Genomic DNA, 57671 nt, shown 5'->3' with positions numbered 1-57671 from the left:
CGCAAGTGAACCTTTGATGACGCGTCGAAAGCGTAGGAACGATGTCAAAACCGGGAGGTAGTCGTTAGCCCGGGATAAGTCTGGAGGACACCTGTTTACTGTCCAGATGGCATCCGGCGTGGAGAAGGCATGAACTTAACACAGGCTTCTGTGTGGAACGTGGGAACCTGTCGCCTTGATGTTAAGGGAGCCACTCAAGCAGAGACCCTGCAAGAGTCTGAGTACCAATGCAAGGCACAGGGGCGGACGATCCCGTAGTAGTGATGAAGGCGCTGTAATGGCGTTGGAGCGAAGGGGATCGGTCATCCTGTTGAATTTAGAAGTCAACCACTGTGGCAGCTCGACGCTGTCGGTGGGAGGAATTTTTGGAAACAACAAAACCGTTTGAAATTTCCAAGCACGATGTTGTACGTGCATGGCAACTGGTCAAAGCCAATAAAGGCGCTCATGGCGTTGATGGTGAGACCATTGAACAATTTGAGTCTGACCTGAAGAACAATCTGTACAAGATCTGGAATCGGATGTCGTCTGGCAGCTACTTTCCGCCTGCTGTTAAAACGGTAGCGATACCGAAGAAAACAGGTGGGGAAAGAAAGTTGGGCATTCCAACGGTGTCAGATCGGGTTGCACAGATGGTTGTGAAGCTGCATTTTGAGCCATCGGTTGAGCCTTGGTTCCATCCAGACTCCTATGGCTACAGACCAAACAAATCAGCACATCAGGCGTTGGATATCACCCGTAAACGGTGCTGGCGTTATAACTGGGTGCTGGAGTTTGACATCAGAGGGTTGTTCGACAACATCGACCACGAACTGCTGATGAAAGCGGTTCGCAAGCATACGAATAATCGCTGGCTGATCCTCTACATTGAGCGCTGGTTAACAGCGCCGATTCAGCGGGAAGACGGCACAGTTATTATACGTGAGCGAGGTGTTCCACAGGGCGGTGTGATCAGCCCCGTACTCAGTAATCTGTTTATGCACTATGCCTTCGATAAGTGGATGGAAAGGAATTTTCCTGCGATTCCATTCTGCCGTTATGCTGACGATGGGCTTGCCCATTGTCGGCATGAGGTGGAAGCGAAGGCTTTAAAGGATGCTTTAGAGGCAAGGTTTCGTGAGTGCGGTCTGGAAATGCATCCGGACAAGACAAAGATTGTTTACTGTAAAGACGACGACCGGAGGGAGGAGCACCTTGTCACCAGTTTTGACTTTCTTGGCTATACATTTCGCCCAAGGAGGTCAAAGAACCGATGGGGCAAGCACTTCATTAACTTTACGCCAGCCATGAGTCCAAAAGCAGGAAAGGCCATCAGACAGGTAGTAAGAAGTTGGAAGCTGCATTTACGCAGTGACAAAGAGCTTCCTGATCTGGCTCGAATGTTCAGGGCTCAGATACAGGGCTGGATAAACTACTACGGTCGTTTCTACAAATCAGCCATGTACCCGACACTGCGTCAAATCAACCGCAAACTCAGTTTGTGGGCGACGAGGAAATACAAAAGGCTTAAAAGGCACCGGCGAAGGGCGGAACACAGACTTGGGGAAATCGCCAAGAAATTTCCAAATCTGTTCCCGCACTGGAAATTTGGTGTCAAGCCGTCGGTTGGATGATGGGAGCCGTATGAGCTGAGAGGTTCACGTACGGTTCTGAGAGAGCCTGTAGGGGAGGTTCCTATGGGCTACTTACCAGCCGGGTGCGAATTGCCCGCTAAAAACCTGGACAGAAAAAAACAGCAGACTGGCCATTAATAGAGTGCGTAATCGATCTAGCATATTCATTGGTGGTCAAAGATTCGCGTCATTCTCTTGATTTGTGGTCAGGGATTCGCGTCATCTTTGCCGTCGATGGCGCGTCATCATAATGCCATGCCGTGGGGCGAGGGTGATCAGGGGCTCGAGGGCGATGGGATGGCCAGCTACGAGGTCAAGGCGGTATTGCTGGCAGAGGGTGGCGAGGATGAGGCTGCCTTCCATCATGGCCATCTGGTTGCCAATGCACTGACGTGGGCCGCCGCCAAAGGGAAAGTAGGCAAAGCGCTTGATTTCGCGTTCTTTTTCAAAGCGCTCTGGCTCAAAGCCTTCAGGGTTTGGCCAAAAGGTGGCATGGCGGTGCGTGACGTAGGGGCTGGTGAATATCATCGTGTCGGCGGGGATGTGGTAGCCCGCGATTTCATCATCGGCGACGGCGCGGCGCGAGATGAGCCAGGCGGGTGGAAAGAGGCGCATCGCTTCGAGAAAGACCATGCGCGTGTAACTAAGCTTTGGCAAATCATCCAGCGTGGCACGTCGCCCCCCTGACACCTCATCTATTTCAGCCCAAAGGCGGCGGCGCACGGTGGGATGTGTTGAAAGCAGATAAGAGCACCACGCCAGGGCATTGGCTGTCGTCTCAGTCCCGGCGGTAAAAAAAATCAGCACTTCGTCGCGTAGTTGCTGATCGGTCATCTGTTCGTTCGTTTCTTCATCACGGGCGTGCATTAGCATCGAGAGCAAGTTGCCGCGTTCTGTATTGTCTTGGCGATGCCTGCTGATCATTTGTTCCACGGCGTCATTCAGCTCTTTTTGTGCCGCTCGGAAACGACGGTCACGCGGCGTGGGCAGCACGGGCGGCAGTGGCAAAAGCGCCCGGAATCGTTCGCCAATCTCAGAATTAATGAGCAAGGTTTGGCGATGGATCGCCTCGGCTTGCTCTTCAACGTCTACTCCAAAGAGGGTTGTGCTGACAATGCGGGCTGTCAAGTGTCCCATTTCCGCAGCCATATCGAACGCCGCTTCCTCTTCCTCCTGATCTTTTTGCACCCAGGCCGCAAGCATCTTGACCGTTTCCTCAACCATCAGCTCCGCAAAGGTCGCGATACGCTTATGATGAAAGGCGGGTTGCGCCAAACGACGCTGCCGTCGCCAAAACTCCCCTTCGCTCGTCAGCAAGCCCTCACGAAAAAACCAGCGTGACATATCCCAGAGGGGATTGCCTTTGTCATAGTTACGATTATTTGTTTGAAGCACATGACGAACATGGTCTGGGTGCGTCACCAAACAGGCTGGCCAAAGCCCATAGCGGAAACGCACAATATCACCGTACTGATTGCTCAAGCTCATCAGCGTGCTGAGGATATCGCGCTGCCCCTCCTTCATCACCTTGAGCATTTCAAGCCCAGTCGGCCCAGGGACTTGAGGCGCGGACGACATGCTTTCTTTGCGGCCAAATAACTTTAAACGGGTCATGACCCCTCCTTTTTTACTCATTGATTTCGATCAGCGATTTCCCGACCCATTCGTACGGGCATCGATGCCAAAGAGGTGCAAAAGCGTCGGCGCGACTTAACCCCTGTAAAAAGCAGTTTGTTACACGTGACACCTTCTGGTCTGATGGTGATTTTCGACAAGGCTAATTAACCATTAGATAACAGCAAGTCCAAAGAGTAGTTTATATCCGGCTGGTCAGGCTCCTATTGATATTAGGGCATTGATAGGGGCCGCACTGGCTGATGAACAGGACATTAAATGTATCAATGAACTGTTCTACGGTCATTTCAATGATGCCGGTCCTGGCAGGGCTTCTCTCAGAAGTAGATATGGGTAATGAAATATCGGAAAGGATTTCGCCTTTGGCTATGATGTCCAGCGCCTGTGGTGCGGTTTGGTTGAGGAAGTCGTTTAGTTCAGGATCCGTCAGTCCATAAGCGCGTTTATAGTCAGGGTCCCAAGGGTGGCTGTTTATGACTTCAAATATTGCACTGTTGCCTGAGGAAAGAGGCTGAATATGTTGGTTAATGGTATAGAGGTTTGTATGCGTAGCAGACCAGCCATGAGGGTCACGAATATAAACAATATCTTTTTCTTTGTCATAGCCGATCAGGCTATAGGCGTGATAGCTTTTGATTCTAGCGAATGGCCTTAACTTCAGTAAAGTTGAAATTGATGGGTTAACAGAAAAAATCGCAACTTTTTCATTATCAACAAAAGAGTTGAGTAGCTCCTTCAACTGCTCCTGACTTTGAAGTTGCGGGTTGATGTAATCGGAATAGGATCCCATAAGTACATCAATAGCTTGCATCTGGTCTACCCCGTCCAGCTTTGAATATTTGCGATAGTCAAACCGTGACCAGTCGGCTTGTCGATATTTTTTAACGAAACTTTTTGACGATTCTGCGTAAGCAGCTTCCAGCATAGCCAGCCAGATACCGCCATCACGTGTTTCGGCAAATTTGTAGTGCTCAACTTCTCTGAATCGAATCGGTATACTTGCATTACTGCCGCGAAAAACGATGCTAAATACCTGTTCATCAGCCGTATTATAGAAGTAATTGAATATCAGTCTTTTTCCGGTTTCGGAGCTGGCTATTGAGGCCAGCGAGGCAATCAGAACACAGTCTGGAAAATACTTTTGCACAAGATTATCCGGAGTAATACTGGTCAGACCATGAGGGAAAAGTCGTCTATAAGCGTCTGCATAAGGTTGCCGTTCCGGTTGTGCAAGCCAGGCATCCCAAAAAGTGTTGTCCCGCTCGTGGTGATACTTTGCCACTTGTCCCGACAGTTCGGCCAACTCAATGCTATCCCTGCTTAATGAGACGGCAACAGGGTTTTGCCACGACTCGAAATTAACGAGGTAAAGCCTGATGGTTTGATAAAGGTCTTTGTTCAGATACGGTGCATGGTAGCCATCAATGAGTTCATCGTAGGAGAGCAGGCCATCAAAGTTTTTATCAAGTGCAGTTACCAGCTCTGGAAAGTGGCGGTATGCCGTCGAGTAGCCGGGTGAAAATTCTCCAGCAGAAGCCTGGACAGGAAAAAAGATCAGAATGGTCAGTAATAAAGCGCGTAATGGGTCCATAATGTTATCCCCCTTTTAAAGAACATTATTGGTGTTACGCAACTCCCTCTGGAGAGATCAGAGGTTGCGATACAACCCGTCTAATTATTAGAGGCAAAAAAGCTCCAAAGAGTTCATATATAGGTCAGTAAAATGGACACACCTGTTATTGAAGCGACCCACGATGGGTCACCTGTCTTGACCAGTTGGTGGCAGCCAGATACAAAAAAACCGTGCTTTCAAAAGTGAAAAGCACGGCTTTATTGGTACTTTGGAACTGGAAGATATTACTCGTCCAGGAAGCTCCTCAGGTGATCCGAGCGCGTCGGGTGACGCAGCTTTCTCAGAGCCTTGGCTTCGATCTGACGGATACGTTCACGGGTAACGTCGAACTGCTTGCCCACCTCTTCCAGAGTGTGGTCAGTGTTCATGTCGATACCGAAACGCATGCGTAGTACCTTCGCTTCCCGAGCCGTCAGGCCAGAGAGTACGTTGCGGGTAGATTCTTTCAGACCAGTGCCGGTAGCCCGATCGATAGGTGACTGAATGGTCGCGTCTTCGATAAAATCACCCAAATGGGAGTCTTCATCGTCGCCGATGGGTGTCTCCATGGAGATAGGCTCTTTGGAGATTTTCAGTACCTTGCGGATCTTGTCTTCTGGCATTTCCATGCGAACAGCCAGTTCTTCAGGAGTCGGTTCACGCCCCATCTCCTGGAGCATCTGTCTGGAAATACGGTTCAGTTTGTTGATCGTTTCAATCATGTGAACCGGGATACGAATCGTTCTGGCCTGGTCCGCAATGGAGCGGGTGATAGCCTGACGGATCCACCAGGTAGCGTAGGTCGAAAACTTGTATCCGCGACGGTATTCGAATTTGTCTACCGCTTTCATCAGACCGATGTTGCCTTCCTGAATCAGATCCAGGAACTGCAGACCACGGTTGGTGTATTTTTTGGCGATAGAAATAACCAGACGCAGGTTGGCTTCGACCATTTCTTTCTTGGCACGACGGGCGCGGGCCTCGCCCAGAGACATTCTGCGATTGATGTCCTTGATCTGGACCAGCGTACAGCCGAACTCTTTCTCAATAGTGATCAGCTTCTTCTGGGCACGTATGATTTCATCCCGGTAGTGTTTGATGGCTTCAGCATAGCCGGCGCTGCCAGAAGTGATGTCATCAATCCATTTCAGGCTGGTCTCGTTGCCCGGGAAAGTACTGAGGAAGATCTTGCGAGGCATTTTCGCGCGGCGTACGCAGAATTGCATGATCGCGCGCTCATTGCCCCGAATGGTGTCCAGAGTATTCCTGATGCGGAAAACCAGCATGTCAAAAACACGGGGAACCAGTTTCAGAGGCATGAAAGCTGTGGTCAGTTCATCCATTGCAGCTTTGGCTTCTTTGGAACCAAAGTCATGCTTTGCCAAAGTGCTCAGTACCTTCTCATGACCAGCGCGAAGGAGATCAAAGCGCTCTTTGGCTTCTTCCGGATCAAGACCGCCAGCGTCGTCATCGTCATCGTCATCAGAGTCATCGTCGTCAAAGTCTTCTTCGATGTTCTCGACAGCAGGAGAGGGGGGGGCGACAGGCTCATCGGAATCAGGATCGATATAGCCGCTGATCAGATCAGTCAGGCGGCCTTCTTCTTCTATAATCCGGTCATATTCGTCCAGAACAATCTGAACCGAGCCAGGAAATCTGGCCAGGGCTGACATGACTTCACGCAGCCCTTCTTCAATGCGTTTGGCGATCTGGATTTCGCCTTCGCGAGTCAGCAGTTCGACCGTGCCCATTTCACGCATGTACATGCGCACAGGGTCAGTGGTTCGGCCTGCTTCCTGTTCAACAGCTGCAAGAGCTGCTGCTGCCTCTTCGGCAGCAGCTTCATCAGTGTCCGCTTCTGACAACAACAGGGTATCGGCGTCCGGCGCTGTTTCGTAGACGGTGATACCCATGTCATTGATCATGCGAATGATATCTTCAACCTGGTCAGGGTCGGAGATGTCTTCAGGAAGATGGTCATTTACCTCAGCGTAAGTCAGGTATCCCTGTTCCTTACCGCGAGAGATAAGCTCTTTCAGTCGGGATTGTTGTTGCGAGTTAGCTGACATATCAACCCTTTAACAGCGAAAGTGGAGTGCCGGACGAAAAAAAACGTAAGCAGGCAATTATAGCTCAAAAAACACGAGGTTTTCCACAATAAAGTGTAAAAGAGTACACTCTCGCGGATCTGCACGATGTTCAGTGGATGGGGCACCGGAAAAACGGTCCATGAAAAACTACGCATGGTGAGGGTCCCCTTCCTTGGCTTTTTACCGTAAAAGCACCCTCTCACAACAGGTGAGTCAGTAAGATGCCTTCTTCGCTCATGGCTGTTTCAGACCGGTTTCAGAATCAGGTGTGTGGTTAATAACGGCTTCCCACATAGCACAGTGAAGTTCAAGTATATACCTAAAAATATGTGCGTCGCCATAAATAAAGTGATAAAAAACAATTTACATTTTACTTACAGTTATTGCTAAAAAATAAGGCGTTTGTCGTTCAGTCCGGGATTTTTCCGGGTTTTCAGAACGTTATTTCTTGGTACTGGTGTTCGTGGACTCGATACCGAGTTTTTTCTTTTTCTTTTCAAGCAGGGCTTCCAGAACACTGCGTTGTGCCGAGTCTATCTGACCGGGTTTTTTCTGTGAAAAAGTTTGTTTAAGAGAGTTGGCCGTCTGTTTGTGCTCAAGCTCCCGGACCGTATCCCTGATTCGTTCTATAGCTTCATGGAATTCCTGGTCGTTGGGCTGATGCCCAAGTTCCAACGATGCGATTTCCTGAAGTCGAATGCCGTGGTGAGTACCATGCCATTGTGCGATCAGGGCAATAGTGGCCAGTTTAGGTTGTTCCTGAAGCGTTTTTATCAGAGCAATTAACAGTTGTGTATCAGGATGCCCGTCACCTTCCAGTTCATTGATTGCTTTTACGCTGGCCGCTAATTCAGGATTACAAAGCAGGTGCCGGATGGCATATAGAGATCGACCCACTTTTAATGGCGCAGGAACGGGCGGTTCGTTCTTTTCCTTAAAACCCTTTTTAAAGGGTTTGCGCTCAAAACTATACGTCTGAGGTTGGAAGTGCTGGGCAGACTCAGGCTCATAGTGCGCTTGCGGATAATAGTCGGTTTCAGCAGGTAAAGGGTAATCGTCGTATGCGTTATCAGCGGCAGGTTCAGGCTCAGTCTTTTTGTTTAAATAATTTTCAAGAGTATCGGTATTCAAACCAGTGATCTCTGACAGTTTCTGCATCAACATCTGTTTGAACAGACCGTCGGGAATCTTGTGGAGGTGAGGTTGTGCATCGGTGGCCAGTCGTGAACGTCCGTCCATGGTATTCAGGTCGATACCGTTACTGAGTTCCTGAAACAGGAAAGTGTCGAGGCTGAGGGCGGTGGTTTTTATTCTTTCCAGAAAGGCATCGGCACCTTCTTGTCTGACCATGCTGTCCGGATCTTCGCTCTGGGGTAAAAACAGAAAACGTGCCTGATTGCCATCTTTCATCTGGGGAAGAGTGGATTCAAGGGCTCGCCAGGCTGCGCGTCCGCCAGCATTATCGCCGTCAAAGCAGAACACAACTTCTGATACGGTTTTAAAAAGTCTCTGTATGTGGTCCGGGGTTGTTGCTGTACCCAGGGTGGCGACAGCATTGTTAATGCCCTGTTGGGCCAGGGCAACAACATCCATATAGCCTTCGACAACAAGAATGCGATCAAGGTGGCGATTATGCTTTTTGGCTTCGTACAGTCCATATAACTCCCGTCCCTTCTGGAAAATGGGGGATTCCGGTGAGTTGAGGTATTTGGGTTTGGCGTCGCCCAGTACCCGGCCACCAAAAGCGATGATTCGACCTCGGGTATCATGAATGGGAAACATGATTCGGTCGCGGAAGCGGTCATAGCGGCTTTTGGTTTCTTCTTTTTCCACCAGCATGCCGGTTGTAACTAACTGGTCTTCTTTCTCCTGGTTCTCTGCCAGATGATTCTTCAGGTTGTCCCAGCCAGGCGGGGCAAAGCCGATACCGAAACGTTTGCAGGTCTGGCCATCCAGTCCTCTCTGCTTAAGGTATTCAATGGCTTTGGGTGCATCAGAAGCTTTAATCAATTGTTCGTTGAAAAAAACGTTGGCTTTGGTCATCAGCTCATAAAGCGGGCTGTGATCCGGGCCGCGTTTTTGACTGTGCTGTTCTCTGGGAACTTCCAGTCCAACCTGGCTGGCCAGAGAATCAACTGCTGTCGGGAAGTCCAGGTGGTCAAAATCCATGACAAAGCCCAGGGCGTTGCCGCTGGCACCGCAGCCAAAGCAATAGTAAAACTGCTTGTCCGGGCTGACAGTGAATGATGGGGTTTTTTCCTGATGGAAAGGGCAGCAAGCGGAGTAATTTCGACCGGTCTTCTTAAGCTTTACCCGGCTATCGACAACGTCCACGATGTCCAGCCGGTTCAGCAGGTCATCAATAAATGTCTGGGGGATGCGTCCGGCCATAAATGCCCATAAATGTGAGTGCCAGCCATTGAAGTGAAAAGGCCGCTGCCAGAAATCTTAACAGAGTGCTGATGTTATCATCGCTAATGGACGGTTGTCAGTGATTGTTGCCAATGTTGATGGCAGACTTGCGCAGAGCTGACTCAGTTAAGCAGTTGTCTGATGGTCTGGCTGACCTGACTCATGTCTGCCCGGCCTTGAACTTTAGGCTTGATAATGCCCATGACCTTTCCCATGTCGCGCATGCTTTGTGCCTCGGTTTCGCGAATGGCTTCCGAGACGAGTTGGCTGATTTCTTCGGTGCTGAGCTGCGAGGGCAGGAAGCCCTGAAGAATGGTCAGTTCCAGTTTCTCCTGATCAGCCAGATCAGTGCGCCCTGCAGACTCGAACTGGTTGATGGCATCGCGGCGTTGCTTGGCCATCTTGTCAAGTGCTGCAAGGGCGCGGGTGTCGTCAATCGACTTTTCGTCTACTTCTATTCGCTTAAGCTCGGAAAGAGCCAGGCGAATCGTTCCCAATCGAACCTTGTCGCGGCTGCGCATGGCATCCTTCATTGCAGCAGTCAGTTGTTCCCTGACCTGGCATTCGCTCATGTTCTTACCTCAATACGATTCTTTCCCGAAAGAAAGTTTCGAGCAGAAATTTGGGAATCGAAGTTATTAAAGCCGGAAATCCGTTCTTAATACAGACGCTCGCGACGACGCTGTTCGCGCTGCAGTTTTTTCAAATGACGCTTGACAGCAGCAGCGGCCTTGCGCTTGCGAACGGAGGTAGGCTTTTCGTAGTGTTCACGACGACGTACTTCAGCCAGTACCCCAGCCTTTTCGCAAGAGCGCTTAAAGCGGCGCAGTGCTACATCAAACGGTTCATTTTCTTTAACTTTAACAGCAGGCATGCAGAGATCACCTTCCTATAAAAATAGTGAGTACATTAATAAAGGTTTGCAGCCCGGCATCACAACATCTGCTATTAGTACCATCTACTCTCTTTCAGAAAATTCTGCCCTGTTGTTCACAAGCCAGGGATGGCTTGGCAAGGATTTATTTTCGACCTGACGATTTTCATATCAATGAATCACGCCAAACGAGAGCAGGCGGTTGAGCATTCACACTTTTTTCCGGAGTACAGTTAATCTGATGCCCTGAAAGCCGTGGGAAGAAGCTAATTCCGACCCGCAAAATAAGCCTGAACAAATGTTCAGACTAGCCGCGTATTTTTAAGGGTGGGAATTTTATAGACTATTTTCAATAAATGCAAAAACCTGACTTGCTTTCATTCCTTTAAGAGTCCCCGGGGTTGCGGTGTCTGGCATTTCCTGTAAAGGCCGCTTTGCAGTATCATCCCGAGATCCTGCAGCAGGTAGCGAATAATAGCCTTATAGGTAGATTCTTATTATCAGGGTGCCTGTTATTTGTGCTGAGGTTGATGAGCTGAAAAGCTGTCTGAATGACGGTAATCCACAGTTTCTTTCAGAAACCAGCGGGAAGTGTCAGCTGTATCTGACAGGCCAATGCTAACGGATCGTGGCATTGCCTTAATGAAAACAGCTTTTTTTTGAAAACAGTAGTGGGTCTAACAGATGATAGTCCTCGGGATTGAAACATCCTGTGATGAGTCAGGCATTGCACTTTATGACAGCGAGAGAGGGTTGCTGGCGGATGCTCTGTACAGTCAGATTGAAATGCATACCGAGTATGGCGGTGTCGTGCCTGAACTGGCCTCCAGAGACCATATCCAAAGGGTTCTCCCACTGATCAGCCAGGTGCTGGAAAAAGCCGACATCACACGCAAACAGATTGATGCCCTGGCCTACACCAGAGGCCCGGGTCTGATTGGTGCCCTGATGGTGGGAGCCAGTATAGGTCGTTCCATGGCCTGGGCGCTGGGTGTTCCTTGTGTGGGTGTCCATCATATGGAGGGTCATTTGCTGGCTCCTATGCTGGAAGAAAATCCACCTGATTTTCCTTTCCTTGCCTTACTGGTGTCGGGTGGTCATACCCAATTGGTGCGGGTTGATGGTATTGGGCAATATCAGCTGTTGGGCGAGTCTATTGATGATGCTGCTGGTGAGGCTTTTGACAAAGTAGCCGCTATGTTGGAATTAGGGTATCCCGGTGGTCCAAGGGTTTCCAATCTTGCACAGAAGGGGACTGAAGGGCGTTTCCGCTTCCCACGGCCTATGTGCGATCGTCCCGGTCTGGATTTCAGCTTCAGTGGTTTGAAAACCTTTACACTCAATACCATAGCAGCCTGTAAAGAAGAAGGTGGGCTGAGCGAGCAGGATCGAGCGGATATTGCCTGGGCTTTTGAAGATGCCGTGGTTGATACTCTTGCATTCAAGTGTCGTCGGGCTCTCAGGCAGACCGGTTTGAAACAGTTGGTGATTGCCGGAGGTGTCAGTGCCAATCGCCGGTTGAGAAATCAGCTTGAAGCCATGGCGGCAAAAGAAGGTGGCAGCCTTCGTTATGCCAGACCTGAGTTTTGTACAGATAATGGTGCAATGATCGCCTATGCCGGTTGCCAGCGTCTGCTTGCCGGTCAGACGGAGCCCCTTGAAGTGGCCCCGATGCCACGCTGGAACATGGAAACACTGGAAGCCGTTAACCTGAAACCAGAGGGCAGGGTGAATGGATAAGGTTCGAATTGAACAGCTGGAAACCCAGGCTGTGATTGGTGTTTACGAATTTGAGCACGAAGCGGCCCAGCCTTTGATCATTGATTTAGAGCTGGAAACTGATTTTTCCCGGGCATTTCGATCTGACGACCTGAACGATGCCTTGGATTACGATGCTATCAGCCAGACCGTTCGTGCTTTTTGCGAAGCATCCCGATATGCTTTGCTCGAAGCCCTGGCAGGTGGCATCATTCAGTTAATTCAGGCGAATTTCAATGTTGACAGGGTCGGAGTACTGATCCGAAAACCACAGGCATTGAAAGGTGCTTTAGCCTCCGTGTGGTGCGAACGAACCAGGGAAGAGATGCGTCAGCCATGACACTTTTTTACATTGGCGTAGGGTCCAATGATGAGGCCGAGCAAAACTGTTGGCAAATGATACAGACTCTCCGTCAGCAGTTTGGTACCTTATTGGTCAGTAGTCTGATTCAAACGTCTGCCGAGGGTGGTGCTGTGGCTAAGGAGAGAGCGGCTGATTACTATAATGCTGTCGCCTGCTTTGAGAGCGAAGTGTCATCCGCATCGATTAATGGCTGGTGCAAGCAGGTAGAAGACCGGCTAGGAAGAGTCAGAGGCAGTCTTGAATGCCGGGCTGATCTCGATATTTTACAGGTGGTTGATGATGTTCGCGATGTGAGGATCAGCAGCATCGAAGAAGTTTACTATCGACCCCTGGTAAAGCAGTTATGGAATTTTCAGATGGGCAGGCCAGTCAGTGTTTTTACCGGCGCTATTAATCTGGTATTTGAACCAGGCGTTAAGCTGGGTAGTCAACCTCGTCTTCTGCCTGAGCTGGAGTTCGAAGCCATCTGATCAGCAGCCCGTTCATGGGCTGAATAATTCTAGTGATCCAGTTGTTCCTGCATTCGTAATACTCTCGTTTTTCTCAGTTCTTCACCTATCGCCTTGCCCTTAAAGCCCCGGGCAACAATCTCTTTGGCATTGGTCGAAAGGCAAAGAGAAAGCAAGGATTTTATCTGGCTCTGATGGCTTTCAGAAAGTGTTTTTTTCTGAGCTACGGCAATGCAGCGGCTGGCTTTCAGAAAGGCGTCAAAACGTTCTGACCGCCTGAATGCATCGGTGTTTTCAAACAGAATCATTAGCTGTTCTGCTTCTAGGGCTTCGGCGTGCTCGATTAAATAAGCACTGTGCTGAAAAGTCAGGCTGGCCAGCTCTGAAAACTGGGAAGGTGTTTTCAGTCGTTTACTCAGTGCAGTCAGTAAGTCTCTGGAGAGTTCTTTTTCAGAAGCGAAGGTGACTGCAAATCGAACGTCACAAGACGCCTGTTGAATGGCTGCCGTGCGAAGTGCTTTTATGCCTGTCGAATTCTCTCTCAGGAAAGGAGCCCATTCCGGCATAACGGCGTTTATGGCGTGACACTCAGATAATACTTCAAAAAATATCTCAGGGTCAGGTTCAGACAGGGCGCGTGTGGTTTCTTGCCAGATTCGCTCGGGAACCAGATAGGAGGCTTCACCTCTGTCGATCATAGAGGACATCAATTCGAGAGTCTCGGGAGCCACCCTGAACCCCAGGTGATGGAAGCGGGCGGCAAATCGAGCTACACGAAGAATGCGCAGGGGATCTTCCTGAAATGCCGGGGAAACATGGCGAAGCAGTTTTTGTTCGAGGTCTTTCTGACCACCGTAGGGATCATAGATATTGCCAAGATCATCCTGGGCCATGGCATTAATGGTCAGGTCTCTGCGGATCAGGTCTTCTTCCAGAGTGACATCGGGGGCGGTATGAAAAACAAAGCCAGTGTAACCATGACCGGACTTTCTTTCGGTACGAGCCAGCGCATATTCTTCTTTGGTATCCGGATGAAGGAAGACAGGGAAGTCCTGGCCAACAGGCTGAAAGCCCTGTTCAGTCATTTGCTCAGGACTGCTACCAACCACTACCCAGTCGTGATCTTTGAGTGGAAGGCCTAATAACCTGTCTCGAACGGCACCGCCGACCAGAAAAATGTCCATGTCATCTCAATCTATTTCGTTGAATAAAATACATTAACTGCAAGGAAGCTGTTATAGAACCTTCTTTCATCAGGTGATCTATCCTTCCTTCCTTCCTTCCTGTAAACCAGAAATCAAGGATAGAATTATTAAACACTCACTCTTTGCAGTACCCTTGTCGATGCTACTGGCGTTGTTGATCGCCTGCCAGACCGAAGCACTGACAAGACATTATATTATCGAGCTTGGACAAGATGCAGGTTCTCCGAAACAGAACTCTACCATAGAACGTGAGCCGCCTGCGTTGTCACGCAAGCCATCAGATATTGCCGACACAAACGCCTATGCAGGACCCGCTTTAGCACCTCATGAAAAACGACACAGATCTGACAGTTATGGGTTACAAATGACCTTTGTTGAGTCGATTCCATGGCAGTTGCTTTACACCGCTCACCTGCAGGTTGTTTACGAACTGATCCTGCCCTCCAGCCTCACCGCTCGTGGTGCAAGCTTTTATCCACAGCTACCTCTGGAAGCAATTCTTCTTGTCGGCTGGCTTTTAAAAAGCTATCTGAACACTAATTCAAAGTGGTTTGATTGGGCTCAACAGCAGGCGAGCCGGGATTACCCGTTTGCGGCTATTACCGGGACGACTGGCTCCGGACACGGACAGACACAATACTCGCCATCAGCATCATCCACTCAGCAAGTATCGGCAGCCACCCCCTCCCTTGCTGGCTATGTTACTGAGGTCTCTTATTCTGACTTTGGTGATGGTAACGGTGAGCCTGAACAACACCCGCACACTTTAGGTTTAAATTGTTTCCTCCATCCCTGTAATGGCGTTTGTCAATTCAGACCATCATCCAATATCAGAGAGCCTGCAGTTTGGTCGCAGTATTGCGAAGAGCGTTCGACAGACCAGACAGATGATGTTCCTGACATTCCGGTCCTATTGAATTCTGATGTCGTATTTGGACCTCAGGCCCATGAGTTTGATTGCAACCCTATCGATGGGGGCGCTTCAGGTTCGATGAGCACAGGTACAACCTTTACAGCTGGCGATAGCGGGTTATTCAATGATGATTTAACAATGCCAGGAGACTGGTTTTACACTGCTAATGATTTGGCAGCTAATAATGAGTTGCCCGGTCGAGAGAGTCTTCTCGTAGATGAACCGATTTTCTTTACTCCTGCCGATTCAGAAAGACAACAAATAATCACCGAGCCATCCCGATCAGGTCAGGGCCAACCACCCCTTTTCCGGGCAGACACAGTAGAAGCCACAGACCATACAGGACAAAAAAAACCTAACCTGGCAGTGCTCGCGGAAGGTCACCAGCCGCAGACATTGAGAACAGTTTGCAAGAATGCCAAAGGACTGTCGAATCTTAGAAGCAGAGTTCACATCGGGCAACGAATCTGTGAGGTGATCGTGATCGGGGAAGATGGTCAGCAGCGACCATGCGGGAAAATCTGCAAGAATGCCCGAGTCATGTCTTCTCACAAAAGCGCAAGACACAGCGGACAAAAAACCTGCGACCTGACAGTGGTTGGAGAGGATGGCCAGCAGCGGTCATGCGGCAAGGTCTTCAGGAATCTTTACGCTCTTTATCTTCACAAAAACAATTTCCACATCCGACACAGAACTTGTTTGGTGGCTGTGGTCAGGGAGGATGGTCAGCGACGGATATGCGGGGTGACCTGCATGACTGCTCGCGAACTGAGGGATCACAAACAAAAAGAGCACAGCGGGCAACAAGCCTGTGACCTGACAATAGCCGGTCTGAATCAGCAGTGCCCATGCAAGGTAGTTTGCAAGAACGCTAAAGCCTTGACCGGGCACAAAAGAATGCATCGAAAGCGCAAGCCTGAAGATCTCGACCAGGACAAGGACAATCGTTCTCGGGAGATAAAGTGAATAACTAATAATCAGGTCCGCAATCAAACCTTTTAGGGGGTCTTGATCTATCCTTCCTCTCTGTAAAAGAGAATGCAAGGACAGAATTATTAAACACTCAATCTGTGCCGTAATGCTGTTGCTGCTATTCTCGTTGTCTGTCGTCTGTCAGGTCGAAGCGGTGACAGGGCGTTTTATTGTCGATCTTGGACAGGATACAGCTTCACTAAAACAGGGCTTTTCGATCAAACATGATCGGCCTGAATTGCCGGTCAACCCATCAGATATTGCTGTTACCAACGGCAATGCAGAATCTGATTCGCCGCCCGATGACAAACGACATAGATCTTACAGTTACAGTGTAAAAACCACCCTCATCGAATTGATTTCGTGGCAGTTGCTCTGTGCCAGTGACTTGCTGGTCGCTTATGAATTGAAACTGACTGGCAAAGATGTCCCTCTTTATTCATGGCTACCTTTAGAAGCGGTCGTCGTTATCGGTTGGCTTATAAAAAGTTATTGGAACCCCGATTCATTGCTCTTAAACTCAATTGAACAACAAAAAATGCGTCCGGATTATCCACTCAGGGCCATCACCATGATGTTCGGCTCCGGACAAAACCCGGAAAAATACCCACCATCAGAATCATCCAGCCAGCCAGCGATTCGGGCAGCCGTCCATCATACAGGCTATCTCACCAACCTCCTGTATTCTGACTCTGGCGGCGGTAACGGTGGCCCTCGACAATATGCACATACTTTAGGTTTAAATTGTTTCGTCCACCCGTGTTATGGCGTTTGTAGATACCAACTGTCACCCGATAGCAGGGAGTTCGTTGAATCGCCGCTGAACTCGGTAGAACATTCGACAGGCAGCAGAGGGCAACTCAGTGATGATGTGCCAATGCCGAGTTATTTTCCTGTCAACAGTAATGACTGGTTTATAGCCAGTGTTTTACTCAATCTGGGTGGTCATTGTCTTCAGGAAGAACGCCGGATTTCATCTACGCAAAGTTATTTCACACCTCCAATGGAAACTTCAGAAACACAACAAACAGCAAGAGGATCATCCCAATCAGGTCAATATCCACCCCGTATTTCCAGGGCACGCAGGTTAAAAACTGCAGATCGCAGTAGTCATCGGACTTGTGAAGTTATCCTGGTCGGAGAGGATGGCAGACAGAGGCGGTGCGATAAGGTCTGCAAGAATGCCAGCGCCCTGTCGAGTCACAAAAGCAGCTTTCACTCTGGCCAAAAGACCTGTAAAGAGATTCTGGTTGCAGAGGATGGTCAGCGACGGCCTTGCAGGAAGATTTGCAAGCATGCTCAAGCCCTGTCGGTTCACAAAAAAAGAGAGCACAGTGTTCAACAAATCTGTAAAGTGAAAGTGGTCGCAAAAGATCGCCAGCAACGGCCATGCGGGAAGGCTTGCAAGAATACTGCGGCCCTGTCGATTCATAAAAGCAATTATCACACCGGGCAAAAAACCTGTGACCTGCCCGTGTTTGCAAGGGATGGTCAGCAGAAGCCGTGTGGGAAAGTCTGCCAGCATGCTCAGGCCCTGTCGACGCACAAAAAAAAAGACCACGGTGTGCAAAAAAGCTGTGTCGTGACAGTGGCCGGTGAGGACGGTCAGCAACGGCCATGCGGGAAAGTCTGCAAGAATGCTCTTGCCTTGTCGCAACATAAAAGTAGCGTCCACAGCGAGCCAAAAACCTGCGACGTATCGGTCGTCGGAGAGGATGGCCAGCAGTGGCGATGCGGAAGAGTCTTCAAGAATGCTCATACCCTTTCGGTACACAAAGGATTACATCGAAAACGCAAGCCTGTTGAAGTGCACCGGGATGATGGCCCCGAACCTCACGAAAGTAAATAAGTGACTGCTCCCCGCCCTGTCGAGGGTGTCGCAAAACTCTGGTTCCCGCCTTCACCCCCGTCATTCCCAACTTGATTCTCGTCATTCCCGATTTCATTCTCGTCATTCCCGCGAAGGCGGGAATCCACACTGACTCACCACCAGAACCATAATGCCCGGTGCTCCCCTGGCTTTGTCATCCCCGAGAAGGCAGAGATCCACCGTTGGCGCTGGATTCCCGCCTTCGCGGGAATGACGAACTCAGAGCATGGGAACGAGCTGTTGGAGTTTTGCGACACCCTCGATTGGGCGAGGGTTTACGACGATTTTGCTAATGATCGGGTCTGGCAGCAGATCTTTCATATGGTTTTGCCCGGGGCAACCTTTGGCTTTTTTAATAGAAGGTTTTTAAAAGAAAAGCATACTTGTTTTCCTGATCTATCCTTCCTTTCTGTATGCCAGAACTCAAGGATAGAATTATTAAACACTCACTCTTTGCGTTATCGCTATTGCTGCTTCTGACGTTTTCTGTCATCTGTCAGGCCGAAGTGCAGACAAGACGTTTTGTTGTTGAGTTTAAACAGAATGCAAGCTTTCCAAAACAAAGCTTTTCTATAAAGTCTGATCTGCTCTCAAAGTCGGGCAACCCGTCAGACATTGCTGATACAAACGGCTGTACAGGGTCAGATTCACTGCCCGATGAAAAACGACACAAATTGAGCAGTTACGAGCTCAAAATGAATCTTATTGAGTCGATTTCATGGCAGTTACTTTACGCCACTCAACTGCTGGTTGCTTACGAACTGATCCTGACCACCAATCACGCTCCTGTATGCTGCAAACGATATTCATGGCTGCCTGTAAAAGTGGTTGTCGCTGCCGGTTGGCTTGTAAAAAGCTATTGGAACTCTGAATCATCACTTTTTAACCCGATTGAACAGCATGAGGCGACATCCATGCTGACACAGGGGGATCTCCCGTTTGTAACCGTCACTGCGGCGTTTGGCTCCGGACATAACCAGCAACAATATTCGCCATCAGCATCATCCGGCCAGCAAAGTCCGGGAACAGTCACCTGCCCTGCAAGCTCATTCACCAGCTTCCTGTATTCCGAGTTTGATGACGGTGACAGAGACCCTCAACAACACCAGCATACTTTTGGTTTAAATTGTTTCGTACATCCCTGCCAGGGTTTTTGCAGACTCCGATCATTATCCGATAGCAGAAGGCCTGCTGAATGGTTGCTGAATGCCATTGAACCTTCGACAGGCCAGACCGGAGCAGCAAATACAGATTATAACGGGCCACTTAATGATGATCTGACAATGCCCCGACGTTGGCCTGCCACCGCTGATGACCTGATCATAATTAGTGGTTTACTTAATCTGGGGCGTCAAAGTCTTCACGAAAAAAACGGGATGCCCTCTACTCTGAACCATTTCAGACCTCGAATGGAAGCTCCGGAAACACTACAAACAAAAACAGAATCATCGCAACTGGTTCAGGGCCCACACCGTCTTTCCAAGGCAGTTAGAGTACAAACGAAAGACCAGAGCGAACAGGAAACCTCTGGTGTGACCATGGTCAGGGAAGATGGTCAGCCGCAGCTATGTGGTAAGGCCCGCAAGAATGCTCAAGCCCTGTCGCATCAAAAAATAAAAGACGACACTAGGCAACGAATTTGTGAGGTGAGTGTGATCGGCGAGGATAGCCAGTCGCGGCCATGCGGAATGGTCTGCAAGAATCGTCAAGCTCTCTCTTATCACAGAATAAGAGATCACTCTGGCAAACAAACTTGTAGCGCAGCGGTGGTTGGCGACGATGGCCAGCTGAGGAAATGCGGGACAGTCTGCAACAATCCTATAACCCTGTCGGAACACAGAAGAAGAAGCCACAGCGGGCAACAAACCTGTAAGCTTACCGTGATTGGCGAGGATGGTCAGCTGCGGCCATGCGGGATGGTCTGCAGGAATGTTCTGGCCCTGTCGGCTCATAAAAGCGGATACCACAGAGGCCAGTCAATCTGTAACCTGGCTGTGGTTGGGGAGGATGCTCAACCGCAGCCATGCGGGAAGATCTGCAAGAATGCTAAAGCTCTGTCGAATCATAAAAGCAACTTCCATGGCAGGCAACAAACTTGCAAAGTGGCTGTGATCGGGGAGGGTGGTCAACCGCGATCGTGCGGGAAGGTCTTCAAGAATGTTCAAGTACTGTCGCATCACAAAAAATCAAGTCACAGCGGACAGCAAGTTTGCAGCGCGACCCTGTTCACAGAGTGTGGCCAGCAACGGCCATGTGGGAGGGTCTTCAAGAATGGTAGAGCACTGTTGCATCACAATAGAATACATCGAAAACGCAAGCTTGTTGATGTGGGTCAGGACGGTGGTCCGGGCTCTTGATCTCATACCCGTCTTTTCATGTGGTGATCTATCCTTCCTTTCTGTCGAACAGAATGCAAGGATGGAATTATTAAACACACATTCTTTGCTGCATCGCTGTTGCTGCTGATGTCGCTATCTGACATCTGTCAGGCCGAAGCGTTGATACGAAGTTTTATTGTCGAGCTTGAACAGGATGCAAATTCTCTAAAGCAGAACTTTTCTGTGAAGCGTGACCGGCGTAAATTGTCGGGCATCCCATCAGGCATTGTCGTCGCCAGAGGCTATGATGCAGCACTCGATTTGCCTGATAATAAACGGCAAAGATTATATAGTTACAGGGTCAAAATACCCCTTGTTGAGTCGATTTCATGGCATTTGCTCCACGCTACTCATTTGCTGGTTCTTTACGAGCTCATCCAGACCACCAGAGACACATCTCAGGGTTTAACCCTATATTCATGGCTATCTATGGAAGCTGCCGTCGCTGTTGGTTGGCTCTTAAAAAGTTATTGGAATCCTGATTCGACGTTGTTTAACTCGCTTGAACAACCGTCGACTTCTATGCTGCTAAAGGGGTCTTGCCCGTTTTCAGCCATCACTGCGATGTTTGGTTCTGAACATAACGCACCGCAACACACGCCATCAGAAACACCCGGCCAGCAAGCTCCACAAACCACCACCCAACCGACAGGCGCTCCAATCAGGCTGGTGAATTCTGATTCTGGCGGCGGTAACGGAGGTCATCAACAACACCTGCATACGTTGGGTTTAAATTGTTTCATCCATCCTTGTCATGGTGTTTGTCAATTCCAGCTCTTATCCAATAACACGGGACTTGCTGAATGGCCACTGAAATTCGGAGAAAGCTCATGCCCGCATCTGGCTTATGGGCACTGCATGGGTTGCATAGGTTATTTTGACTCTGAAAACGTTAAATATTCCCTGGGAAATGTGCCTCTCGAAACAATGAATGGTTTGCCTGACATTAAAACCCAATTCATTGCAGACCAACTATTTGAGCCCTGGGCCCATGGCATTGACGTTAACTCTATAGACGGAGTCACTTATAAAACTGAAACTGCCGGATTATTCAATCATGAAGATCCAGTGCTTGGGAATGCATTTTCGGCCGCTCATGACTCCGTGCTTTTTGATCGGTCCGTTGATCTGCAGATTCCTCATGAAGAAACAGGTTTTTCTATGCCGTTTACCCATCCGGAAACACTACAAACAACTGCTGCATCAAGCCAATTGGATCAGGGTCAACATCATCGTTACCGGACGGTGGCAATACAAGCGACAAACAACAGTAGTCAAACAATATGCTACGCGACTGTGGCAGGGGAAGGTAGCCAGCAGCGTCTGCCTGGGAAGGCCTGCAAGAGTGCTCTGGTTCTATCAAATCACATAAGCAAATACCGCACTGGGGTACAGATCTGTAGTGAGACTGTCATCGGGACGGATGGTCAGCAACAGCCATGCGGAAAGATCATCAAGAATTATGAAACCCTGTCGGATCACATAAAAAGATTACACAGCGGGCCACAAACCTGTGACTTAGCCTTTTTCGGGGAGCACGGCTTGCAGAGGCCATGCAGGTCAGTCTGCAAGAATGCTCGCGCTATGTCAGTTCACAAAAGCAGATACCACTCCGGGCAAAGAACCTGTGCAGTGATAGTGGTCGGAAAGGATAGTCAGGTGCAGCCATGCGGAAAGGTCTGCAACAATGCTCAAGCCCTGTCGGATCACAAAAAAAGAGCTCATACCAAGCAACAAATCTGTGACCTGGTTCTGCCCGATGGCCGTCAACACTTGTGTGGGAGGGCATACAAGAATTCTAATGCCCTGTTGGATCATAAAAGAAAATATCACTCCGGACAAAAAAGCTGTAACTTGCCACTGGTGGGAAAAGATGGGCAGTCGCGACCATGCGGGAAGGTCTGCAAGAATGCTCAAGCTCTGATCTATCACAAAAAAATGCATCGAATGCGCAAGCCTGTTGATGTCGAGCAGGACGCTGATCCCCGTCCTTGATCTGGCACCCGTTCTTTCGCAAGGTTTTCTTGATCTATCCTTCTTCTCTGTAATTCAGGATGCAAGGATAGAATTATTAAACACTCACTCTCTGCAGCATCGCTGTTGCTGCTACTGTTGTTTTCTGGTGTCTGCCAGACCGAAGCCTTGACAAGATCTTTTATTGTCGAGCCTGAAGAGGATGCAGATTCACCAAAACAGAACGTTTCGAAAAATCGCGATATGCATACATTGCCCGGCAACTGGTCTGGCATTGCCGCTACCAAAGCCTATGCAGAATCCGATTCTTTGCCTGATGACAAAAGACACAAATCTGATGGTTACCGAGTAAATACCAACATCATTGCATTGTTTTCATGGCAGTTGCTTCACGCCTCTGGACTTGCGGTTGCTTACGAAATGATTCTGACCACCAGAGACGCTCCCCTGAGCTACGATTCCCACTCATGGGTAAGTTTAGGATGGGTTGTTGCAGTCGGTTGGCTTTTAAACCGCTATTGGTATCCAGACTTACCTCTGTCTAAACCGATTGAACAACAGGCGAGCCAGGAACTACCGTTTGCGACCATCACTGTGATGTTTGACTCCGGACATAACCCACCAAAATACCCGCTATCTAAATCATATGGGCAGCAAACTTCACAAGCCACCAACCAAGGTTCAAGCTCTCTGTACAGCTTTCTGAATTCTGGCTCTGGCGAAGGTAACCGGGGCCCTCATCGACGCCAGCATACTTTGAGCCTGAATTGTTTCCTCTATCCCTGTCATGGCGTTTGTCGATTCAGGCCCTCAAGCAATAGCGAAGCACCTGCTGACTGGCCACTGAACTTCTCAGAAGACTCATGTACCCATTTGACCAATGGACACTGCATAAGTTGCAAAGATCGATTTGAGCCTGTATGTCCTGCATACTCCCGAGAAGGCTCGCTTTTAAAAACATTGAATGATCTTTCCGGGACTCAAAGCCTTTTCGATTCTGGCCAGTTCTTTCAGCCACGGACAGATGATATTGGTGGCAGCTCTTTAGACGGGGTCGCCCTAGACGGGGTCGCCCTAGACGGGGTCGCCCTAGACGGGGTCGCCTCAGATGATTTTGACTTAGACGAGTTTGACTTAGACGAAGCCACCCTGAACATTATGAGTGCAGTGACCGCCAATAAAACTGATGCTAACGCGCCACTCAATGATGATGTACCAATGTTCGACACTTTTACTTTCACCACTGGTGATTTTGAGGGCATTAATGGGGCGCTCGATCTAAACAGTCCTCCCGAAGAAGGCGAGATTTCTTTTCCCCTTACCCAGACAAATACAGTACAAGTCCCGGCAGCACCTGATAATGTTATATTCACAGCCACACATTGTAAGCAGGCCCTGTTGGATCACAAAAAAAAAGCCCACTGCGGGCAAAAAATCTGTAATGAAATGTTGGTCGGAGTGAATGGCCAGCGACAGGTATGCGGAAAAGTTTACAAGAATTCCAAAGCCATGTTCAATCACAAAAGAAGAAGCCACAGTGAGCAACAAACCTGTGAAGTAAACGTGTTCGGGGAGAATGGTCAACTGCGGCCATGTGGAGTGGTCTGCAAGAATGTAAAAGCCCTGTCGGATCACAAAGGAAGAAACCACGTAAAGCATCAAGCCTGTGACGAAACCATGATTGGGGTCGATGGCCAGCTGCTGCCATGCGGGACGGTCTGCAAGAATCCTCGTGCCCTATCGGATCACAAAAGAAGAAAACACACCGGGCAACAAAGCTGTGACGAAACGGTGGTCACAGACGATGGCTTGCAGCGACCATGCGGGAAGGTCTCCAAGAATCTCCAAGCCCTGATGGAGCACAAAAGAAACAACCATAGCGGACAACAAACCTGTAACGTAAGTGTGATCCGGGAGGGTGGTCAGCGGCCATGCGGAAAAGTCTGTCAGAGTATTGTCGCTCTGAAAAGTCACAAAAGAAATGCCCACACAGGCCAACAAACCTGTGACAGAATGGTGATAACAAAGGATGGCCAACAGTATCCATGTGGTAGGGTCTGCAACGGTGCTTTGGCCCTGACGATTCACAAAAGCAACTACCATACCGGACAAAAGACCTGCGGCTTGCCCGTGCTCGGAAATGATGGTCAGTTGCAGCCATGCGGGAAAGTCTGCAGTAATGCCCGAAGCCTGTCGGAACATAAAAGAAAGGACCACACCGGGCAAAAAATCTGTGACGCAGTCATGGTTGGGAAAGATGGTCGGCAACGGCTATGCGGGCGAGTCTGTGAGAATACTCAAAATCTGTCACAACACAAAATCAGATCCCATACCAATGAAAAAAGCTGTGACGTGATCGTGGTCGGTGATTTTGGCCAGCAGCGGCCATGTGGGAAGGTCTGTATGAATACAGGCGTTCTTTATAATCACAAAAGAAGTCATCGAAAACGCAAGTCTGCTGCCCTGGACCAGGACAATGACCTCAGCCCTCAAGAAGGTAAATGAATAAGTAACAATCTGGTTGTATGGGGATCAGGTTTTTACGACACGCTTGTTTATAAGCTAATCTACCCTCCCTCCCTGTAAACGAGAAAGCAGGGATAGAATGATTAGACAATCACTCTTTGCTGCATCGCTGTCGCTGCTAGTGTCGTTTTCTTTTATCAGTCAGACCAAAGCGCTGACAAGATGTTTTATTGTCGAGTTTGAACAGGGTGCTGGTTCTCAAAAACAGAGCTTTTCGATAAAACCAGCCCGGCATTCATTTCCGGTCGACCCAACAGTTATTCCTGAAACTAACGACTATGCAGTATCTGGTTTACCGCCTGATGAAAAACGACAAAGAGCTGTCAGTTACGGATTAAAAATGCCTCTTATTGAGTCGATTTCATGGCAGTTGCTTTATGCCTATCAGCTGCTGGCTGTTTACCAACTGATCCTGACCACCAGAGACGCACCTCCGGGCCCAGCCCCCTATTCATGGCTATCTGTAGAAGCGGTTGTCGCTGTCGGCGTACTTTTAAAAAACTACTGGAAACGCGATTCACTTCTGTTTAATCCAATTAAACAACAGTCGGCATCTATGTTGATACAGAAGTATTTCCCATTTGCAACCTTCACTGCAATGTTTGGTTCTGGAGATGACTTATCACAATACCCGGCCCCGGAATCATCTGGCCAGCAGGCTTCACAAACCGGTATCCAACATAAAGGCAGTTTAACCAGTCCACTGGATTCTGGCTCTGGCGACGGTAACGGAGGTTCCCAACAACACCAACATACGTGGGGTTTAAATTGTTTCGTCTATCCCTGTCACGGTGTTTGTCAATTCCGACCATTGATCGAGAAAAGAGAGCCCGTTGATTGGCCGCTGAATTTCGAAGAAATCTTTTGCCCTCATTTGGCTAATGGACACTGTCTGGGTTGCATAGGTCGTTTTGATCCTGAAAACGCCACTGATTCCCGGAAAGACTTTTTTTACAAAACAGTGAATGATCCTTCTGCCATTCAACTTTCATTCGATTCTGCCCTATTCTTTGATGACAACTCAGAAGACGGGACCACTCAGGAAGAGTTAATCCTGGACTTATTGAGTTCAGGAAGCGCCAATACAACCTATCCTGCCGGGCCTCTCAATGACGATGTCCAAATGCCCGGGGATTTGGACATCGCTAATGGTTTTGAGATCATTAATGGGTCAATCAATTTAAATGATCTGCTCGAAGAAAACGGTTTTTGCCTAACGCTTTCCCATTCAGAAACACCACAAAGAACCACTGAATCATCCCGATTGGATCAGAGCCAACCTTATCCATCCCGGGCAGAGGCAACACCAGCCACAGACAGCAGAGGGCAATTAATATGTGAATACTACACAGGGCAAAAAATCTGTGAACTGGCAGTATTGGGGCAGGATGGGCAGCAGCCATGCGGGAAGGTTTTTGACAATATCATGGCCCTGAGGAATCACAAAAAAAAGGACCACTCAGGGGAAAAAAATTGTGACCTGACATCACTCGGGCAGGATGGTCAGCAGCAACCATGCAGGGTGGTCTGCAAGAATACTCAAGCCCTGTCATATCACAAAAACAAATGCCATAGCGGGCAACAAACCTGTGACATCAGTGTGGTTGGGCAGGGCGGCCAGCAGCAGCCATGTGGGAAGGTCTTCAAAAATATTCGATCCCTGACGGATCACAAAAGCAAATACCACACAGGGCAAAAAATCTGTGAGCGAGCAGTAGTAGGGAAGGATGGACAGCAGCGGCCATGCGGGGAGGTCTGCAAAAATGCTCGAGCTTTTTTACTTCACAAAAGCAACTATCACTCAGAGCAAAAAACCTGTGTCGTGACCGTGGTAGGAGAAGATGGCCAGCAGCGGCCATGTGGGGAAGTCTTCAGAAATCTTCAATCCCTCTCGGGGCACAAAAGCAGATGCCACTCAAGGAAACAGAACTGTGACTTTGTCGTGGTCGGGCAGGATGGGCAGCAGCGACCATGCGGAAAGGTCTGCAAGAATATCAGAGCCTTGTCGGATCACAAAAGAAAATACCATACAGGAAAAAAAAACTGTGAATTGGCAGTGGTCGATCAGAATGGGCAGCAGCAACCATGCGAGACCGTCTGCAAGAATGCCATTGCCCTGTTGGGTCACAAAAAAAGATACCACAGCAAACAAAGAGTCTATCGAAAACGCAAGCCTGTTGATGTGGGTCAGGGTGATGAATCAGTCTCCAAGAAGTTAAAGTGAAGAAGTAGCGAACTGATCTAACCTCATTTCACGAGGTTTTGCCTGTACAATCTTTATTTTTAACAGAGGCTCTCTGAAATAAAAGCACGCTTGTTTTCTTGAACTATTCTTCCTCTCTGTATATCAGGAAGCAAGGATAAAATTATTAAACACTCACTCAATGCGGTACTGCTATTGCTGCTGTCGTTTTCTGTCGTCTGCCAGGCCGAATTGTTAACAAGACGTTTTATTGTTGAGCTTGAACAGAATGCAGGCTCTCTAAAACAGAGCTTCTCCATAAAGCCTGACCCGCATATGTTTACGGGTAGCTCGTCAGAAATTTCTGAAACAAACGACCGTGCAGGATCCTGTTTACTCCCTGATAAAAAACGACACAGACATGACAGTTACGGGATCAAAACAACCCTTGTTGATTCGATTTCATGGCCGTTACTTTACGCTACTCAACTGCTGGTTGTTAACGAACTGATTCTGACCACCAAAGATGCCCATTTAAGCTCCAATCTCTATTTATGGGTACCTGGAGAAGTGATTGTGGCTGTCAGTTGGCTTTTAAAAAGCTATTGGAACCCTGTTTTACCTTCGTTTAGCTCAATCGAACATTATGAGGTGACTCAGAACCTCACGTTTGCCACCATCACTGTGATGCCAGGTTCCGGGCATAACCCTCCAAAAGGCCAGTTACCTGAGTCGCTTGGTCAGCTACCCTCAGCAGCAAACACCAATTTTGCAGGCTCTTTCAGCAGCCCCCCGAATACTAATGACAATGGTGACGGTAACAGAGGCCCTCAACAGCATTTGCATACTTTGGATCTAAACTGTTTTGTCTTTCCCTGTCGTGGTGTTTGTCAATTGTGCAATTTTGATCAACCACCACAGACTCTTTCCGAAGAAATTCGAATTTCCACAATGCTTACCTCTTCAGAAAGACAAGAAAAAGCCACTGAATCATCTCAATTGGGTCAGAGCCAACCTCAACTTTCACAGTCAGGCGAAATAAAAGTCACAGATATCAGCGGACAAGAAAGCTGTCACCTGACAGTGGTCAGACATAATGGCCAGCAGCGGCTATGCAGGAAAGTTTTCAAGAGTGCTCAAGGCCTGTTGGATCACAAAAAAAAGTGTCACCTCGGGCCACAATCGTGTGCCACGATGGTGGTCGGTCGAGATGGTCAGCTAGAGCCATGCGGGGTCGCCTGCAGCAGTGAAAATACTCTGTGGCATCACAAAAGAAGAGACCACTCCGGGCAACAAATCTGTAACCTGACCGTGGTCGGGGAAGATGGCCAGCAGCGGCCATGCGGGATGGCCTGCAAGAATGATAATGTTCTGTGGCGTCACAGAAGAAGAGACCACTCCGGACAATTAATCTGTAGTCTGAACCTGGTTGGTGAGGATGGTCAGCAGCGCCCATGTGGCAAGGTCTGCAACAATGCTATAGCCCTGTCATCGCACAAATCCAGATTCCATAGCGGGCAACGAATCTGTGATGTGTTACTCGTCGGGGAAGATGGCCAACAGTGGCCATGCGAGAAGGTCTGCAAGAACGCTCAAGACCTGTCGGTTCACAGAGCAAGAGACCACACCGGGCAACAAGTCTGTAAAGTGGTCGTGGTTGGAGAAGATGGCCAGCGGCGACCATGCAGCATTGCCTTCAGAAATGTTCTGGCTCTGTCATCTCACAAAAGCAAATTCCACAGAGGGCAACAAAACTGTGACCTGGTGGTTGCCGGGGAAGAAGGTCAGCAGCGGCCATGCGGGAGAGTCTTCAAGAATAAAAATGCCCTGTTAAGTCACAAAAGAAGAGACCACACCGGACAACAAACCTGTAACATGACAGTGGTCGGGGCAAATGGTCAGCCGCGCCCATGCGGCAAGGTCTGCAAAAATGTTTTAGCGCTATTATTTCACAAAAGCAAATACCACAGTGGACAACGATCCTGTGAACAGGATGTCGCCGGTGAGGATGGTCAACAGCGACCATGCGGGAAGGTTTGCGATAACGCTCAAGCCTTGACGGATCACAAAAGAAAAGACCACAGCGGGCAACAAATCTGTAACCTTACCCAGGTCGGGGAAGATGGCCAGCAGCGCCCATGCGGTAGGGTCTGCAAAAATGCTTCAGCTCTATCAACTCACAAAGGCAGCTACCACAGCGGACAAAGAACCTGTGACTTGGTCATTATCGGTGAGGATGGCCAGCAGCGCCCATGCGGGAAAGTCTGCAAGAATAATCGAGACCTGAGGGATCACAAAATCATAGATCATACCGGGAAACAAGTCTGTGATGTGATGGTGACAGGGGAGGATGGCCAGCGACGGCCATGCGGGAAGGTCTATAAGAATACCAAATGCCTGGCGGAGCATAAGAGAAAACACCAAAAACGCAAGCTCGCTGAGATGGATCAGGGTAATGACTGAATCAGAGAGCAAGGACAGAATTATTAAACACTCAGTCTTTACGGCACTGCTCTTGCTAATGTCGTTGTCTGTTGCCTTTCAAACTAAAGCGTTCACACAAAGTTTTATTGTCGAGCTTGAACAGAATTCCGGACTTCCAAATAAGAACTTTTCTATAAAACCTGACCAGCATACCTTGCCGGGCAATCCGTCAGACATTACCGATATAAGCGGCTATGCAGGATCAGATTTATTTTCTGATAAAAAACGACACAGGCTTGGCAGTTACCGGTTAAAAACGACCCTTATTGAGTCGATTTCATGGCGGTTGTTTTATGCCACACAGTTGCTGGTTGTTTATAAACTGATCCTGAGCAGCAAAGATTTCTCTTCAGGCACCAGCCTTTATTCACGGCAACCTTTGGATCTGGTCGTCGCTGTCGGTTGGTTTTTAAAAAACTATTGGAACCTTGATTCACCGCTATTTAAATCGATTGCACAACAGGAACTGAATCATTGCCATCCGTTTGCTATCATCACTGCGATGTTTGGTTCTGGAGAAAATTCCCCACAATACTCACCATCAAAATCATCAGGCCAGCGAGCCTCCCAAGCCACCCTCCAAAGTACAGGGTCTATAACCAGCCTTCTGAATTCTGGCTCTGGCGGTGATAACAGAGATCCTCAACAACATCGGCATAGTCTGGGTTTAAATTGTCTTGTCTATCCCTGTCACGGCGTTTGTCAATTCCGAACATTATTTGATAGCAGTGGATCTTCTGAATGGACGCTGGACTCCCTAAAGGGTTTATGCCCCCATTTGGTCAGTGGACATTGCTTTATTTGCTCATATCATTTTGCTCCTTTAAACACTGAAGATTGCCAACAAAACCCGCTTTTTGACACGTCGATCGGTCTTCCTACGATTCAAAGCCGATTTGATCTTGATCCACTTTTACAGATACAGGGAAATAGTATTGATGGCAATACAGCCAATGGCTGCATCTTTTTAGGCGGGGTCACCTCAGACGGGGTCGCCTTAGACGGGGTCGCCGAGACAACTGACTTTATCGGGTCAATGGGTGATGATTTGCCAATGTCCGGGAGTTTGCCTTGTACTGTCAATGATTTTGAAGTTATTAACGGGCCACTCGATCCAGTAAGTCTTTTAGAAGAAATGGGAATTTCCTCAACGCTAAATCATTCTGAAGCACAGCAAACAATCACTGGATCACCCAAGTTGGGTCAGAGACAGTCTCATCTTTCGCAAACCGGCGCAATACCGGCCAGAAACAAAAGCAGGCAAAAAACCTGTAAACTGACAATGTTGGATGAGTATGGCCAGCCGCAGCCATGTGGGAAGGTCTGCGATAATACTAAAGCCCTTTCAATTCACAAAAGACGATATCACACCGGGCAAAAAACCTGTGACTTAACCATGGTCGATAAAGGAGGTCAGAAGCGGCCATGTGGAAAAATCTGCAAGAATTCCATGAGCCTGGCGGTTCACAAAAGAATACACCACAGCGGACAACAAATCTGTGGCTATTCCGTGTCAGGGGAGGATGGCCAGCTGCGCTCATGCGGGATGGTCTGCAGGAATATAAAAGCCTTGTTGGAGCACAGAAGCCAATACCATAGTGAGCAAATAAACTGTGAGCTAACCGTGGTCGGTGAGGATGGCCAGCAGCGATCATGTGGGAAAGTCTGCAAGAATGCAAAAGCCTTTTCGGATCACAAAAGAAGAGAGCACAGTGGACAAAAAACCTGTGAACTGATCCTGGTCGGAGACGATGGTCAGCGGCGGCCATGCGGGATGGTCTGCAATAGTGCTCAAGCCTTTTCATCTCACAAAAGCCGATATCACACCGGGCAAAAAACCTGTGATGTAACAATACTCGGTAACACTGGTCAGAAGCGGCCATGTGGAAAAGTCTGCAGGGGTGCTCAAGCCCTGAGCGACCATATAAAAATAAACCATATCCTTGACCAAACCTGTGATGTAAAAGTGGCAGGGGAAGATGGCCAGCCTCGGCCATGTGGGAAGGTCTGCAAGAATGCCAAAACACTGTTAGATCACAAAAGAAACTACCATACTGAACAGAAAACCTGTGCTGTAACCCTGGTCGGAGACGATGGCCAGCGGCGGCGATGTGGGTTTGTCTGCAGGAGTCAAACAGCCTTGAAGGTGCACAAACAAAGACACCACAGTGGGCAGAAAACCTGTAACCTGAGCGTGATGGGGAAGGATGGCCTGCAGCGGCCATGTGGGGAGGTCTGCAACAGTGCCAGAAGCCTGGCGGATCACAAAAGAAGAAACCACAGCGGGCAAAAAACCTGTGATGTGATCGAGTTCGGGGAGAATGGTCTGCAGCAGCGATGTGGGAAGCTCTGCAAGAATGCTATAGCCCTGACCAGGCACAAAAGAATGCACCGAAAACGTAAGCCTGCTGAAGTGGACAAGAACGATGACTTCAGTCATCAAAAAGGTATAGTGAATAAGTAATGATCTGACTGCCGCCCTTTTATTGGGTTGGCGGTTTTGCGACAGTCCATGGGCAGATAAATCAGATCAGCAGCGGGAAGTGTACAGGGATTGTACAAAAATCTGTCTTCTGTATCTGGGAATTCTGTTTGATTTTGTGCATGATTGCGGGCTGGCCAAAAGCCACTGGAGGCTGCTCATTTGCCTTAATTGGAGATGTCATCGTCATAGGCATTTCCCGATTAGATTGATCATACGGCACAGGATCAGGTTTGCCGTCATTGGGGGAGACACCGCATGTTTGAGGCTAAGGCCTTATTTGAGCCTGAATTCATCCAGCAGAGCCCAACCAGGCTCTGGAAGACTATCTCTCCACAATACAGTGTGGATGAGTCAGCCTTACTGGCACAGCTGGCCGATTTGGCCAGACCCAGTCCGCAGCAGCTGGCTGTGGTAACCCGACGAGCTACCGATCTGGTCGAGCAGGTTCGAGCCCGGGAAGATTCCATTCATATGATTGACTCTATGTTGTTGCAATACAGCCTGGATACCCGTGAAGGTATTCTGCTGATGTGTCTGGCAGAAGCCCTGATGAGAATTCCTGACTCTGAAACCGCCGATGCCCTGATTCGTGACAAACTCAGTGTCGCTGAGTGGGAAAGGCATCTCAAACAGAGCGATTCGCTATTGGTGAATGCCTCCACCTGGGGTCTGATGTTGACCGGTAAAGTGGTGACATTAGGCAAATCGGAAGACGGTCGCCCGGCTAGCGTGATTGGTCGACTGGTTAAAAAAATGGGTGAACCCTTGATTCGTCAGGCTGTGAACCAGGCGATGAAAATTATGGGTGAGCATTTTGTACTGGGTCGCACTATTGCAGAAGCACTCAGGAATGGTCGAAAGCCAAGAGAGAAAGGTTACACCTATTCTTTCGATATGCTGGGTGAAGCAGCACTGACCGAAAGCGATGCTCAGAAATATCTCGCTTCCTACCTGACGGCTGTCAGGTCCGTTGGTCAGGAGCAGAAGGGTGGCTACAAGGGCCCTCGTCCCAGCGTTTCGATCAAACTTTCTGCCCTGCATCCCCGTTATGAAGTGGCCAATGAAACCCGTGTCTTGAAAGAACTGTTCGACAGCGTGCTGGAACTGATTCGCACTGCCAGAAGCCTGAATGTGGGAATCACCATTGATGCCGAAGAGCAGGACCGCCTTGAGTTGTCTCTGAAACTGTTCGAGAAACTCTACCGTCATCCTGATTGTCAGGGATGGGGTGCTTTCGGACTGGTTGTACAGGCTTACGGTAAAAGAGCACTCCCCGTTCTTGCCTGGCTGGCAGCTCTGGCAAAAGAGCAGGGTGATGAAATTCCTGTGCGTCTGGTAAAAGGTGCCTACTGGGACAGTGAAATAAAACTGTGTCAGCAATCCGGCTATTCCGGCTACCCGGTATACACGCGCAAAGAAGCAACAGACGTTGCTTATCTGGTGTGTGCCCGTTTTCTGCTGAGTGATCCTGTTAAAGGGGCTATTTACCCTCAGTTTGCTACCCACAATGCTCATACTGTTGCCAGCATTCTGAGCATCGCAGAACATAAACATTATGAATTCCAGCGTCTGCACGGAATGGGTGATGCGCTCTATAACACGGTACTGGATCAGGAAAAACCGGACGTTCGCATTTATGCACCTGTGGGTAGTCACAAAGATTTGCTGCCCTATCTGGTGCGTCGACTTTTGGAAAATGGTGCTAACTCCTCTTTTGTTCATCGTCTGGTGGATGCCAGGACACCCGTAAAGGACCTGGTTCATCATCCTGTCACTGTGCTCGAGAAGCATAGTTCTCTGGCCAATGACAGAATTCCTTTACCGGTAGCTATTTTTGGAAAAGACAGAGTTAATTCCATAGGTGTCAATATCGATATTGAGTCACAGTGGCAGCCGTTTTCTGAATCTGTACAGAAGTTTATGGGCCAAACGTGGCACAAAGGTCCCGTGATTTCCGGCCAAAAGGTTGAAACTGAAAAAGTGGTTGATGTGCAGTGTCCTTACCAGCTCAGCGAGCTCGCAGGTCGTCTGCACTTCGCCGGAGAAAAGGAAGTGGACCAGGCTATTTCAGTGGCTCACAAAGCGTTTGACCGTTGGCACAAGATACCAGTAGAAACCCGTGCCCAGAGTCTGGAGAAGTTGGCCGACCTGCTGGAGGCCAACCTTGAAGAGCTGGTGGCACTCTGTCATAAAGAAGCGGGTAAAACGATTCACGACAGTATCGATGAAGTGCGTGAAGCGGTAGATTTCTGTCGTTATTATGCCAACCAGGCGCGTGAAAAATTCTCAGCACCTCAGGTTATGCCAGGACCTACCGGTGAATCCAATGAGCTTTACCTGACCGGTCGAGGCGTCTTTCTGTGCATCAGTCCCTGGAACTTCCCTCTGGCTATTTTCCTGGGTCAGGTGGTTGCCGCGCTGGCCTGTGGTAACACGGTTGTAGCCAAGCCCGCCGAGCAAACCACTCTGATTGCTGCACGAGCTGTTGAGATGATGCTGGAAGCCGGCGTGCCTGCCGATGTGATTCAACTGGTACCGGGTGAAGGTAAGGATATTGGTCATCAGTTGACCGCTGATCCTCGTATTGCCGGTGTTGCTTTCACAGGTTCAACCCAGACTGCAAGATTAATAAACCAGACTCTGGCTGCGCGAGAGGGCGCTATTATCCCTCTGATTGCCGAGACCGGTGGTCAGAATGCCATGATCGCAGACTCTACTGCTCTCCCTGAGCAGGTCGTTAATGACGTTGTTCAGTCTGCTTTCGCCAGTGCCGGGCAACGTTGTTCAGCGTTGCGAGTGCTCTATGTTCAGGAAGATATTGCTGATCGTATTGAAGACTTGCTGGTCGGTGCGATGGCAGAACTGAAGGTGGGTCACCCAGCCCTGCAGGAAACAGACCTTGGCCCTGTCATCAGTGAAATCGCCCTTAAAGGACTCCAGGCTCATATTGATCGCATGAAGCAGGAAGCCCGCCTGATTGCCGAAGTGGATTTGGGGGCTGAATGCAATGAAGGTTACTTTATTGCGCCGGTTGCCTTTGAGATTGAGAGCATCAGCCAACTGGAAAAAGAACACTTTGGCCCGATTCTTCACCTGATTCGCTACAAGGCTTCTGAGCTGGATAAAGTGATTCAGGAAATCAACGGCACAGGTTACGGTCTGACTCTGGGAGTGCATAGCCGCAACGAAGCGACCTCCTCCTACATTGAGCAAAGCCTTAAAGTGGGTAATGCCTACATAAACCGTAATCAGATCGGTGCGGTGGTCGGTGTTCAGCCATTTGGTGGACAGGGACTCTCCGGTACCGGTCCAAAAGCCGGTGGGCCTCACTACCTGTATCGCTTTTCTACTGAACGTACCCGCACCATCAATACGACGGCTGTCGGAGGTAATGCCACACTGTTGTCCCTTGGGGCTGGTCTCTGATCGTCATTGCCTGCTCTTTAACTCTGGTTCCCATGCAGAGCGAGGGTGTCGCAAAACTCCAACAGCTCGTTCTCACGCTCTGAAGCCTTCATTCCCGCGAAGGCGGGAATCCAGCGCCAACGGTGGATCTCTGCCTTCTCGGGGATGACAAGGCCAGGGGGACACCGGGCAGTATGGTTCTGGTGGAGAGTCAGTGTGGATTGCCGCCTTCGCGGGAATGACGAGAATGAAGCCGGCAATGATGGGAGTCAACGCGTTCCCACGCCGGAGAGAGTTTTGCGACACACTCTCAGAGCGTGGGAACGAGTTGACAGGAGGTTGGGAAATCAATTACTCAAGCGTTACCCGGTTAGCTTCTTCGAGACTGGTCACACCCTCCAAAACCTTTAACAGTCCAGACTGGCGAAGGTTATTAAATCCTTCTTTCTGTGCAATTTCGGCAATCTGGAGGGAGTTGCCCTCTTCCATAATGATTTGCTGCAGAGCCGGTGTGATCTTTACGACTTCATAGATACCCACACGGCCTTTGTAGCCCTTGCTGCATTGATCACATCCCTTGGGGCCATAAATTTTGGCATACTTGATCTGCTCTTCGGTAAAACCTTCTTCCAGCAGTGTTTCTTTTGGGATGTCTTTTATTTCCTTACAGTGGTTGCATAAGCGTCTGGCCAGACGCTGGGCAATGATCAGGCTGACAGAGGTGGCAATGTTGAAGGAAGGAACCCCCATGTTTTGCAGACGTGTCAGTGTTTCCGGAGCGCTGTTGGTGTGTAGCGTGGACATGACCATGTGGCCTGTCTGGGCCGCTTTGATGGCGATGTTGGCCGTTTCAAGATCTCGAATCTCCCCCACCATAATGATGTCAGGATCCTGACGAAGGAAGGCTCTCAGAGCTTGAGAGAAATCCATCCCCTGCTTCGGATTAACGTTCACCTGGTTGATACCTTCCAGGTTGATTTCTACAGGGTCCTCGGCGGTGGAAATGTTTCTTTCCGGAGTATTCAGAATATTCAGCCCCGTATAGAGAGAGACGGTCTTACCGGAACCGGTGGGTCCTGTGACCAGAATCATACCCTGGGGTTGGTGCAAGGCTTCCATGTACATTTCTTTTTGGGTTTTTTCATAACCCAGGGCATCAATGCCCATTTTGGCACTGGAAGGGTCGAGAATCCGAAGTACGATTTTTTCACCCCAAAGGGTAGGCAGGGTATTGACCCGGAAGTCGATGGATTTGCTTTTGGACAGGCGCATTTTAATACGACCATCCTGGGGCTTACGTCGTTCTGAAATATCCATGGCAGACATTATCTTCAGACGGGATGCAATTCTGGGTGCCAGGCCAGCAGGTGGTTTGGCGGTTTCATGAAGAACGCCGTCGGTGCGAAATCGAACCCGATAGGTTTTTTCATAAGGTTCAAAGTGAAGATCCGATGCGCCTGATTTGATGGCAATGAGCAGCATTTTATTCACGAATTTTACGACAGGGGCATCGTCATCTTCCCCTGCTACTTCCTCATCGTTGTCTTCGACGGCACCCACTTCCAGCTCTTCAAGGTTATCAAATTCCTCATCATCGAAATTCGACAGGGCATCAACATTGCTATCCAGCAGTTGATCAATGAATCTGTCCAGCTTGTCTTCTTCAACCAGTACCGAATCCACCATAAGACCGCTGCTGAATCGGATTTCATCAATAGCTGTATGATCACTGGGATCAATTACCCCGACAAACAGTCTGGTCCCCCTCTTTATTAACGGGATCAGTTTATGCTTGCGAATCAGCTTTTCCTGAATCAGTTCCTTCGGGATGTTTTCAGGGTCAAAGGCATCAAGATCCATAACTGGCATGCCAAATTCTTCTGCGGTAGCCAGGGATATGTCTTTGGCGCTGAGTAAATTCTCCTGGACCAGGTAGCTGGCAAGGGGCTGCTTTGTTTTTTCTGCCTGTGAAAGTGCGGAGCGGAGTGTCTTTTCATCGATCAGCTGGTCGACAACCAGTCGAGCAGCCAGTCCTGTCAAAGGTTTATCGACCATGCCTTGTCTATCCGTTTATTGTTCTTGGGTCTGTTCTCTGATTTCTACTATATCAGCACTGAGACGAGAGCATAAACAGGATATTTCATAAAGTGTTGAAGAAGGTGTGGCGTTCACAGAGTATACGGTCTGGTAGAAGGAAGCTGAATTTTATAATGTCGGAGTCTGACAATGAACAAAGCCATTACCAGGGGGATAATGGCTTTTGCGGCACTCTTGTACATTTTTTACATGCTTTTCCAGATGCCAAGTGTCGGATTTTATTTACTGGCTGGCAAGGTAAAATACATGAGGCGGGTTGGGGTGCCCCGTTTACTATCTTCACCGTCATAGTAACTGACCAGCATAAATGTTTTGCCCCCTTGTACCGTTTCAGGACCCCGAGCAATCGCCTCAAAAGAGGTTTCGTGAATATCAAAGCCTATTCCATCTTCGAATAATTTCAGGGAGTCCTCTTGAAGGCTGTCAAAGATAAGGGTCTTGGACATAAAGTAGTCTGGTGCATCCATGAATGCCTTGTTCAGCTCGTTGTCAGCAAACATTTCACTGCCTTTGACATTCTTGCCACTGCTCAGGTCGACCAGATAAACCCGGGTAATAAAATTGGATTCAGAACTTCGATAAGGGAGCACTGTTTTCTCAAGGAACAGAGCCTCTTTCTTATTGAGAACCGCAATATCGCTGACTGTACGAATCGGGCTGCTCTTCAGCTGTTTCATTGCAGAAGGGCTTAAACCCAGAAGAGAAAAGTTATAGAGCTTCTCTGACAGAATTGTTACTTCACCCTTGGCAGGAAGCTGTTGGCTGTTCAGGTATTTTCCTGGCAGCGGTTCGCCATTGTTAGACAGTTGTTCTGTAGTAAAGGTCACCACCCTGACAGGTGGGACATGTTCATTGATATTCCATTGTTTGGCATCCTGAACCAGAGCTCCGGCGGTTGCTGCAACGTAATGGTTGCTCTTGGGAATACGGTCAAGACTTTTCACACCTAATCCCTGTTGAATACCCTTCAATCCCATGTGGAAAGGAATCCAGTTGTTGTTTTCAAAATGTTTAGGCAGTTTGAATGCGCTATCTACCTGACCGGGTCTGTGATCATTTTCTGTGAGCAGGAATTTTGATGACAGTCCGATATCGACGTGGTGAACACCTTTGGAGAGTTGCAGGGGAATTTCCCTGAAGGTATGCAGGAAGGCTGCCGGAATCAGGTCAAGCACAGGTACAGGGAAGAACTCATGGGCATCATACCAGGCTTTCAGAAAACCATTGTTTCGGGTGGCCAGACTGGTTTCGTCACGATTCGCGTGCCTGTAGCCGTAGCCTGCATAGGCGGGGATGTCGATTGCCCTGTAGTCAATAACGCCGGTAACGCCTCTATCACTCTGACTGGAGGAAATCATCAGCTCACCGTCTTTGGTCAGAGTGATGGCGCTGGGGGCAATATGACCATCGTTCAGCCAGAGGGGATGGGTTTTGGCATTCTTGCCTTCGGTGATAGGGTATTCGAACACTTCACTGGGTAAAGGTCCGCCGTGATTAGGATTCTGACGATCCAAAACCACCTTGCTCATATCCAGCTCGTAGTAGTGGGGCTTGGAAAAGACCCCCCAGCCATGACGACCGATGAAGCCTGCTCCGGCATCTCCAGAAAGCAGGTAGAGTGTCCCTGTTGAACCATTTCCGACATGAGCGAAGTGAGCACCAGTAATATGAGTGACCCTTTTCTGGTCGTCCGGGCGCAACAGGTGACTTCCCAGATACCTGACGCTTTTATGAGGGGCTGATTTCCCTGGGGATTCTGCTGACCATCCGGGAGTCGAAAGAGTCAAGCAAAGCGTTAAGCCAACCAGGGCACTTCTTCTTTTCATCATTGATAAAAACACCTGAAATGAAACAACCCCATAAAGATAGCCATAATTTTTCATTGCAGGTGTATTTTTGACTGAAGTCGCTTCTAAAGCACCAGAGACGGGAAGGGAGTACCTGAAAGTCTGATAGTCAGGGTTTGATTGGGTTGCTTGGGCAAGTGAGCCATCGATCACAAAGCTCTCGGTTATAGAGATGCGATATAATGCGGCAGTCGCCTGCATGAATGCAGATGAAGAGCACGATAACACAGGGAAGAAGATCCGGTGGTCAGACAAGAGCTCCCACCGCTTCAGGCAGAAAGTCCTCAAACTGATCAGCTGTAGCCAGGGAGTCTCAATGAGCCTCCGCTTGCGAAAGCTTAACAGGTCTATCCTTAGCTGGGCTTCTTCAGAATAAACGGACATTACCGTCTGATGCAGCAGCTGGATCAATGGATACGTCGGCGCAAGCCGAAAACGCGGCACTGAAACGTGATCGGACCAGGTGCGGACCCGCTTAAGGAGTTGATGTGGAAGCCGGAGGTTAGAAACGTCCGACTGTCCGATTTAGCAGGTTTAAGTACCTGGTTAGGTACTTATCTACCGGCTTATTCGATTCAGTTACAATCAAAATAAGTCAAAGCCTGCTCTAAAAATAATTTAAAGCTGTTTGGAAAAGACTTTGTAAGAGTCGTTAATTCGTTTAATAGCTTATTTATTTCTTCCAGATAACTCCAAGTCTCGGATACGTCAATTGTGTCGTTCTGGTCAAGATATTCTTTTAGCTTGTTGTTTAAAATCTGGTATGACAAAGCTTTCTGTGAAAATTCAGAACTATCTTTATCCGCCTTATCAGCTAATTCCGTTAGGGTGCCACACTTGTGCTCTTGAAAAGTGCCTGAAAAACTTGCGTCCCCAGAGACGCCAGCAACACTAAACAGCCTGCCCATTGCTACTGATTGCCCTGGATTGCCAGCTGAAACTTTCATCCGCTCAAAAGCCTTTTTTGCTAGCAATTCAGAATCATTCGTGACTGTTTTTGTGAGTGTGGCTAAATAAGCTTTGCTCATTGATAACGATGAAAAAACTCTCTCTAAAGATTCGTTCATAGATACTAAGTGAGGAATGATGGTGAAAATGGACTGAGACCCAAAGGTTGTTATGATAGTTTGAACTCTTTCAGCCAGTTCCAGAAACTCACTTCCTCTCCTGTCCATGTCATCTATAAGCTGTCGTCCTTGCTTTAAGTGTTCTTCGCTTATTTTAATCGCAAAGACAAAGGGAGATGAAACGATCAATATAACCGAAATAAAAACTGTGGTAAAAGTTTGCATAGGTGTTTCAACTTCTTTTCGGTTTGCATTTTTGCTCATGTTCTGCCAGCTAACCCCTGCTTCACCACGCGGGCAAAGCACGTCGGGAAGAGAGGTGAAGCCTCGGGATAGAATTGGCAGAATTACGCGATAACTATAGTGTAATCAGTGATAGCTGGGTGGTGATGTGCTGGCAGTGAGGCCCTGATACGCCAGGTAAATCTCCGGGAACCTCTGATGCGTCGGCAGCTACAGCGAAATTGTGAGATTGAGTAATGAACTTAAGGAGCTGGCCGGTCACAGCAGCTGATATTTAATGGAGAGAATCACCGTAACCGATTTCTTGTGAGGTGTCGGTAAGGGCAGGGAGCGCTCAATGGCTTTCAGACTACTGGCTTCGAATGCCTTTTTACCGGCCAGTACAGTCGCCTTTTCCAGTGTTCCGTCAGAGTTGATTTCAATTTTGATTTTTACTTCTCCTTCCAGTCGCCTTCTTTTAGCCTGGTAGGGATACACTTTGTAGCGATTGATCCGGTATTGAAGTTGAGCCACCCATTTCTGAAATTCATCAGGCTCCAAATGCCCGGCTTTTGAAGTGATGAGTTCTTCGACGGGCTCTCCCGATGTCTGCTGGTTGAGAGCAGATACCGGAGGCTCACCCGGTTTTGCGTGCCTGTGTTTGTTTTCTTCCTGATTGGCCGACTCTTGCTGAATCTTTTTCTTTTCGGCTCTGGTCGTTATGACTTTCTTGTTCTCTGCTTTTTCAGCCTGCTCTGTTTTTTCAGTGCTTTGAATGTGTTCAGTGTTTTCAATCTGAGAATCTGGCTTTGTCAATTCCGAGCCGGTCATTGCTTCTGTAGCGGTCAGGTTTTTTTCAATGGCAGGTGTTATGTCGGGTTGATGAGACACCAGTTTGATTTGAATGCCGGGTGATTTTGCAGCAGTCAACCAACTACTCCCGCTATAGCCCAAAAGTAAGGTGTGAAAGACAACTGACAACGTCAGGGGGATGACCAGATGCCTGATGGTGGTTTCCTGTTCCATGATTGGCAACCCACAGAGCATAGCAATTTAAACAGGAATTAAAGAAACAGGTCTGTAGAGGAAACCCCGACATGGTCAGGGCTTCTTAAGAATATCAGGAAGGCTTTACCGGGCTACCAAAATCCCGAGGCCCGGTATGACAAAGAAGGCCAGCAAAAGATACAGGAATGCATAAGCGCGGTTTTTTATAGCCAGATCAGACAATTTTTCTGCAGCGTAGAGAGGAATCTCACGGAGCCACCTGATGCCATAGATAAGGGCTACGGCAAACACGTTGAAGAACAAGTGTACCAGAGCAATGGTCATTGCGTGCTCTGCGTCTGCACCGACGATGGCCGTTGCTGAAAGCAGCGCTGTGATGGTTGTACCGATGTTGGCACCCAGAGTAACAGGGTACATCTGACGAACGGTGAAGACGCCACTGCCTACCAGAGGAACCATAAGACTGGTGGTAGTAGAAGAGGATTGCACCATTACGGTCATAACAGTACCGGAGGCAATACCGGAAATCGGACCACGACCAATAGACTTGTGCAGAATGTCCCTGGCACGTCCCACCATAACTTTTTTCAGCAGCTTGCCCAGTCTTACGACCGAGCTGAAGATAAGGAAGATACCGAAGGCGATCATGGTCAGGCCAGCCAGCGTGCTGTCGGGCAGGAGGCCTGCAAAATCCTTGACAATATTCACGGCCGGCTTGGTCAGGGGTTTGACGAAATTCAGGCTGCCCATATCAATAGCAGAGCCACCCACCAACAGTGCGGCTATGTGCTGTGAAATATCGCTCAGGAAGCCGGTCATCAATTCCAGAGGCAACAGAATCAGAACCGCCAGATAGTTAAAGAAGTCGTGAACTGTCGAAGCAGCAAAAGCTCGCTTAAAGGATTTGTCGCAACCCATGTGACCCAGACTGACCAGAGTATTTGTGATGGTGGTACCAATATTGGCTCCCATTATCATGGGGATCGCCATCTCTACCGGCAGGCCGCCAGCCACGAGGCCAACGATAACAGAGGTTACTGTACTGGAAGACTGAACCAGAGCCGTGGCGAGGGTACCGGCTATCAGTGCCAGCATAGTGTTGTTGGCAAAGCTGAACAGCTCTGCAGCTGCTTCTGCGCCACCTACGGCCATTTTAAAACCAGAGCCCACTACGCTGACGGCAACCAGGAGAGCATAGATCCAGAGGATAACTCTCAGCCAGATACGGCCATAGTGCCTGCTGGTGTATTTATAGTCAGCTTTGGTGCTGGCTTGACTTGTTGCTTCAGACATTTTCTGCACCTTGGTGCTGTGTGGATAGAGATGATGGCGAAAATATAGGTGTTTTGTTTCAGAAATATTACAGTTATGACATTTTTTTGAAATATTTAAAAAGCCCTCCAGGACCAGAGGGTGTCGCAAAAGGTCAATTAAAACGCTTCAAGCTTCAAACCGTCATCTCCGCGAAGGCGGAGATCCACTGTTCGTGGTGGGTTCCCGCCTACGCGGGAACGACGATCTTGATATATCCTGCTGACCATACCCTTTTGCGACACCCTCACCAGGGCAAAGACTGCAGAAATATGACAGTGCTCGTTTTCGGGGCAACCCTTTTCCATGCCGGAACCCGGAGGTCCCAAAAGCATGGGAGCCAGAGTGATGCGACAACCTGCAGAACAGGGAGTAGTTACCTGAGAAGTTTATCGAACAACTGCACTCTAACCGTTTCTCCTGCCTCAATATTTCCCTGGGAAGCGGGCAAAATGATGTAACAATTAGCCATACTCATGGATCGGAGAATCCCCGACCCCTGACTGCCCGATGTGACTACCTCGGCTTCTCCTCTCTCGTTGGTTGAGAGAATGCCCCTCTGGAATTCCAGGCGACCGGGTTGTTTCTTCAGGGGAGTGAGGCACGTTGCTGGTAGTTCAGCAGCAGGAGTTGGTTCTGCTCCCATCATATGTTGCAATGCGGGCGCTGCCAATTGTTGGAAAGTTACCGTAGCGGAAACCGGATTGCCGGGTAGCCCAAAGAAAACACTGTTGGGAAGTTTACCAAAGGCAAAGGGTTTGCCGGGTTTAATGGCCAGCCTCCAGAACGAAGTATGGCCTATTTCACTGAGAATATCTTTGACAAAGTCGACGTCACCTACGGATACCCCACCAGAGGTAACAACTGCATCAGCCTGCTGATCAGCTTTCAGAAAAGCTTTCCGGATCTCGTTGCGGTCATCATGGAGTTTTCCAAGGTCAATCACTTCTGCACCCAGTCGCTTGAGCATCGCTGATACTGCAAACCTATTGCTGTCGTATATATTACCTTGTCCGAGAGTCTCGCCGGGCAGCTTCAGTTCATCACCCGTGGAAAAGAGCGCTACTTTTATTCTGCGAATGACTGGAACTTCAGGGATTCCCAATGAAGCCAGCAGACCTATATCCTGGGCTTTGATGATGTGTCCCTTTTCAAAAACCTGACAACCTTGAGGAATATCTTCACCGGCACGGCGAACATTATTGCCTGACTGAGAGGGTAGCTTGCTGAAAGCAATACCCTGTGAGGTTATCTCGGCCTGCTCCTGCATGATGACCGTATCGGCACCTACAGGAATGGAAGCACCTGTCATGATTCTTATACAGTGGCCAGCGGGCATAGAACCCTGATAGGGATGTCCGGCCAGAGATTTTCCGGCCAGCGGCAGTATTGAATGTGGTGCCAGGTCACTGAAACGGACTGCATACCCGTCCATGGCTGAATTATCATGGGACGGAACGTTAACCGGCGAAATAATTGCCTCAGAGATAACCCTGTCCAGGGAGTCAGCCAGAGCCACTGTTTCAGTTTCAGTGACGACCGGTGTTTCTGTCATCAGTTTCTCAAGCCCTTCGTGCAGGGGCATGAGCCCCGGGGCAGAACAGCAGTCAGTCATTGAAAGGTCTCCTCGATACAGTTTTTGAAACTGCTCTTAAAGTAAAAGCTATAAATGAATTCAGCAATCTGTTTCTTGTTATTTGTATCACTCGATATTGTCCTTTAAGGCATGGCTATTTTATCGGGTTAGGGTTAGGATGAGCCCCTAATTAATTTTAATAAAGCGCCGAGCTTCGCAACCTAACCCTCACCATGAAGGTACGGTTGTCTGGCCGTGACCTGATGCGTGTTACACGCAGGGTTGCCAGGGTTCACACAGAAATGTCTGGGCCTCCCGTGTTTGGAAAGGTGTGAAATGCGACCATTACAAGACCAACAGGGACGAACGTTTCCCTATCTCAGACTGTCTCTGACTGATCTGTGCAACTTCACTTGCAACTATTGCCTGCCTGATGGCTGTGATGAGCATCGTCACAAGCAGTCGCTGGATGTTGCCGAAATTAAACGTCTGGTGACCGCTTTTTCGGCGGTGGGTGTTGAGAAGGTTCGCCTCACTGGCGGTGAGCCTACCCTGCGCTCTGACTTCAGGGATATTGTCAGTACTCTTAAGTCCATTCCGGGGATTCAGAAAGTGGCTATGACCACAAATGGTTACAAAATGGACCAGAGAGTTGAGTCCTGGCTGGCTGCTGGTGTTGATCAGATTAATGTCAGTATCGACAGTCTGGACCCCCGAGCCTTTGCAGCAATAACCGGGCACGACCGCCTTCAGGAAATACTGGTGGGTATTGACAAGGCCTTCGCAAAAGGTCTTCCTTCTATCAAGGTCAATGCGGTTTTGATGAAAGGGGTCAACGACATCCAGCTGGAGGCGTTTCTGAAATGGATTAAGCACCAGCCTGTTACCATGCGTTTCATTGAGTTGATGCAGACGGGTGATAATAGTCGCTTTTTCAATCAATACCATGTCCCCGGAAAACAAATAAGGGATCAGCTTCTGGAGCAGGGCTGGGTCAGAATGGCCAGAAATAAAGATGCGGGTCCGGCTTACGAATATTGTCATCCTGAGTATCAGGGGCGCATTGGACTGATTACCCCCTACTCAAGAGATTTCTGTAAAGACTGCAATCGTCTGAGGGTTAGCAGTCAGGGGCATCTGCAACTTTGCCTGTTCTCGGAATCAGGCCATGACCTTCGACATTTCTTACAGGACGACAGCCAGCAGGATGAATTGATTCAGGAAATTCGATCAGCACTGAGGTTGAAAGTAGACGGTCATTTTCTGGAACAGGGGTATACCGGAGGTACTCGCAATCTTGCCCAGATTGGAGGCTGATATAGCTCGGCCTTCGCTTTAGGTGACTGGGGGTTATTGTCGGCACACAGGGCACAAAGGTGATTGTGTCGTCCATGCGTGAATGCATGCTGCACAGTAGAAGTGCTTTAAACACTCCCCAGCGGCGATAGGGGATCTTATGGGGTCCATACAAATAGAGCATAATCCGCCAAAGAGTTTTACTGCCAGATAGTCAGTAATTCTTGCTGACAATGCGTGCTCTGTTACTCGGGCAACGAGACTGCAAAAGGCTAGTGGTAAGTTTTCATCACTACTGAAAAATGCTATCAGGTCGTAGATGAAGTTAAAATAAAAGCATGATATTAAGCTTATTGAAAAAGCAAAAGCTAACTCTTGACGAAAAACATTACCCGATTTAAGTAGATGGTAAATTAAAAAAGAAGCACTTGTTGATTCAACTAAGCGTAAAGGTAGCCTGATTTCATCATAATATAACGAGAGAGAAGTTAATAAATTTAACAGGTCCCTGAGAAAGCTCTGTTCGTAATCTTTATGTGAAATAGTCAGGTCGGAATTTACATATTCATCATTATAAGTATTATCTTCAGATCCGTAAGAAGTGCCACAAGATATTAGCAAGACAAATATCACTAATTTGCATAAATAGAGCATATCTGTTGTGTATGGATTTTAGGGAACACTCAGTCAAGATAGATTACGAAGGGTCATGTTACAAATATCGAGCAGGTTTTACCTGCGAGCACCCGCTGAAAATGGCTGGAGCAAAAGGTGCTTCAGCCAAAATCCATTCAGTTTTCGAAATGGATATTTATTGAACGGGTTGATCGCTATTCTATTTATTTTATCGGGAGGTTACTGTCGGCATACAGGGCACAAAAGTGATTGCGCCTCCCATGTGCGAAGGCATGCACTGCAATACCAGTGCCTTCTGCAGCCTGCACAGTTGATAAAGGTACTCATTTGTTCCAGACAAATAGGACATATTCCTGAAAAAAGTTTTACTGACAAATAATAGGTAATAAATAGAGACAATGCGTGCTCCATCCTTTGTGCGATGAGTGTAAATATGAATAATGATAGATCTTCGTAATTATGCTGATTAGTTCTTAGGTCATATGAAAAGTTAACGACAGCGCTTAATAAATAAACAAAAAGATACTCATGATGAAAAGTACTGCTCAGCTTAAGTAGACAGAAATTCAACAAACACTGAGATGTTATCTCAGTTAAACGTAAAGGTAGCCTGAATTCATCATAATGTGACGAGAGAAAGGTTAATAAATTTAAGAGGCCAGTTGAAAGGCTCTGTTTGTAATCTTCATATGAAATAGTGTGGTTGGGATTTTTATATTCATCATCATAAGTATTATCTTGAGAACCGTAAGAAGTGCCACATGATATTAGTAAGATAAATATCACTAATCTACCTAAATAGAGCATATCTAATGTTTATGAATTTTAGGGAACAAGTAGTCAAGATAGATTACGAAAGGTCATGTCACAAATATCGAGCAGGCTGCACCTGCGAGCACCCGCTGAAAATGGCTGGAACAAAATATGCCTCAGCCAAAAAACATTCAGTTTCTGAAAAAGGCATTTATTGAACAGGCTGATCGCTATTATTCTTTATCATCAGTGGGTTACTGCCGACATACAGGGCAAAAAGGTGAATGTGCCAGCCATTGATTAAGGCAGTCTGCACAAAACAAATGTCTTCTACAACGTGCATATCGGAAAGGGAATCTTAAGGGCTCTAAACAAATAGGACATGATTCTGTGTGAATTTTTACTAAAAATATTAAGGGCTTTAAACAAAAAGAACATGATGCTGCGACAATGACTACAAAAGTTATGTGCTCCGTTGTTTGTGCAATGAATCTAGGTAAGAATAATAATAATGATCTTCCATGATTTTTAATATTCATGCTTATGTCGTATATAATATGAAACAAAAAACTTGATCCAAAAATAAATGATAAAATTTCAGTATATATATTACGAGGAGGCTCTCTACCTATTTCAAATAGATGGATATTAAATAAAAGACATACGATTTCAACAGCACGCAGCGGTAGCCTGACTCCATCATAATATATTAAGAGACCGCTTAAGAAATTTAACAGGTTACTCGAAGCACTCTGTTCATGGTCTTCGTATGAAATAGTTTGGTTGGGATTTAGATATTCATCATTATAAGTATTATCTTGAGACCCGTAAGAAGCACCATAAGATATCAGTAAGATAAACATCACTGATTTACATAAATAAAGCATATCTATTGTCTGGGGATTTTAGGAACACTTGGTCATGGTAGATTACGAAAAGTCATATCACAAAAATCCAGCACGCTGCACCTGCGAGCAACGGCTGAATATGGCTGGATAAAAAGATGCTCCAGCCAAAAGTCGTTCCGTTTCCGAAATAGGCATTTATTGTACAGGCTGACCGCTATTCTCTTTAGTTCATTGGCGGCTTACTGACGACATACAGGGCAAAAAGGTGAATGCGCCCGCCATTGACCAATGCAGGCCGCACAAAACAAATGTCTTGCACAAGTTGCAAATTGGACAGGAAATCTTAAGGACTCTAAACAAATAGGACATGGTTCTGTGAAAAGTATTACTAACAAATGTTCGGCAATTGCTAAAGACATTATGTGCTCTATTCTTTGTGCAATGAATTTGGCTAAGGATAATAATGAGATTCCATGATTTTTAACATTCATTCTCGTGTCGTATATACCATTAGCAAGATGGCTTGATGCAAGGCTATATGAAAAAATCATACGACATGTTTCAGGAGTTACTCTACGCATTTTAAATATATATAAATCAAAAAAAACAACAGCTGCTATTTCAGTCGCACGTAGAGGCAGCCTGAACCCATCATAATATAAAGAGAGAGTGCTTAATAAATTTAACAGGTTACTCGAAAAACTCCCTTCGTAATCTTTATATGAAATAGTTTGGTTGGAACTTACATGTTCATCATTATAAGTATTATCTTGAGACCCATAAGAAGCACCATAAGATATGAGCAAGATAAATATTACTGATTTGTATAAACAGAGCATATTAATTGTGTGGTAATTTTACGGAGTACTCGGTCATGGTAGACTGTGGGGGGTTGTGCAACAAACAATCCAGCATGCTGCACCTGCGAATATCCACTGAATGAACAGTCCTCCGGACTGATCCCTTACATCAATGCCTGCAGGGCCTGGCCCGGCTGGGCAATATTTTTCGCGAAATTGGCTAAACATAAAAATGTTCACTGGCGTGTACATTCTGTTTAAGGCAGGTATAATCACGTTCCAAGGCTGGTCGGGCGAATATAATTTTTAAAGACATTTATTTGTTATGGACACTGAGTCAGTCTTGATCTCGACTGCCTGTGGTAACCTTCTTGATGACTCATACGATCTTTGATACTCCCATTATTAATACTCTCTTTCGTTTAATCTCTACTCTGGGTCTGAAGCTTGCGGGCTGGAAGTTGTCGGGTAAAAAGCCGGATGCTCGAAAGTACGTCCTTATTGCTGCTCCCCATACCAGTAACTGGGACTTTATTCTGGTGATTGCCATTGCCTTTAAATTCGGTCTCAAGATTTCCTGGATGGGCAAGAGCAATCTTTTTAAAGGCCCCATGGGCCCCATAATGCGCTGGATGGGCGGCATACCTGTGGAGCGAAGCCGTAATACCGGACTGGTGCAGCAAGTTGTCAACCGGTTTAATGCTTCCGAGGATCTTATCGTTACCATTCCTCCCGAGGGAACGCGCAGCAAGGTGGGCCAATGGAAAAGTGGTTTTTACCATGTTGCGGTTGGAGCCGGTGTCCCCATTGCTCTGGGATTTCTGGATTTTAAAACCAGAGTGGGAGGTTTCGGCCCCATGTTCTTCCCTTCGGATCACTATGAGAGTGACCTGAAAAAAATTCAGCACTTCTACCAGGGGATGACGGGCAAAAGGCCTCACAGGTTCTGAAAGGAGCCCGCAGTGTTCTTCGCGCGTTTTGCGTAGCTGAGGTCAATGGCCGCAAATAAATAACGAGTAGTTGTAAATCCTGCTGTCCTATCGGTTAAATACAGGGAGGTTGCTTGAAATACAGCTATCTATGTTGAGCGAATAGCGATAGAATAACCGACCTTTTGTGGAAGGGCTGTTAATAAGACCTTCCAGGGAGACTGGCTGAGAATGCTCTGCAGGCGTTCCCGGGCTGCCTCCCAGATGTCCTGGTACTCCGTTTACCTCTGTGATCGGTTTGCATATTGAACTCTCATCGGATGCCGATCCTGTCAGTTCTTTCGAGATCTTCAACGAAGTCATGGACACCCAACTGCCATGAGTGAAAAGGCCACCGCCTGTTTGTGAACCCGGTGGCCGGAGCATGGTTAATAATCACTGCGCGTTACGAAAAGGACCGTGCGGTGGATCAGTGTACATGGGAGCCTGTTTGCAGGCTCAGGTCGCAAGGTCCGAAAAGAACGATCAACGCTTTCATTGAATTATTCAAGCTAAGCAATCACTTGTCTGACTCTCTGAAATCTGTCCTGTTCCACAGAACATGGTGACCGACTTTCTACCCGCGACTGGCCCATGGGTGATTCTCACGGCTTAAGACCGGCGCTACCCCGTCGGCTGCCTGTCAGAGTATCTAAAGGGAGAACACTGATTGTATCAATGCCTAATTTTTTGGAGTACTTGATGTCTGACGACACAACCCCTGCTGAGTCAATAATTACCTTCGCTGAACTGCCTCTTTCCCCGGCAGTAATCAAGGCGGTAAAGGATGTCGGTTATGAAACACCTTCTCCTATCCAGGCTCAGAGTATTCCCCGGATTCTTGAGGGCAGAGACCTGCTGGGTCTGGCTCAGACCGGTACTGGCAAAACTGCCGCGTTTGCCCTGCCTATGCTTTCCAGTCTGGATATGAAGGCCAATGATCCTCAGGTTCTGGTGCTGACACCTACGCGCGAGTTGGCCATTCAGGTGGCTGAAGCTTTTCAGCGTTACGCGCGTCACATGAAGGGCTTTCACGTGCTGCCGGTTTACGGTGGGCAGGATATGCGTGGTCAGCTGAGAGGCCTCAAGCGTGGTGCTCATGTTATTGTGGGCACGCCGGGTCGTGTCATGGACCATATTCGCAGAGAGAGCCTCAAGCTGGATGCTTTGAAAGCAGTTGTTCTGGATGAAGCCGATGAAATGCTGCGCATGGGCTTTGTCGATGACATTGAATGGATCATGGAACAGACACCGGAAGAGCGTCAGGTGGCCCTGTTCTCTGCCACTATGCCCAGACAGATTCGCAAGATAGCGGATACGCACCTGAAAAATCCTGCCACTGTTGAGATTAAGGCGAAAACCGCCACTGTTGATACCATCACCCAGAAAGTCTGCATGGTCAGCGGTTTCCACAAGCTGGACGCACTGACACGAATCCTTGAAGTCGAACCTTTTGATGCCATGATAATCTTCGTGCGCACCAAAACTGCAACCGTAGAGCTGGCTGAAAAGCTCGAGGCCAGAGGCTTTGCTGCTGCTGCATTGAATGGTGACATGAGCCAGGGGTTGCGTGAAAAAGTAGTAGATCGACTGAAGAAAGGCTCTCTCGATATTCTGATCGCTACAGATGTAGCGGCCCGTGGTCTTGACGTTGAGCGAATGTCTCACGTTGTAAACTACGACATTCCTTATGATACAGAAGCTTATGTTCACCGTATTGGTCGTACTGGCCGTGCAGGTCGTCAGGGTGTAGCTATTCTTTTTGCTACGCACCGTGAGCGTCGTATGTTGCGAGCTATTGAACACGCCACTCGCCAGCGCATTGAGACTATGCGTCTGCCGTCTATGCGTGATGTTCGTGATATGCGCATTCGTGCCTTCAAGGAAGAAGTGGTGAAATCTCTGGAAATGGGCGAAGAGCTGGATGTATTCCGTGAAATCATTGCTGAGCTGGAAACCGAACATGCTCTGAGCCACGAAGATATGGCCGCTGTTCTCTGCTTTATGGCCCAGAAAGAACGTCCGTTCCCGGATGGTAAAGAGCCTGAGCGTCCACAGCGTGAGCGACGTGATCGTGGAGACAGAGGCGATCGTGGTGAGCGCGGTGCGCGTCCACGTCGTGATCGTAAAGAAGACAATGAAGGTATGGTTCGTTACCGTGTTGATGTAGGTCGCGATCAGGGCATTACCCCCGGAGACCTGGTCGGTGCGATTGCCAACGAAAGTAATATTTCAGGCAAGAATATCGGTCACATTCGCCTGTTTGACACCTGCTCTTCCGTCTACCTGCCAGAAGGTGTGGATGCTTCCATTCTGGATGCTCTGAAAAACGTCAAGGTCCGCAACAAGGCTCTGGATCTGAAAATCTGGGCTGATGACGGTCGTCGTGATCACAATCGTCCCCGACGTGGCCGTGGTCGTGATGGCGAAGGTTTCAGAAGAGATCGTGACAATCGTGGTGGGGACCGGCGTCAGGGTTCTCGCAGGCCTCGCCGTGAAGCATAAGTCAATCATCTTTCATTGATTATGAAAAAGCAGAAGTCTGGTACTTCTGCTTTTTTTTGGGTGGAGCACTGCAAAAAGACAATTAACAGACCGCTAAAGGGCAGGTAGACTGTCAGGAAACAAAAATTAAAGAGGTCTCGCTTATGCTGTACGTAGCATTTTCTGGTTCGAAAGGGCGAGGAGTCTTTACACGTAAAAAGATTGAGCGAGATACAGTCATCGAGCGTTGTCCTGTTCTTGAATTGCCTCCTGAAGATCTTGAACACATTGATCAAACGACGATATACAACTACTACTTTTCCTGGGGTGAGGCAATGGATTCAGCCGCTATTGCTTTGGGGCTGGGTTCAATTTACAACCACTCTTATACACCCAATGCACTCTACCGATATGATATGGAAGATCGGGTGATTGAATTCATTGCCATTAAAAAAATTCGACCCAATGAAGAGATAACAATTAATTACAACGGCTCACCGAACGATCAATCACCTCTTTGGCAAGGAATTCAATGGGAGCCCTGAAAACCCAGCAGCCTGTCGGACTTAAGCATCCGTAGCGAGGATTGCAAGAAACAGGGATTTTTAGACCAATTTGCTGCCGTCCTCGCTACGGGCGCTATTCTCGGTCAGGCTCCTAGGAGCCTGACCGAGAATAGACTGCCCTACTGCGGTGGCAGCAAATTGGTCTGAAAATCCGCTTTTGTTCGTCAAATAGCTCGCTATTCTCCTCACAAAACCGAATTTTCATCCTCAATTTTCTGCCGTCCTCGCTACGGGCGCTATTCTCGGTCAGGCTCCTAGACACCTGAATTCAGGTGTCGTCAGTTAGCGTGATTGATTTATATCGCGAATCATTTGGCTGCTACACTTAGTGATGTTTTACCTTGAGGTGGTCAGCCAGACGAGTATCGGTCGATGTTCTACTGTTTGCTACTTCTTTGTCGTGTATAGGTGGCGCTTCTATCCGGGTTAATGATGTCACTTCATTCGTGGGTTTCATTAGGATGCTGTATCTTTGTATCGATCCGCATTCCGTATATAGCTCCGTATATAGCTCCGTATTTTGTGTCAGACCTTGGTAATAAAGGTTTCTGGCGGTTTTCAATGAGCAGCTTCAGGGTTTATGCTCAGGCTTTTCTGCCGGGGCAGAAATCAAGAACCGTCTCACGTGAGGTATAAGGTAAAATCATGAGAACCATGGGCCGTTATGTTCTGGTGCTGGCAGCAGGAGGTTTTCTTGTTGCCTGTAGTACACCGGACAAGAGTGTGGTGGTAACACCCACCGACGTTGAGGGTAAGACCTGGGTGCTGCGTTCCCTGAATGGCGTGCCACCGGTTAATGGCAAAAGAGTCACTCTTGAGTTTCAATCTGCTTCTGGCAAGGATGGTCAAATCAGTGGTCGTGGCCCTTGTAACGGTTACTTTGGCAGCTATACGATGCAACAGGATGAGTTGCAGTTTGGCAGAGTAGGTTCCACTATGATGGCCTGCCCGGAACCTTACATGAAACAGGAAATGGCTTATTTCAAAGGGCTTCAGCAGGTTGACACCATGATGTCCAACGGCCTGGTAATGACTCTGAAGGGGCGTCACAATGATGAGACGATGACGTTCTTTGCAGAGAGTGCCAAAGTGAGAGGGATCATCAAATCATCCACAGGCAGTTTCCCGGCTGGCGCAGATGTTCTGATTTTGATGAAAGATATTAGCAATAAGGATAAGCATTCGAACCTGATTGGTGAGAAAAAAATCAAGCTGAATCAGCGTGTTGATGGACCCTTAAAATTTGATGTTCCTTATGCGCCTTCACTGATTCAGCCAAACCGTACGTATTCTGTCTCTGTAGAAGTCAGACAAAATGGAAAACTGGTTTCCCACACTACTTCTAACAAAATAATTGATTTCTCCAGACCTCTGGAATTCAAAGGTCAGTGATCACGGGCTGAAAGTCAGGTTCAGAATTTCAGCCAGACAATAACCTGAACTCGCCCTCCTTTCTTTTGCAACCCTCTATCCCCTCCAGCAAATTCACTTTGCTGGAGGGAACTGCAAATATGATCTTATGAAGTCGCTGCTCGCTCCTTAGGAGCCTGTCGCGAAACTCTGGTTCTCATGCTTTCAGGTCCTCTGGGTCCCAGCGTGGGAACGAGTTGCAAAGCAACATTAAAGCTATCCTGCTGCTGATCCTTTGGTCCGGGTCTGGCTGAAAACAGGCTTGCCAACCAGAAGAGTCTTTCTTTTCACATGACAGCGCAAAGCAGGAAACGCTCTCTTAATTGACCTTAAATGTGATAGGTTTAGCGCTTTCATTTCACTGTTAAAGCACATCAAGGAGGTTCCATTATGCAGTTTCGTCCCTGTATTGACCTGCACGAAGGCAAGGTAAAACAGATAGTGGGAAGCTCTCTGCGTGATGGTGATAATTCGGCTCTGGTGAATTTTGAAAGTGACCGCTCTGCGGCTGATTTTGCGGATCTTTATCGGCAGAAACAATTAACGGGTGGTCATGTCATAAAACTCGGGCCCGGCAATGAGGATGCCGCCGCTTCTGCCCTGTCAGCATGGCCCGGAGGTCTTCAGATTGGCGGCGGTATTACAGCAGACAATGCTGTTCGGTATCTGGATATGGGAGCCTCACATGTCATCGTGACCTCCTACGTTTTCAAAGATGGTCAGATAGATTTTGATAATCTGGATAAATTACTCGCTGCAATAGGCCGTGAGCGTCTGGTGCTGGATCTTTCCTGTAAGAAAAAAGATGATGAGTATTTTATTGTGACGGATCGCTGGCAGAGGTTTACCGATACCCGGATCAATGCTGAGACATTGAATAGGCTGGCTCATTATTGTGATGAGTTTCTTGTTCATGCGGCATCGGTTGAAGGTTTGATGGCAGGGCCTGACCTGGAACTGGTTTCGCTGCTGGCTCAATATTCACCTGTTCCTGTGACCTATGCGGGAGGCATTGCCACTCTGGAAGACATTGAAGCAGTCAGAAAAGCCGGTAACGATCAGGTACACATTACCATAGGCAGCGCCCTGGATATTTTTGGTGGTTCGCTGGCATTTATGGATGTAGTCGCGCGCTGTAAAACCGATTAAGCCGCAGGTTTGACATTCATGCCGGGTGGTTCTGAATTATCCGTTTTGGATATTTCTGCTCAACGTTTCAAGAGTACTCGATAATGCAGTGAGGCATGTTAAATTGTTTTTTTTGGGAAAATGAGTCGAAGAAGCTTATCAAAGGCTCTTAACAGAAAAAGAGAGAAAGATCACTCTATAAATTCTTGTTAATTCTTGTCTATCCTTGGTGTTTGGAAAGGAAACGATGAATTAACACATGAACAGTCAAACACTGGGAAGCACTCTGCTGGTAGCAGGTACATCAATTGGAGCAGGTATGCTGGCCTTGCCTCTGGTTTCTGCTGCTACGGGTATCTGGTCAGGAATTCTGCTGATGATGTTAATGGCCTCACTGGCATGCTATGGAGGTTTGCTGATCGCCGAGGCCTGCCGTGCCGTGCCAGAGGCTGATAATCTTCATGGTGTGGTGGGACGGCTGCTGGGGAAACCCGGTCAGGCTGTCGCTATTCTGGCCATGCTGTTTCTGTATTACTCACTCTGTTCAGCCTATATCACAGCCGGCGCAGGGCAAGCGGTCGCCATCACTCAAAAAATGGGGCTGGCTCTCAGTTTTTCTCAGTCAGCTACGTTAGTGGCAGTGATTATTGCTGTAATGGTGGTTGTCGGGACGGTCGTGGTGGACTACGCCAATCGAGCCATGTTCTTTCTGATGATGATGTTAATGATGTTCATCATGGTGCTTTTATTGCCAGAAGCTGAAGCCAAAAATCTCACCCTTGGGGTCGGTCAACCCGGTATGCTCTTTGCTGCTTTGCCAGTACTTTACACCTCATTCGGATATCATTGTGCAGTACCTACAGTTGTGCGGTATGTAAAAGGCAAGCCTGGAGATTTTCGTATGGCACTGGTGTTGGGCAGTATCGTGCCCCTTCTGGTCTATTCACTCTGGCAGTTTGCCACCAACGGCACTTTGTCATCCAGTCTGATCAACAACCTGCAGGGCAGTCCGGATGCTGTCGACCAGCTTATCAACAGCATTGGTGAAGCCAGCCATTATTCCGGCTTTAACCATCTTATCAGTGCTTTTACAGCCTGTGCACTGGGCACTTCGTTTCTGGGGGTAGCCATTGGTCTCTTTGATTATCTGGCTGAAGTCAGTAAGAGACCTGATACCATCATCGGTCGTATTCAAACTGTCTGCCTGACTCTGGGGCTGCCGTTGCTGGTGGCGGTTTTTTTTCCGGGAGGCTTTGTGACGACTTTGGGTTATGCCGCAGTAGCTTTGGTGATTCTGGCGGTTTTTCTTCCCGTCATGCTGGTCTGGGAAGTGCGGAAGGAGCATCTTGAAGAGCCCTATCAGGTTGCCGGAGGTAATCCGTTGCTGGTCATCATGTGTTTGATCGGGCTGGCCGTGATTCTTGCCCAGGCAGGTATTGTTTCCGGCTGGCTGCCAGCTCTGGATTCCTGATCCGTTTTTGAGAATCCGGAGTCTTGATGACTCAAATGTTTTTAGCTGGTTCTTTAGCATTGATCCGATTACTATCGTTTCGTCAAACGAGAAATGTAGGAACTCCTCATGTTACGAAAAACTCTTCTGGCAGCTTCTGCACTGCTTATCCCGGTTCTGTCTTTTGCCAATGGATACGTTGGTGAGTGGTACACCGTTAACGAAGAAACCAATAAAAAGGAATCTCTGGTGACTATCTGGCAAGAAGGTGATCAGCTGAAAGGTAAGATTGTGGAGATCCTTGATCCTGCTTCCAGAGATGCGGTCTGTGAAAAATGCAAAGGCGACAAAAAGAACCAAAAGATAGAAGGGATGACTTTTCTTTGGGGAATGAAAAAAGATGGTTCTAAATACGACAACGGAAATGTTCTCGATCCGAAGTCAGGTAGAGTATACAGCGGCAGCATGAAGTTGATTGACGGGGGTCAAAAACTTGAGCTGAGGGGGTATCTGGGCTTTTCATTGTTGGGTCGAACTTCGGTTTGGGTGAAGGCTGATTAGTCGCAATTGCCTTAAGTCTCAGAGGCTCCGGTTACCCGGCAGAAATGACTGCCGGGTAGAAGTTGTATCATTTGTACTGACTGAAGAGTTCGGCTTTGTCTTCTTTTTCCTGCTTCAGAGTCATTGCCAGAAACAGAATCGCCATGACGCAGGCAGCCAGAATCAGCATAAAGCCACCACTCCAGCCCATCGCATCAACAATAACTCCCATAGCCAGGTTGGCAAAGAGAGCGCCACCGAGATAACCAAACAGGCCGGTCAGGCCAGTGGCGGTTCCGGTTGCCTTCTTGGGGGCTGAATCAGCGGCCTGGAGACCTACCAGCACAACGGGGCCATAGATCAGGAAGCCCACAAATATCAGGCAGAGGTTATCAATCATCGGGTGTCCAGCCGGGTTCTGCCAGTAAATGACAATGGCAACACAGACCAGTGCCATCATCCA

43 protein-coding genes and 1 riboswitch (1 of these 44 only partly in view) are annotated in these 57671 nt (G+C 48.3%); of the genes, 23 read left to right on the top strand and 20 right to left on the bottom strand.

Features of this window, described 5'->3' with window-relative positions:
- The first annotated feature begins 129 nt into the window (after positions 1-129).
- Both ACOJUO_RS02830 and ltrA read left to right on the top strand, forming a co-directional pair.
- Entirely contained in the window at positions 130-258 is a 129-nt protein-coding gene (locus ACOJUO_RS02830; protein WP_262599910.1) for a hypothetical protein, read from the top strand.
- Between the two features lie 107 nt (positions 259-365).
- Positions 366-1613 (top strand): group II intron reverse transcriptase/maturase, encoded by a 1248-nt coding sequence (gene ltrA, locus ACOJUO_RS02825; protein WP_422137883.1) that lies wholly within the window; start codon positions 366-368, stop codon positions 1611-1613.
- A gap of 219 nt (positions 1614-1832) precedes the next feature.
- Here the strand turns inward: ltrA and ACOJUO_RS02820 are convergent, their stop codons facing one another.
- From ACOJUO_RS02820 to rpsU, 6 genes are all read right to left on the bottom strand, one after another.
- Complete coding sequence (locus tag ACOJUO_RS02820) at positions 1833-3227, bottom strand: cytochrome P450 (protein ID WP_422138852.1); 1395 nt, start codon at positions 3225-3227, stop codon at positions 1833-1835.
- 202 nt (positions 3228-3429) lie between these two features.
- On the bottom strand, positions 3430-4839 hold the full coding sequence (locus ACOJUO_RS02815) for a hypothetical protein (RefSeq protein ID WP_422138851.1): 1410 nt from the start codon (positions 4837-4839) through the stop codon (positions 3430-3432).
- 266 nt (positions 4840-5105) lie between these two features.
- Positions 5106-6929 (bottom strand): RNA polymerase sigma factor RpoD, encoded by a 1824-nt coding sequence (gene rpoD, locus ACOJUO_RS02810; protein ID WP_422138850.1) that lies wholly within the window; start codon positions 6927-6929, stop codon positions 5106-5108.
- A gap of 462 nt (positions 6930-7391) precedes the next feature.
- Entirely contained in the window at positions 7392-9341 is a 1950-nt protein-coding gene (gene dnaG / locus ACOJUO_RS02805; protein WP_422138849.1) for a DNA primase, read from the bottom strand.
- 143 nt (positions 9342-9484) lie between these two features.
- A complete protein-coding gene (locus tag ACOJUO_RS02800) occupies positions 9485-9934 on the bottom strand; it encodes a GatB/YqeY domain-containing protein (protein WP_422135234.1) in 450 nt (149 codons plus the stop codon).
- An 86-nt stretch (positions 9935-10020) separates the two neighbouring features.
- A complete protein-coding gene (rpsU, locus tag ACOJUO_RS02795) occupies positions 10021-10236 on the bottom strand; it encodes a 30S ribosomal protein S21 (protein WP_034839300.1) in 216 nt (71 codons plus the stop codon).
- A 684-nt stretch (positions 10237-10920) separates the two neighbouring features.
- Here rpsU and tsaD point away from each other — a divergent pair.
- From tsaD to ACOJUO_RS02780, 3 genes are read left to right on the top strand one after another with little or no spacing between them, the layout of a single operon-like run.
- The gene (gene tsaD, locus ACOJUO_RS02790; RefSeq protein WP_422138848.1) at positions 10921-11976 is read left to right on the top strand and encodes a tRNA (adenosine(37)-N6)-threonylcarbamoyltransferase complex transferase subunit TsaD; all 1056 of its coding nucleotides are present in this window, start codon (positions 10921-10923) and stop codon (positions 11974-11976) included.
- A complete protein-coding gene (folB, locus tag ACOJUO_RS02785) occupies positions 11969-12334 on the top strand; it encodes a dihydroneopterin aldolase (RefSeq protein WP_422135232.1) in 366 nt (121 codons plus the stop codon). Before tsaD ends, folB begins: the two co-directional genes overlap by 8 nt.
- Positions 12331-12828, top strand: a complete 498-nt coding sequence (locus tag ACOJUO_RS02780; protein WP_422135231.1) for a 2-amino-4-hydroxy-6-hydroxymethyldihydropteridine diphosphokinase — start codon at positions 12331-12333, stop codon at positions 12826-12828. Before folB ends, ACOJUO_RS02780 begins: the two co-directional genes overlap by 4 nt.
- A gap of 29 nt (positions 12829-12857) precedes the next feature.
- On the opposite strand, the gene ACOJUO_RS02775 is transcribed toward ACOJUO_RS02780, so the two are convergent.
- On the bottom strand, positions 12858-13991 hold the full coding sequence (locus ACOJUO_RS02775; RefSeq protein ID WP_422138847.1) for a hypothetical protein: 1134 nt from the start codon (positions 13989-13991) through the stop codon (positions 12858-12860).
- 154 nt (positions 13992-14145) lie between these two features.
- Here ACOJUO_RS02775 and ACOJUO_RS02770 point away from each other — a divergent pair, with 154 nt between their 5' ends.
- Both ACOJUO_RS02770 and ACOJUO_RS02765 read left to right on the top strand, forming a co-directional pair.
- Complete coding sequence (locus ACOJUO_RS02770; protein ID WP_422138846.1) at positions 14146-15891, top strand: hypothetical protein; 1746 nt, start codon at positions 14146-14148, stop codon at positions 15889-15891.
- Between the two features lie 112 nt (positions 15892-16003).
- Positions 16004-17746, top strand: coding sequence for a hypothetical protein (locus ACOJUO_RS02765; protein WP_422138845.1), 1743 nt, complete (start codon positions 16004-16006; stop codon positions 17744-17746).
- Here ACOJUO_RS02765 and ACOJUO_RS02760 read toward each other — a convergent pair.
- Positions 17731-17874: a hypothetical protein gene (locus ACOJUO_RS02760; RefSeq protein WP_422135227.1), complete on the bottom strand. Its 144-nt coding sequence runs from the start codon at positions 17872-17874 to the stop codon at positions 17731-17733. The genes ACOJUO_RS02765 and ACOJUO_RS02760 overlap by 16 nt on opposite strands.
- 306 nt (positions 17875-18180) lie before the next feature.
- Here ACOJUO_RS02760 and ACOJUO_RS02755 point away from each other — a divergent pair, with 306 nt between their 5' ends.
- The 7 genes from ACOJUO_RS02755 (at position 18181) to putA (ending at position 35222) form a co-directional block, all read left to right on the top strand.
- Positions 18181-20124 (top strand): hypothetical protein, encoded by a 1944-nt coding sequence (locus ACOJUO_RS02755; RefSeq protein ID WP_422138844.1) that lies wholly within the window; start codon positions 18181-18183, stop codon positions 20122-20124.
- Between the two features lie 108 nt (positions 20125-20232).
- Complete coding sequence (locus tag ACOJUO_RS02750; protein ID WP_422138843.1) at positions 20233-22140, top strand: hypothetical protein; 1908 nt, start codon at positions 20233-20235, stop codon at positions 22138-22140.
- 105 nt (positions 22141-22245) lie between these two features.
- On the top strand, positions 22246-24624 hold the full coding sequence (locus tag ACOJUO_RS02745; RefSeq protein WP_422138842.1) for a hypothetical protein: 2379 nt from the start codon (positions 22246-22248) through the stop codon (positions 24622-24624).
- A 100-nt stretch (positions 24625-24724) separates the two neighbouring features.
- Positions 24725-26869 carry a hypothetical protein gene (locus tag ACOJUO_RS02740; RefSeq protein WP_422138841.1) on the top strand — a complete coding sequence of 715 codons (2145 nt, stop codon included), beginning with the start codon at positions 24725-24727 and terminating at the stop codon, positions 26867-26869.
- 174 nt (positions 26870-27043) lie between these two features.
- Positions 27044-29290 (top strand): hypothetical protein, encoded by a 2247-nt coding sequence (locus ACOJUO_RS02735; protein ID WP_422138840.1) that lies wholly within the window; start codon positions 27044-27046, stop codon positions 29288-29290.
- On the top strand, positions 29283-31775 hold the full coding sequence (locus tag ACOJUO_RS02730; RefSeq protein WP_422138839.1) for a hypothetical protein: 2493 nt from the start codon (positions 29283-29285) through the stop codon (positions 31773-31775). The genes ACOJUO_RS02735 and ACOJUO_RS02730 overlap by 8 nt, the downstream gene beginning before the upstream one ends.
- Before the next feature lie 276 nt (positions 31776-32051).
- A complete protein-coding gene (putA, locus tag ACOJUO_RS02725) occupies positions 32052-35222 on the top strand; it encodes a bifunctional proline dehydrogenase/L-glutamate gamma-semialdehyde dehydrogenase PutA (RefSeq protein ID WP_422138838.1) in 3171 nt (1056 codons plus the stop codon).
- Positions 35223-35294: 72 nt separating this feature from the next.
- On the opposite strand, the gene ACOJUO_RS02720 is transcribed toward putA, so the two are convergent.
- The 7 genes from ACOJUO_RS02720 to moeA all read right to left on the bottom strand — a co-directional run bounded on the left by ACOJUO_RS02720 (position 35295) and on the right by moeA (position 44368).
- Positions 35295-35474 carry a hypothetical protein gene (locus ACOJUO_RS02720; RefSeq protein WP_422138837.1) on the bottom strand — a complete coding sequence of 60 codons (180 nt, stop codon included), beginning with the start codon at positions 35472-35474 and terminating at the stop codon, positions 35295-35297.
- 78 nt (positions 35475-35552) lie between these two features.
- Positions 35553-37256 carry a type IV-A pilus assembly ATPase PilB gene (gene pilB, locus ACOJUO_RS02715; RefSeq protein ID WP_422135218.1) on the bottom strand — a complete coding sequence of 568 codons (1704 nt, stop codon included), beginning with the start codon at positions 37254-37256 and terminating at the stop codon, positions 35553-35555.
- A gap of 260 nt (positions 37257-37516) precedes the next feature.
- Positions 37517-39127 (bottom strand): esterase-like activity of phytase family protein, encoded by a 1611-nt coding sequence (locus ACOJUO_RS02710; RefSeq protein WP_422138836.1) that lies wholly within the window; start codon positions 39125-39127, stop codon positions 37517-37519.
- A 593-nt stretch (positions 39128-39720) separates the two neighbouring features.
- A complete protein-coding gene (locus ACOJUO_RS02705) occupies positions 39721-40476 on the bottom strand; it encodes a hypothetical protein (RefSeq protein WP_422135216.1) in 756 nt (251 codons plus the stop codon).
- Positions 40477-40713: 237 nt separating this feature from the next.
- Complete coding sequence (locus tag ACOJUO_RS02700; protein WP_422135215.1) at positions 40714-41460, bottom strand: TonB family protein; 747 nt, start codon at positions 41458-41460, stop codon at positions 40714-40716.
- Between the two features lie 105 nt (positions 41461-41565).
- On the bottom strand, positions 41566-42735 hold the full coding sequence (locus ACOJUO_RS02695; protein WP_422138835.1) for a Na/Pi symporter: 1170 nt from the start codon (positions 42733-42735) through the stop codon (positions 41566-41568).
- A gap of 394 nt (positions 42736-43129) precedes the next feature.
- Entirely contained in the window at positions 43130-44368 is a 1239-nt protein-coding gene (gene moeA / locus ACOJUO_RS02690) for a molybdopterin molybdotransferase MoeA (RefSeq protein WP_422138834.1), read from the bottom strand.
- A gap of 154 nt (positions 44369-44522) precedes the next feature.
- Positions 44523-44677: riboswitch (molybdenum cofactor riboswitch) on the top strand.
- Here moeA and moaA point away from each other — a divergent pair.
- Complete coding sequence (gene moaA, locus ACOJUO_RS02685) at positions 44666-45646, top strand: GTP 3',8-cyclase MoaA (RefSeq protein WP_422138833.1); 981 nt, start codon at positions 44666-44668, stop codon at positions 45644-45646. Its footprint overlaps the riboswitch before it by 12 nt.
- A gap of 33 nt (positions 45647-45679) precedes the next feature.
- On the opposite strand, the gene ACOJUO_RS02680 is transcribed toward moaA, so the two are convergent.
- Positions 45680-46279: an RING finger domain-containing protein gene (locus tag ACOJUO_RS02680; protein ID WP_422138832.1), complete on the bottom strand. Its 600-nt coding sequence runs from the start codon at positions 46277-46279 to the stop codon at positions 45680-45682.
- Between the two features lie 906 nt (positions 46280-47185).
- On the opposite strand from ACOJUO_RS02680, the gene ACOJUO_RS02675 reads away from it, so the two are divergent.
- Complete coding sequence (locus ACOJUO_RS02675; protein ID WP_422137149.1) at positions 47186-47314, top strand: hypothetical protein; 129 nt, start codon at positions 47186-47188, stop codon at positions 47312-47314.
- Here ACOJUO_RS02675 and ACOJUO_RS02670 read toward each other — a convergent pair.
- The gene (locus ACOJUO_RS02670; RefSeq protein WP_422137036.1) at positions 47269-47553 is read right to left on the bottom strand and encodes an RING finger domain-containing protein; all 285 of its coding nucleotides are present in this window, start codon (positions 47551-47553) and stop codon (positions 47269-47271) included. The genes ACOJUO_RS02675 and ACOJUO_RS02670 overlap by 46 nt on opposite strands.
- A gap of 548 nt (positions 47554-48101) precedes the next feature.
- A complete protein-coding gene (locus tag ACOJUO_RS02665; RefSeq protein WP_422137035.1) occupies positions 48102-48281 on the bottom strand; it encodes an RING finger domain-containing protein in 180 nt (59 codons plus the stop codon).
- 755 nt (positions 48282-49036) lie between these two features.
- On the opposite strand from ACOJUO_RS02665, the gene ACOJUO_RS02660 reads away from it, so the two are divergent.
- From ACOJUO_RS02660 to ACOJUO_RS02650, 3 genes are all read left to right on the top strand, one after another.
- Complete coding sequence (locus tag ACOJUO_RS02660; protein ID WP_422135205.1) at positions 49037-49612, top strand: lysophospholipid acyltransferase family protein; 576 nt, start codon at positions 49037-49039, stop codon at positions 49610-49612.
- Between the two features lie 720 nt (positions 49613-50332).
- Entirely contained in the window at positions 50333-52135 is a 1803-nt protein-coding gene (locus tag ACOJUO_RS02655) for a DEAD/DEAH box helicase (protein WP_422138831.1), read from the top strand.
- Between the two features lie 143 nt (positions 52136-52278).
- A complete protein-coding gene (locus tag ACOJUO_RS02650; RefSeq protein ID WP_422135203.1) occupies positions 52279-52659 on the top strand; it encodes an SET domain-containing protein in 381 nt (126 codons plus the stop codon).
- A 346-nt stretch (positions 52660-53005) separates the two neighbouring features.
- Here the strand turns inward: ACOJUO_RS02650 and ACOJUO_RS02645 are convergent, their stop codons facing one another.
- Positions 53006-53137, bottom strand: a complete 132-nt coding sequence (locus ACOJUO_RS02645; protein ID WP_422135202.1) for a hypothetical protein — start codon at positions 53135-53137, stop codon at positions 53006-53008.
- 188 nt (positions 53138-53325) lie between these two features.
- Here ACOJUO_RS02645 and ACOJUO_RS02640 point away from each other — a divergent pair, with 188 nt between their 5' ends.
- The 4 genes from ACOJUO_RS02640 (at position 53326) to ACOJUO_RS02625 (ending at position 57229) form a co-directional block, all read left to right on the top strand.
- Positions 53326-54072: an META domain-containing protein gene (locus ACOJUO_RS02640; RefSeq protein WP_422135201.1), complete on the top strand. Its 747-nt coding sequence runs from the start codon at positions 53326-53328 to the stop codon at positions 54070-54072.
- A gap of 408 nt (positions 54073-54480) precedes the next feature.
- Complete coding sequence (hisA, locus tag ACOJUO_RS02635; RefSeq protein ID WP_422138830.1) at positions 54481-55239, top strand: phosphoribosylformimino-5-aminoimidazole carboxamide ribotide isomerase; 759 nt, start codon at positions 54481-54483, stop codon at positions 55237-55239.
- A gap of 238 nt (positions 55240-55477) precedes the next feature.
- The gene (locus tag ACOJUO_RS02630) at positions 55478-56689 is read left to right on the top strand and encodes an aromatic amino acid transport family protein (RefSeq protein WP_422135199.1); all 1212 of its coding nucleotides are present in this window, start codon (positions 55478-55480) and stop codon (positions 56687-56689) included.
- A 108-nt stretch (positions 56690-56797) separates the two neighbouring features.
- Complete coding sequence (locus ACOJUO_RS02625; RefSeq protein WP_422135198.1) at positions 56798-57229, top strand: DUF2147 domain-containing protein; 432 nt, start codon at positions 56798-56800, stop codon at positions 57227-57229.
- Between the two features lie 67 nt (positions 57230-57296).
- On the opposite strand, the gene pgtP is transcribed toward ACOJUO_RS02625, so the two are convergent.
- Positions 57297-57671 carry the 3' portion of a phosphoglycerate transporter protein PgtP gene (gene pgtP / locus ACOJUO_RS02620; protein ID WP_422135197.1) on the bottom strand. The gene runs 981 nt beyond the window's last position, so the window shows 375 of its 1356 coding nt (coding positions 982-1356); the start codon falls outside the window, past its right edge; it ends in the stop codon at positions 57297-57299.

Origin of the sequence: Endozoicomonas sp. ALC020, assembly GCF_049275935.1 — a bacterium.
Classification (GTDB): domain Bacteria; phylum Pseudomonadota; class Gammaproteobacteria; order Pseudomonadales; family Endozoicomonadaceae; genus Endozoicomonas_A.
The sequence above is the reverse complement of the archived record's forward strand: the minus strand, read 5'-3'. Positions and strand labels throughout refer to the sequence as shown.

Bases quoted from the DNA above. Each gene is read 5' to 3' on its own strand.
- ACOJUO_RS02830 (WP_262599910.1), top strand. From the start codon at position 130: ATGAACTTAACACAGGCTTCTGTGTGGAACGTGGGAACCTGTCGCCTT.
- ACOJUO_RS02820 (WP_422138852.1), bottom strand. From the start codon at position 3,227: ATGACCCGTTTAAAGTTATTTGGCCGCAAAGAAAGCATGTCGTCCGCG.
- ACOJUO_RS02815 (WP_422138851.1), bottom strand. From the start codon at position 4,839: ATGGACCCATTACGCGCTTTATTACTGACCATTCTGATCTTTTTTCCT.
- rpoD (WP_422138850.1), bottom strand. From the start codon at position 6,929: ATGTCAGCTAACTCGCAACAACAATCCCGACTGAAAGAGCTTATCTCT.
- dnaG (WP_422138849.1), bottom strand. From the start codon at position 9,341: ATGGCCGGACGCATCCCCCAGACATTTATTGATGACCTGCTGAACCGG.
- ACOJUO_RS02800 (WP_422135234.1), bottom strand. From the start codon at position 9,934: ATGAGCGAATGCCAGGTCAGGGAACAACTGACTGCTGCAATGAAGGAT.
- rpsU (WP_034839300.1), bottom strand. From the start codon at position 10,236: ATGCCTGCTGTTAAAGTTAAAGAAAATGAACCGTTTGATGTAGCACTG.
- tsaD (WP_422138848.1), top strand. From the start codon at position 10,921: ATGATAGTCCTCGGGATTGAAACATCCTGTGATGAGTCAGGCATTGCA.
- folB (WP_422135232.1), top strand. From the start codon at position 11,969: ATGGATAAGGTTCGAATTGAACAGCTGGAAACCCAGGCTGTGATTGGT.
- ACOJUO_RS02780 (WP_422135231.1), top strand. From the start codon at position 12,331: ATGACACTTTTTTACATTGGCGTAGGGTCCAATGATGAGGCCGAGCAA.
- ACOJUO_RS02775 (WP_422138847.1), bottom strand. From the start codon at position 13,991: ATGGACATTTTTCTGGTCGGCGGTGCCGTTCGAGACAGGTTATTAGGC.
- ACOJUO_RS02765 (WP_422138845.1), top strand. From the start codon at position 16,004: ATGCTGTTGCTGCTATTCTCGTTGTCTGTCGTCTGTCAGGTCGAAGCG.
- ACOJUO_RS02755 (WP_422138844.1), top strand. From the start codon at position 18,181: ATGCCAGAACTCAAGGATAGAATTATTAAACACTCACTCTTTGCGTTA.
- ACOJUO_RS02750 (WP_422138843.1), top strand. From the start codon at position 20,233: ATGTCGCTATCTGACATCTGTCAGGCCGAAGCGTTGATACGAAGTTTT.
- ACOJUO_RS02740 (WP_422138841.1), top strand. From the start codon at position 24,725: ATGATTAGACAATCACTCTTTGCTGCATCGCTGTCGCTGCTAGTGTCG.
- ACOJUO_RS02730 (WP_422138839.1), top strand. From the start codon at position 29,283: ATGACTGAATCAGAGAGCAAGGACAGAATTATTAAACACTCAGTCTTT.
- putA (WP_422138838.1), top strand. From the start codon at position 32,052: ATGTTTGAGGCTAAGGCCTTATTTGAGCCTGAATTCATCCAGCAGAGC.
- pilB (WP_422135218.1), bottom strand. From the start codon at position 37,256: ATGGTCGATAAACCTTTGACAGGACTGGCTGCTCGACTGGTTGTCGAC.
- ACOJUO_RS02710 (WP_422138836.1), bottom strand. From the start codon at position 39,127: ATGATGAAAAGAAGAAGTGCCCTGGTTGGCTTAACGCTTTGCTTGACT.
- ACOJUO_RS02705 (WP_422135216.1), bottom strand. From the start codon at position 40,476: ATGAGCAAAAATGCAAACCGAAAAGAAGTTGAAACACCTATGCAAACT.
- ACOJUO_RS02700 (WP_422135215.1), bottom strand. From the start codon at position 41,460: ATGGAACAGGAAACCACCATCAGGCATCTGGTCATCCCCCTGACGTTG.
- ACOJUO_RS02695 (WP_422138835.1), bottom strand. From the start codon at position 42,735: ATGTCTGAAGCAACAAGTCAAGCCAGCACCAAAGCTGACTATAAATAC.
- moeA (WP_422138834.1), bottom strand. From the start codon at position 44,368: ATGACTGACTGCTGTTCTGCCCCGGGGCTCATGCCCCTGCACGAAGGG.
- moaA (WP_422138833.1), top strand. From the start codon at position 44,666: ATGCGACCATTACAAGACCAACAGGGACGAACGTTTCCCTATCTCAGA.
- ACOJUO_RS02680 (WP_422138832.1), bottom strand. From the start codon at position 46,279: ATGCTCTATTTATGCAAATTAGTGATATTTGTCTTGCTAATATCTTGT.
- ACOJUO_RS02675 (WP_422137149.1), top strand. From the start codon at position 47,186: ATGCCTCAGCCAAAAAACATTCAGTTTCTGAAAAAGGCATTTATTGAA.
- ACOJUO_RS02670 (WP_422137036.1), bottom strand. From the start codon at position 47,553: ATGAATATTAAAAATCATGGAAGATCATTATTATTATTCTTACCTAGA.
- ACOJUO_RS02665 (WP_422137035.1), bottom strand. From the start codon at position 48,281: ATGTCTTTAGCAATTGCCGAACATTTGTTAGTAATACTTTTCACAGAA.
- ACOJUO_RS02660 (WP_422135205.1), top strand. From the start codon at position 49,037: ATGACTCATACGATCTTTGATACTCCCATTATTAATACTCTCTTTCGT.
- ACOJUO_RS02655 (WP_422138831.1), top strand. From the start codon at position 50,333: ATGTCTGACGACACAACCCCTGCTGAGTCAATAATTACCTTCGCTGAA.
- ACOJUO_RS02650 (WP_422135203.1), top strand. From the start codon at position 52,279: ATGCTGTACGTAGCATTTTCTGGTTCGAAAGGGCGAGGAGTCTTTACA.
- ACOJUO_RS02645 (WP_422135202.1), bottom strand. From the start codon at position 53,137: ATGAAACCCACGAATGAAGTGACATCATTAACCCGGATAGAAGCGCCA.
- ACOJUO_RS02640 (WP_422135201.1), top strand. From the start codon at position 53,326: ATGAGAACCATGGGCCGTTATGTTCTGGTGCTGGCAGCAGGAGGTTTT.
- hisA (WP_422138830.1), top strand. From the start codon at position 54,481: ATGCAGTTTCGTCCCTGTATTGACCTGCACGAAGGCAAGGTAAAACAG.
- ACOJUO_RS02630 (WP_422135199.1), top strand. From the start codon at position 55,478: ATGAACAGTCAAACACTGGGAAGCACTCTGCTGGTAGCAGGTACATCA.
- ACOJUO_RS02625 (WP_422135198.1), top strand. From the start codon at position 56,798: ATGTTACGAAAAACTCTTCTGGCAGCTTCTGCACTGCTTATCCCGGTT.